At 67.7% G+C, this 57,671-nt stretch carries 47 protein-coding genes and 1 tRNA gene (1 of these 48 running past the window's edge); 24 read left to right on the top strand and 24 right to left on the bottom strand.

Annotated features, from left to right (window positions below; all coding sequences use genetic code 11):
* Positions 1-87: 87 nt before the first annotated feature.
* From Q4A20_RS03470 to Q4A20_RS03490, 5 genes are all read right to left on the bottom strand, one after another.
* On the bottom strand, positions 88-3,204 hold the full coding sequence (locus tag Q4A20_RS03470) for a glycosyl hydrolase (protein ID WP_303120364.1): 3,117 nt from the start codon (positions 3,202-3,204) through the stop codon (positions 88-90).
* 29 nt (positions 3,205-3,233) lie between these two features.
* Positions 3,234-4,895: a family 43 glycosylhydrolase gene (locus Q4A20_RS03475; RefSeq protein ID WP_303120366.1), complete on the bottom strand. Its 1,662-nt coding sequence runs from the start codon at positions 4,893-4,895 to the stop codon at positions 3,234-3,236.
* A 70-nt stretch (positions 4,896-4,965) separates the two neighbouring features.
* Complete coding sequence (locus tag Q4A20_RS03480; RefSeq protein ID WP_303120368.1) at positions 4,966-6,006, bottom strand: alpha/beta hydrolase; 1,041 nt, start codon at positions 6,004-6,006, stop codon at positions 4,966-4,968.
* Between the two features lie 47 nt (positions 6,007-6,053).
* Positions 6,054-8,351 (bottom strand): glycoside hydrolase family 3 N-terminal domain-containing protein, encoded by a 2,298-nt coding sequence (locus tag Q4A20_RS03485; RefSeq protein WP_303120370.1) that lies wholly within the window; start codon positions 8,349-8,351, stop codon positions 6,054-6,056.
* Between the two features lie 123 nt (positions 8,352-8,474).
* Entirely contained in the window at positions 8,475-9,965 is a 1,491-nt protein-coding gene (locus tag Q4A20_RS03490; RefSeq protein ID WP_303120371.1) for an MFS transporter, read from the bottom strand.
* Positions 9,966-10,403: 438 nt separating this feature from the next.
* On the opposite strand from Q4A20_RS03490, the gene Q4A20_RS03495 reads away from it, so the two are divergent.
* The 3 genes from Q4A20_RS03495 to Q4A20_RS03505 all read left to right on the top strand — a co-directional run bounded on the left by Q4A20_RS03495 (position 10,404) and on the right by Q4A20_RS03505 (position 12,628).
* Positions 10,404-11,714 (top strand): ROK family protein, encoded by a 1,311-nt coding sequence (locus Q4A20_RS03495; protein ID WP_303120373.1) that lies wholly within the window; start codon positions 10,404-10,406, stop codon positions 11,712-11,714.
* Between the two features lie 282 nt (positions 11,715-11,996).
* Positions 11,997-12,314, top strand: coding sequence for a type II toxin-antitoxin system Phd/YefM family antitoxin (locus tag Q4A20_RS03500; protein ID WP_303120375.1), 318 nt, complete (start codon positions 11,997-11,999; stop codon positions 12,312-12,314).
* A complete protein-coding gene (locus Q4A20_RS03505) occupies positions 12,311-12,628 on the top strand; it encodes a type II toxin-antitoxin system RelE/ParE family toxin (RefSeq protein ID WP_303120377.1) in 318 nt (105 codons plus the stop codon). Before Q4A20_RS03500 ends, Q4A20_RS03505 begins: the two co-directional genes overlap by 4 nt.
* 58 nt (positions 12,629-12,686) lie before the next feature.
* On the opposite strand, the gene Q4A20_RS03510 is transcribed toward Q4A20_RS03505, so the two are convergent.
* From Q4A20_RS03510 to Q4A20_RS03520, 3 genes are all read right to left on the bottom strand, one after another.
* Complete coding sequence (locus Q4A20_RS03510; protein ID WP_303120378.1) at positions 12,687-14,276, bottom strand: DUF5597 domain-containing protein; 1,590 nt, start codon at positions 14,274-14,276, stop codon at positions 12,687-12,689.
* A 133-nt stretch (positions 14,277-14,409) separates the two neighbouring features.
* Positions 14,410-14,802: a DUF6379 domain-containing protein gene (locus tag Q4A20_RS03515; protein ID WP_303120380.1), complete on the bottom strand. Its 393-nt coding sequence runs from the start codon at positions 14,800-14,802 to the stop codon at positions 14,410-14,412.
* A gap of 9 nt (positions 14,803-14,811) precedes the next feature.
* Complete coding sequence (locus Q4A20_RS03520; RefSeq protein WP_303120381.1) at positions 14,812-15,870, bottom strand: sugar phosphate isomerase/epimerase; 1,059 nt, start codon at positions 15,868-15,870, stop codon at positions 14,812-14,814.
* A 301-nt stretch (positions 15,871-16,171) separates the two neighbouring features.
* On the opposite strand from Q4A20_RS03520, the gene Q4A20_RS03525 reads away from it, so the two are divergent.
* The 7 genes from Q4A20_RS03525 (at position 16,172) to Q4A20_RS03555 (ending at position 23,706) form a co-directional block, all read left to right on the top strand.
* Positions 16,172-17,377 (top strand): ROK family protein, encoded by a 1,206-nt coding sequence (locus Q4A20_RS03525; protein WP_303120383.1) that lies wholly within the window; start codon positions 16,172-16,174, stop codon positions 17,375-17,377.
* 140 nt (positions 17,378-17,517) lie between these two features.
* On the top strand, positions 17,518-17,802 hold the full coding sequence (locus Q4A20_RS03530) for a putative quinol monooxygenase (RefSeq protein ID WP_303120385.1): 285 nt from the start codon (positions 17,518-17,520) through the stop codon (positions 17,800-17,802).
* Positions 17,803-18,354: 552 nt separating this feature from the next.
* Positions 18,355-19,146, top strand: coding sequence for a sugar phosphate isomerase/epimerase (locus Q4A20_RS03535; RefSeq protein ID WP_303120388.1), 792 nt, complete (start codon positions 18,355-18,357; stop codon positions 19,144-19,146).
* A gap of 168 nt (positions 19,147-19,314) precedes the next feature.
* Positions 19,315-20,316 carry a sugar phosphate isomerase/epimerase gene (locus Q4A20_RS03540; protein WP_303120391.1) on the top strand — a complete coding sequence of 334 codons (1,002 nt, stop codon included), beginning with the start codon at positions 19,315-19,317 and terminating at the stop codon, positions 20,314-20,316.
* Positions 20,317-20,505: 189 nt separating this feature from the next.
* Positions 20,506-22,593 carry a hypothetical protein gene (locus Q4A20_RS03545; RefSeq protein ID WP_303120394.1) on the top strand — a complete coding sequence of 696 codons (2,088 nt, stop codon included), beginning with the start codon at positions 20,506-20,508 and terminating at the stop codon, positions 22,591-22,593.
* A 98-nt stretch (positions 22,594-22,691) separates the two neighbouring features.
* Complete coding sequence (locus tag Q4A20_RS03550) at positions 22,692-23,168, top strand: DUF2218 domain-containing protein (RefSeq protein ID WP_303120397.1); 477 nt, start codon at positions 22,692-22,694, stop codon at positions 23,166-23,168.
* 100 nt (positions 23,169-23,268) lie between these two features.
* On the top strand, positions 23,269-23,706 hold the full coding sequence (locus tag Q4A20_RS03555; protein ID WP_303120399.1) for an Ohr family peroxiredoxin: 438 nt from the start codon (positions 23,269-23,271) through the stop codon (positions 23,704-23,706).
* A gap of 67 nt (positions 23,707-23,773) precedes the next feature.
* Here Q4A20_RS03555 and Q4A20_RS03560 read toward each other — a convergent pair whose 3' ends face one another.
* From Q4A20_RS03560 to Q4A20_RS03580, 5 genes are all read right to left on the bottom strand, one after another.
* Entirely contained in the window at positions 23,774-25,246 is a 1,473-nt protein-coding gene (locus Q4A20_RS03560) for an MFS transporter (RefSeq protein ID WP_303120402.1), read from the bottom strand.
* A gap of 10 nt (positions 25,247-25,256) precedes the next feature.
* The gene (locus Q4A20_RS03565; protein WP_303120404.1) at positions 25,257-26,093 is read right to left on the bottom strand and encodes a 2-C-methyl-D-erythritol 4-phosphate cytidylyltransferase; all 837 of its coding nucleotides are present in this window, start codon (positions 26,091-26,093) and stop codon (positions 25,257-25,259) included.
* Between the two features lie 83 nt (positions 26,094-26,176).
* Positions 26,177-26,671 (bottom strand): CarD family transcriptional regulator, encoded by a 495-nt coding sequence (locus Q4A20_RS03570; protein ID WP_303120407.1) that lies wholly within the window; start codon positions 26,669-26,671, stop codon positions 26,177-26,179.
* 92 nt (positions 26,672-26,763) lie between these two features.
* Positions 26,764-27,468, bottom strand: coding sequence for a response regulator transcription factor (locus Q4A20_RS03575; protein WP_303120410.1), 705 nt, complete (start codon positions 27,466-27,468; stop codon positions 26,764-26,766).
* Between the two features lie 4 nt (positions 27,469-27,472).
* The gene (locus tag Q4A20_RS03580; RefSeq protein ID WP_303120413.1) at positions 27,473-28,771 is read right to left on the bottom strand and encodes a cell wall metabolism sensor histidine kinase WalK; all 1,299 of its coding nucleotides are present in this window, start codon (positions 28,769-28,771) and stop codon (positions 27,473-27,475) included.
* Positions 28,772-28,843: 72 nt separating this feature from the next.
* On the opposite strand from Q4A20_RS03580, the gene phoU reads away from it, so the two are divergent.
* Positions 28,844-29,503 carry a phosphate signaling complex protein PhoU gene (gene phoU / locus Q4A20_RS03585; protein WP_303120414.1) on the top strand — a complete coding sequence of 220 codons (660 nt, stop codon included), beginning with the start codon at positions 28,844-28,846 and terminating at the stop codon, positions 29,501-29,503.
* A 692-nt stretch (positions 29,504-30,195) separates the two neighbouring features.
* Here phoU and Q4A20_RS03590 read toward each other — a convergent pair.
* From Q4A20_RS03590 to Q4A20_RS03600, 3 genes are all read right to left on the bottom strand, one after another.
* Complete coding sequence (locus tag Q4A20_RS03590) at positions 30,196-30,933, bottom strand: phosphoglyceromutase (protein ID WP_303120416.1); 738 nt, start codon at positions 30,931-30,933, stop codon at positions 30,196-30,198.
* A 139-nt stretch (positions 30,934-31,072) separates the two neighbouring features.
* The gene (locus tag Q4A20_RS03595) at positions 31,073-31,399 is read right to left on the bottom strand and encodes an Lsr2 family protein (protein WP_303120418.1); all 327 of its coding nucleotides are present in this window, start codon (positions 31,397-31,399) and stop codon (positions 31,073-31,075) included.
* A 160-nt stretch (positions 31,400-31,559) separates the two neighbouring features.
* Positions 31,560-31,635, bottom strand: a tRNA-Thr gene (locus tag Q4A20_RS03600).
* Positions 31,636-31,748: 113 nt separating this feature from the next.
* Here Q4A20_RS03600 and Q4A20_RS03605 point away from each other — a divergent pair.
* The gene (locus Q4A20_RS03605; protein ID WP_303120419.1) at positions 31,749-32,747 is read left to right on the top strand and encodes an asparaginase; all 999 of its coding nucleotides are present in this window, start codon (positions 31,749-31,751) and stop codon (positions 32,745-32,747) included.
* Positions 32,748-32,780: 33 nt separating this feature from the next.
* Here Q4A20_RS03605 and Q4A20_RS03610 read toward each other — a convergent pair whose 3' ends face one another.
* Positions 32,781-34,403 (bottom strand): alpha/beta hydrolase, encoded by a 1,623-nt coding sequence (locus Q4A20_RS03610; protein WP_303120483.1) that lies wholly within the window; start codon positions 34,401-34,403, stop codon positions 32,781-32,783.
* 170 nt (positions 34,404-34,573) lie between these two features.
* Here Q4A20_RS03610 and Q4A20_RS03615 point away from each other — a divergent pair, with 170 nt between their 5' ends.
* Positions 34,574-35,494, top strand: coding sequence for a helix-turn-helix transcriptional regulator (locus Q4A20_RS03615; protein WP_303120422.1), 921 nt, complete (start codon positions 34,574-34,576; stop codon positions 35,492-35,494).
* Positions 35,495-35,518: 24 nt separating this feature from the next.
* On the opposite strand, the gene Q4A20_RS03620 is transcribed toward Q4A20_RS03615, so the two are convergent.
* Positions 35,519-36,775 carry a DNA polymerase III subunit delta' gene (locus Q4A20_RS03620; protein WP_303120424.1) on the bottom strand — a complete coding sequence of 419 codons (1,257 nt, stop codon included), beginning with the start codon at positions 36,773-36,775 and terminating at the stop codon, positions 35,519-35,521.
* Between the two features lie 463 nt (positions 36,776-37,238).
* Between Q4A20_RS03620 and Q4A20_RS03625 the strand changes: the two genes are divergently transcribed.
* Both Q4A20_RS03625 and Q4A20_RS03630 read left to right on the top strand, forming a co-directional pair.
* Positions 37,239-38,141 carry an ABC transporter ATP-binding protein gene (locus Q4A20_RS03625; RefSeq protein WP_303120426.1) on the top strand — a complete coding sequence of 301 codons (903 nt, stop codon included), beginning with the start codon at positions 37,239-37,241 and terminating at the stop codon, positions 38,139-38,141.
* Between the two features lie 2 nt (positions 38,142-38,143).
* Entirely contained in the window at positions 38,144-38,896 is a 753-nt protein-coding gene (locus Q4A20_RS03630; protein WP_303120429.1) for an ABC transporter permease, read from the top strand.
* On the opposite strand, the gene Q4A20_RS03635 is transcribed toward Q4A20_RS03630, so the two are convergent.
* On the bottom strand, positions 38,873-39,910 hold the full coding sequence (locus Q4A20_RS03635; protein WP_303120431.1) for a LacI family DNA-binding transcriptional regulator: 1,038 nt from the start codon (positions 39,908-39,910) through the stop codon (positions 38,873-38,875). The genes Q4A20_RS03630 and Q4A20_RS03635 overlap by 24 nt on opposite strands.
* Before the next feature lie 152 nt (positions 39,911-40,062).
* Between Q4A20_RS03635 and Q4A20_RS03640 the strand changes: the two genes are divergently transcribed.
* The 5 genes from Q4A20_RS03640 to Q4A20_RS03660 all read left to right on the top strand — a co-directional run bounded on the left by Q4A20_RS03640 (position 40,063) and on the right by Q4A20_RS03660 (position 47,745).
* Positions 40,063-43,296: an alpha-mannosidase gene (locus tag Q4A20_RS03640; RefSeq protein ID WP_303120434.1), complete on the top strand. Its 3,234-nt coding sequence runs from the start codon at positions 40,063-40,065 to the stop codon at positions 43,294-43,296.
* Positions 43,293-44,477 carry a hypothetical protein gene (locus tag Q4A20_RS03645; protein WP_303120437.1) on the top strand — a complete coding sequence of 395 codons (1,185 nt, stop codon included), beginning with the start codon at positions 43,293-43,295 and terminating at the stop codon, positions 44,475-44,477. Before Q4A20_RS03640 ends, Q4A20_RS03645 begins: the two co-directional genes overlap by 4 nt.
* Positions 44,478-44,559: 82 nt before the next feature.
* Positions 44,560-45,852 carry an ABC transporter substrate-binding protein gene (locus Q4A20_RS03650; protein ID WP_303120438.1) on the top strand — a complete coding sequence of 431 codons (1,293 nt, stop codon included), beginning with the start codon at positions 44,560-44,562 and terminating at the stop codon, positions 45,850-45,852.
* Positions 45,853-45,871: 19 nt separating this feature from the next.
* The gene (locus tag Q4A20_RS03655) at positions 45,872-46,822 is read left to right on the top strand and encodes a carbohydrate ABC transporter permease (protein ID WP_303120440.1); all 951 of its coding nucleotides are present in this window, start codon (positions 45,872-45,874) and stop codon (positions 46,820-46,822) included.
* A complete protein-coding gene (locus tag Q4A20_RS03660; RefSeq protein WP_303120442.1) occupies positions 46,819-47,745 on the top strand; it encodes a carbohydrate ABC transporter permease in 927 nt (308 codons plus the stop codon). The genes Q4A20_RS03655 and Q4A20_RS03660 overlap by 4 nt, the downstream gene beginning before the upstream one ends.
* A gap of 507 nt (positions 47,746-48,252) precedes the next feature.
* Here the strand turns inward: Q4A20_RS03660 and tmk are convergent.
* The 5 genes from tmk to Q4A20_RS03685 form a co-directional block, all read right to left on the bottom strand.
* A complete protein-coding gene (tmk, locus tag Q4A20_RS03665) occupies positions 48,253-49,065 on the bottom strand; it encodes a dTMP kinase (RefSeq protein WP_368502425.1) in 813 nt (270 codons plus the stop codon).
* Between the two features lie 209 nt (positions 49,066-49,274).
* Positions 49,275-50,501: an OmpA family protein gene (locus Q4A20_RS03670; protein WP_303120445.1), complete on the bottom strand. Its 1,227-nt coding sequence runs from the start codon at positions 50,499-50,501 to the stop codon at positions 49,275-49,277.
* Between the two features lie 65 nt (positions 50,502-50,566).
* Positions 50,567-51,535, bottom strand: coding sequence for a sensor histidine kinase KdpD (locus Q4A20_RS03675; protein ID WP_303120448.1), 969 nt, complete (start codon positions 51,533-51,535; stop codon positions 50,567-50,569).
* Positions 51,532-52,269, bottom strand: coding sequence for a response regulator transcription factor (locus Q4A20_RS03680; protein WP_303120451.1), 738 nt, complete (start codon positions 52,267-52,269; stop codon positions 51,532-51,534). The genes Q4A20_RS03675 and Q4A20_RS03680 overlap by 4 nt, the downstream gene beginning before the upstream one ends.
* Before the next feature lie 41 nt (positions 52,270-52,310).
* Positions 52,311-52,892: a DUF3060 domain-containing protein gene (locus Q4A20_RS03685; RefSeq protein ID WP_303120455.1), complete on the bottom strand. Its 582-nt coding sequence runs from the start codon at positions 52,890-52,892 to the stop codon at positions 52,311-52,313.
* 486 nt (positions 52,893-53,378) lie between these two features.
* Between Q4A20_RS03685 and Q4A20_RS03690 the strand changes: the two genes are divergently transcribed.
* From Q4A20_RS03690 to Q4A20_RS03705, 4 genes are all read left to right on the top strand, one after another.
* Positions 53,379-54,602: an arginine deiminase gene (locus Q4A20_RS03690; protein WP_303120458.1), complete on the top strand. Its 1,224-nt coding sequence runs from the start codon at positions 53,379-53,381 to the stop codon at positions 54,600-54,602.
* A 53-nt stretch (positions 54,603-54,655) separates the two neighbouring features.
* Complete coding sequence (gene argF / locus Q4A20_RS03695; RefSeq protein WP_303120460.1) at positions 54,656-55,663, top strand: ornithine carbamoyltransferase; 1,008 nt, start codon at positions 54,656-54,658, stop codon at positions 55,661-55,663.
* Positions 55,664-55,670: 7 nt separating this feature from the next.
* On the top strand, positions 55,671-56,645 hold the full coding sequence (locus tag Q4A20_RS03700) for a carbamate kinase (RefSeq protein WP_303120462.1): 975 nt from the start codon (positions 55,671-55,673) through the stop codon (positions 56,643-56,645).
* 126 nt (positions 56,646-56,771) lie between these two features.
* A protein-coding gene (locus Q4A20_RS03705; RefSeq protein ID WP_092534154.1) for a serine/threonine protein kinase crosses the window boundary here: on the top strand, positions 56,772-57,671 show its 5' portion. It continues 228 nt past the right edge of the window; the window shows 900 of its 1,128 coding nt (coding positions 1-900); it begins with the start codon at positions 56,772-56,774; its stop codon lies off the right edge, out of view.

Consider the following 57,671-nt stretch of genomic DNA (forward strand, 5'->3'; position numbering starts at 1 on the left):
GCCCGCCATAAGTACCGACCTCGGCACGTAACAACTACCGACCTCAGCACGTAAGATCTACCGAACTCGGCGGAGGGGGCGGAGGGGCTAGCGGAGGTGGACGGGGCCGAGGAGGCCGTGGGGAACGCTCGGGTGCTCCACCGCCCAGGGGCCGGTCATGTAGGCGTCGGCCGCGAGGGTGGCGTTGCGCAGCGTCGTGCGCACCTCGATCTCAATGATCGGCTCACGGCCCACGGCCACGGCCGCCGCCAACGCGCCCCCGATCGCGATGGCCGCGTCATAGCGCAGCACCGGCCCGAAGACCCGGTCGCCCACCCGCACCAGGGCGCTACCGCCCAGCTCCCCGAGGCTCAGTACCGCGTCCGCGAGCGCAGCCGGGTCGGCGCCACCGCCCACTTCCGCGCGTACCCGGTACACGCCGGTACCGGACACGTCCTTCAGCGCAGGCACTTCGCGCCAATCGCCGGGTCCCTGCCCGGGCAGGACGATGGTGCGCGGTCCGTTCGGCTCCTCACTGGTGACGGTCAGGCTCCACTCCGTCAGCGCGATCTCCTCGCCGCCACTTCCGATTCGCCGCCCGGTCTCGACTGCACCTGCACCGACGACGGCCCCGGCAACGGCACAGGCCCCGCCCGCACCCGTAACTTCACCGGTACCCGGCCCGGGCTGCGCGGACACCAGCCGCAGCACCGCCAAGCCGAGCGGCTCCAGGCGGGCCTCCACCCGCGTACGCCCGCCGGTCGCCTCGGCACCCACCGGCGTGATCTCGCCGGTGTCCAGGTCCAGGACCTCTACGTGCCTGGCACCCTCGATCTTCAGCGGCAGTGCCACCGCCTGCGCGGCGGGGTTGTATACGAGCACGTAACGGCCCTCGACGGCGTCGCGCACCTGGGTCAGTAGGACCGGCCCGTTCCAGGCCACACGGGGCCGCACCCCGAGCGCCGCGAGCGCGCCGGGCACCTGCGCCCAGCCGTCCACCCGCTGCACGCGCGGCCCCGCAAGCACGGAGGCGACCGCCTCACGGACGGCCGCGTCGGCGTCGGCGCCGCCCCAGCCGGCATCCCCGGTGGGCGGCCGGCCGACGAGCACGATCGCCAGTCCCTCCGCGGCGGTGCGCGCCAGCGCACGGGCCGCATCCAGCGGGATCGCGCCGTCCTGAAGCCCGGCATCCAGTACCAGTGCCCGGTAGGCGGGTCCCTCGGGGAAGAGCACGACTCGCCCCGCACCGGGCGCGCACTCGGCGGCCGGTAGCGTCCCGCTTCCGGCCGCCTGTCCCCCAGCGGCGGTCTGATCCACGGCACCCGCCGCTGCGGCATTGATACCGCACCCGGGCCCCGCTTCGAGGCCGACGGCGCCCTCCTCGGCCAGGCCGACCGGGTCGAGTATCTGCACGTTGTAGCCGGCGCGCTCCAGGGGCTCGGCGTCGATGAGCCGGTCGGGGGCGGTGGCATCGGCCTCGGCGTTGCCGCGGGCGGCGGTGGTCAGGAAGCCGTCCCGGTAGACGGCCACGTCCGCCCGGGGCGTGCCGGTCTCCAGCACGGCGGTGCCGCGCGCCCAGTAGTCGGTCAGGCCCCGCCAGTGCTCCCACTGGGGAAAGTGCCGGTGGTTCCAGGACTCGGAGACCACTGTGCCGAAGCGGCCGCGGGTGGGCCAGGGCGCCTCGCCATCTTGGGCGGCGAAGCCGTGTACGAAGGGCTTGGTGACGCCGACGGCCCACTCCTTGTCGAGCATGTGCCGGTAGTCGGCCAGGGAGAAGTCGTAGCACTTGTCCATCTGGGCGCCGAGTTCGGTGGACACGCGCACGGCCCCGCCCTGGTGGGCGCCGGCCACGCAGCTGCGCTGCCAGTCCAGGGCGAAGCGCCAGTTGGGGTGGTCCCTGCGCATGGGTGCGCGGTCGCCGGAGTTCAGGGACTCCACCTCCGCGCGCCCGCCGCAACGCACCAGCTCGCGGAAGGAGCGGACCGGTTCCAGGTTCTGCCCGTAGGCGGCCTGGGCCTTGTGCCGCATGCCGTGCCCGGCGGCCCAGTCCTGGATAAGCGCCAGGTGGTCGATGACGTACAGGTCGGTGACGGTGCGGTCGTAGTCGGTGCGCACGCGTCGCCCCAGCGTGGTCGGTGCGCCGTCGGGGTCGGCGGAGTCGAAGTCGGGGCGTGGAGGTGCCTCGGGCACCCAGTAGCGGCACTGGCCGTGGGCGATCAGCAGCGGCAGGTAGCGGGTGGGGTCGTAACCGCGCAGGGCCCGGAAGCGCGGCAGCAGCTCGGGGCTCCAGAACAGGCAGTCGGCGTTCAGCTCCAGGGAGTCCTCGAACAGTTCGGTGGCGGTGGACCCCTCCGCCCCCAGGGCGGCCACGCCCGCAGGCCCGAGCTGCTGCTCGTCCAGGTAGGCCAGGGCGGCGCGGGCGGCGGCAGCGTCCAGGAAGCTGGTCACCCCCTGCTCGCTGTCGCGGCTCCAAAACGCCATGAGCGCCCACTGCCCCTCCCCCGGCGTCCAGGCGACGACGGCGCCCGCGCCCTCACCACGCACCTGCCCGGTAAGGTCGGTCAGGGTGGTCTCCTCCAGGAGGGTGGAGTGCTCGGGCTCGATGATCTTGGTGGGCTTGCCCCAGGGGTTGCCGGAGTCAATCACGCGCGGTGGTGTGCCGCGCCGAAGCACCCGGGCGGCGACGACGGCGACCAGCTTCCCGCCGCGAGCCAGTTCCGCGTCGTCGAAAGGCGCGGGCACGGGGGTGGTGACCGCGCCGCCGCGGCCACGGGCGGGCCCTGGAAGCTTGGCGGAGTCCGCGTCGGACCGGCCGGCGTCGCCCCGGACATCCGCCCGACCCTCGCCCTCAACCCACCTCACCCCGTACTGGAGTTCCTGGGCGGCGTAGGCGGTGCCGCGGGTGGTGTTGGGGGTCTGCAGCGGCCAGGCGGCGCCGAGCGTCATGGCCACCCCCACCCCCAGGTGCCGGGCCTCGGCCAAGACGGCGGCCAGCGCCTCACGCTGGGCGGCGTCGGCCCAGAAGCCGGGCGAGAAGGCGATCTCCACCTCCCCGAAGCCGGCGGCGGCGATCGCCCGCAGCTCCTCCAGCAGTTCCTCAACCGGAACCGGCTGCTGCCACCACCAGCGGATCCCGGGCCGGTCGGTCATCTCCGGGGTGGCGAATCGCGCCCGGGTCAGGACGGCGCGGGTGGCGGGGCGGCGCCGGTCGGTGGGGGCGGTCATCATGTGCTCCTAGCTGTGACGTGCGGCCCTTACAGGGCCCGGTAGCGGAAGTCGGTGATGCGGGCGCTGCCGGGTCCGGCGGCGAAGACGGCGGGCCGCAGCGAGACCAGGTCGTTCGCGGTGTTGGCGTGGTAGCCGGAGCACTCCAGGGTGAGCGGGTAGTGCGTCCACTCCGTGTGCCCGGGGCTGCGGTAGTACATCTGCACGATGTGCTCGCGCTTGTCCAGGGCGAGTTCCAGGGCGCGGGTGCCCTCCGGCAGCGGCTGACTCCCCCAGGTGCGGGTGCCGCCGGTCCAGGCCTGCAGGCGCCCGGCGGCCAGCTCCAGTCCGAGGAAGAGCCGGTGGTTGAAGAACAGCAGCAGGCCCGCCGTCGTCCCGAGGGTCCCCGAGCCGCCGGACGTGCCCGGTTCACTGCCGCAAGCCCCGGCGGCTCCGGTCTGCGGGCCGCCGTCCTCTCCCGCCCGGGCGGCGTCCAGCAGTTCGATGCCGACCTCAACCCGGTAGGAGCGGTCGGGGGCGCGCACGGTCATGGGTGAGGCCGACGTCGGGTCCTGGCCCTTCCCGGCCAGCACCAGGCCCGCCTCGGTGAAGGCGGCGCGGGCGGTCTCGTCGGCACCCGGCCGGTCGAAGGTCCAGCGCCAGCCCCAGGCCGGGGTGTGGAAGTCGTCGGACAGGGCTACGCCGTGGGGCCGCTGCTGGCTGCCGCCGCCGGGCAGGGGCAGGGGCGCGGTGAGGTCGCCGCCGCGGGCGACGGGCCAGCCGTCGTCGGTCCAGTCGACCGGTTCCAGCAGGATCTGCCGACCCAGCCCCTGGGCGCCCCGCTCGTAGGCGTGGTAGATGACGTACCACTGTCCGCCGGGTCCCTCCAGCAGGGTGCCGTGGCCCCGGGACCACCAGGGCTGGGCGGCGTCGGTGCAGCGCACCAGCGGGTTGGTGGGCATGTTCTCCCATGGTCCGTCGATGCTGCGGGAGCGGGCCACGATGACCATATGCCCGGTGGCCGGTCCGGCGGTGCCGCCGACGGCGGAGACCAGGTAGTGCCAGCCGTCCCGCTGCACGTGCTTGGGGCCCTCCAGGGAGTAGGCCTCCACCACCCAGTCCTCCGGGTAGTGCCAGCCGTCATAGACGTGCTCCACCTCGCCGACGGTTCCCAGGCCGTCGGGGGTGAGCCGGACCCGGTCGACGCCGTTCAAAAACAGGTAGCGTTCGCCGTCCTCCCCCACGGCGTGTCCGGGGTCGATGTAGCCGCGCAGGCCCAGGTCGATGGGGCCGTGCCAGGTCCCCTCGATGTCGTCGGCCCACATCACCGCGATGGTGGGGGCATCCACGCGCGACCAGGAGGTGGGCATGAAGGGGATGTACATATAGTAGCGGCCGGCGTGCTCCACCAGGTCGATGGCGAAGACGTTGCCCCAGGGCTCCGGGCAGGCGGGGCCGACCGGCTCCCAGTCCACCAGGTTCTCCGAGCGCCACAGCACAATGCCGGGGCTGGACTCGAAGGAGGAGTAGGTGAGGTAGTACCGGTCCCCCACCCGCAGGACGGTGGGGTCGGGGTAGTCCCCACCCATGACGGGGTTGCGGTAGGTGCCGTCGCCGAGGTTGGCGCGGCGCTGGTTCTCAATGCCACTCCCCCAGGCGGGGGCGGCGGACGAGGCGGTACGCGATGCGGCATTCGGGCTCGTGGCGGTCATGTGGTTACTCCGGTGGTGCGACGGCGGTTATGTACAGCTTGCGGGTAGTTGAGAGGGGTGGCGAGAGCACTCAGCGCAGCACGTCGCCGATGAAGGCGGCGAAGTGGTCGCAGGTTGCCTTGGCGGTGGGCAGTCCGGGCACGGACAGGTGGCCGTGAGTCTCCCCCGGCACCGTGTGCTGCTCCACATCGACGCCCGCCTGTGCGAGTTGGGCGGAGAAGCGCTCCCCAGAGGCGCGCAGGTCGTCGGCCTCGCAGTTCTCGATGTAGGTGCGCGGGTAGCCGGCCAGGGACTCGGCGTTCCCGGGCATGGCGTAGTCGAAGTGCTCGACGCCGGTCATCTCGGGTCCGAGGAGCTGCCCGGTGAGGTAGTCGTTCTGGGCGGCAGCGGCCTCACGGCCGGCCCACAGTAGAGGAGGGAGAGTCGCGAGTACGGCGGCAAGCTCGGCGGATGGCTCCGGCAGCGGGTAGTGCACCAGCGGGTAGGCGAGGAAGACGCCGGCGGGGGCCTGTCCGGCGTCGCGCCCGTGCAGGCCGACGGAGGCGGCCAGGCAGGCCCCGGCACTGCCGCCGCCGACGGCCACCCTGGCCGGGTCGGTGGGCAGTCCATGCCCTCCGGCGCGCGCCCACTGGTAGGCGGCCCAGCAGTCGTCATGCGGGATGGGGTGGGTGACGCCGTCGACGGCGAGCCGGTAGTCGACGCTTATCACGGGCAGCCCGGTGGCATGCGCCAGGCGGGCGGCGGTGTGGTCGGCCTCGGGCATGTCCAGGTCGCCGAAGATGAAGGCGCCCCCGTGGATCCAGACGACGGCGCCGCGGCGGCCGGCGGCGTCGGGGGCGGATAGCTCACGCGGGGTATAGACGCGTACGGGCACGTCCCCGTGCGGACCGGGGGCGGCATCGTCCCGGCGGTCCACCTCGGGCAGGTCTACGGGCTCGACGGGCAGGTCGTAGCGGGCCGCCCGGGCCTGATACTCGGCAGTGAATCCGGGGCCGCGCGGGGGCAGGCCGTCCAGGATGTGAATCCGCTCGCCGTGGATGCCGGCGACGCGTCCCACCTTCTCGGGGCCATCGGTGACGACGACGGGGTCGTGGGTCGAGTTGAAGCGCATGGGTCGTACCTCCTCGTACGTGCTTGCGGATGGATGTGTGCGGCGGGTCAGTCGGTGACGGTCAGCAGCAGCGGTTCGGCGTCGGAGTCGTCCCCGAGGCGGATCTCGAAATCGCCGGGCTCGACGCGCCAGCCCTCCCCGTCGTCGCCGAACAGCGCCAGGTGGCTGCGGTCCAGACGGAAGGAGACCGCTTGGCTGCCGCCGGCGGGGACGGAGACGCGCTGGAAGCCGGCGAGCCTGCGGACGGCGGGGGCGAGCGAGGCGAGCACGTCGCGGGTGAACAGCAGCACCACGTCCTCGCCGTCCCTCTCCCCGGTGTTGGCAACCGTGGCCGTGACCTCCACGGCGGCGCCGGCGTCGAGCTCGGCCCGGGAGATGGTGGTGCGATTCAGGGCGGCGTCGCGGTAGGTGAAGCTCGTGTAGGACAGGCCGTGGCCGAAGTGGAAGCGGGGGCCGAGCGGCAGGTCGCGGTACTTGGAGGTGAAGAACTCCTGGAGGTTGGCGGGGCCGTCCAGGCCCATGTCGAAGACGGGCTTGACCATCTCCCCGCCGCGGGTGGCGGGGCGTCCGGTGTTCTCGTGGGCGTCGTATGTGGCCGGGAGCTGCCCGGAGTGGCGGGGGAAGCCGATGGGTAGGCGCCCGGAGGGGTTGACGGCGCCGGTAAGGACGTCGGCGATGACCTCCGGGCCGGTGGTGCCCAGGTGCCAGGCGGCCAGGACGGCGCCCGGCTCCTCGATCCAGTCCTCCACGACGAGCGGGCGCCCGGCCACGAGCACCACGGCCAGGGGCGTGCCGGTGGCGGCGATGGCGTGGACGAGGGCGGCCTGGTCGCCGGGCAGGTGCAGGTCGGCGCGGGAGGTGGCCTCGCCGGTGAGCTGGCTGGGCTCGTCCAGGGCGAGGATCACCAGGTCGGCGTCGGCGGCGGCCGCGGCGACGGCGTCGACCTCCTCCCCGGTGACGCCGAGCGGGTCATGCCCGCCCAGCACCGTCAGCTCGGGGGCGGGCGTACCGGCGTCGGCGGCACGGGCCTCCAGGGCCACGGCCAGCGCGTCCGCGAGAGAGCGGGTGGGTGGGGCGGCGAAGTGCTGCACCCAGGCGCCCAGGTGGTCGGTGTGGGTGGCGGCCGGGCCGGCCAGCAGGATGCGGCGGGCGGTGGGGGCGATCGGTAGGGAGCCGTCGTTGGTGAGCAGCACGGGGCACTTCTCGGCGGCGGCGCGGGCGGCGGCCAGGTGCTGCGGGGTGGGGGCGGTGATCTCGGCGGCGGGGTCCACGTAGGGGTTCTCGAACAGGCCGAGGGCCAGCTTGAGGGCCAGGACGCGGCGGACGGCGTCGTCGACGCGGGCCACCAAGGCCGGGTCGTCACCGTCCAGGAGGGCGGGGTGGTCGGGGCGGGCGGCCGGGTCGTGCAGGTGCCCGCCCATTTCGATGTCGAGCCCGGCGGAAAGCGACGTGCGGGCGGCGCCGGGCAGGTCGGCGGCCACCCCGTGGGGGATGAGGTTCTCCACGCCGGAGGCGTCGCCGACTATCGCGCCGGTGAAGCCGAGCTGGTCCTTGAGGAGGCCGGTGAGCAGGCGGCGGTTGGCGTGCACGGGGCGGCCGTTCATGGTGTTGAAGGAGGCCATGACGGAGCCGACACCGGCGTCCACGCAGGCGGCGAAGGGCGGCAGGTACACGGAGTGGAGCCGCTGGTCGGACATGTCCACGGTGTTGTAGTCGCGGCCGCCCTCGGCGGCGCCGTAGCCGATGAAGTGCTTGGCGGTGGCCACCATGGTGCCGGGCTCATCCAGGCGCTCGTGCTGGTAGCCCGTAACCATGGCGGCCCCGAGTTCGGCGGTCAGCAGGGGATCCTCGCCGAAGCCCTCGGCGACGCGCCCCCAGCGCGGGTCGCGGGCGACGTCCACCATGGGCGAGTAGGTCCAGGTGACGCCGCCGGAGCGGGCCTCGGCGGCGGAGACGGCGGCGCAGGAGCGGGCGACGGCGGTGGAGAAGGAGGCGCCCATGGCCAGCGGGGTGGGGAAGATGGTGCGCTGGCCGTGGATGACGTCCAGGCCGATGAGCAGGGGGATGCCGTGCGGGGTCTCCTCCACGGCGGCGCGCTGGATCGCATTGGCGTCAGCCGCGTTGCCGGGCCAGAACAGGGCGCCGATGCCGGCACGGGCCTCCTCCAGACACTCCTCGGTGGTCATCTTGAAGGTGACCTGCACCTGCGCCAGCTTCTCCTCCCAGGTGAGGGAGGCGAGGATGGCCTCGATGCGCTCGCGCTGGGCGGCGGTGAGTTGGGCGGCGGGGCTCTTCGGGCTGGTGGCTGGGTGGTTGGCGGCGGAGGCGGCGTTGGCGGCGGTCATGTGAGGGCTCCTCGCTGAGCTGTCAATCGGGTGGGCGGAGAGAGTAGTTGGAGGGGTTGGGGCGGGCGCAGGGCGGCGTCGGCCCTCAGGTCGATCATCCCCCTGCACCCGCCCGTGACGTAATCAGATCTCGCCGCGTTTCTCCGCGGCGCGCTCAGCCGCTTCGGCGAGGCGCTCGGCCTCCTCACGGCTTACCCCCTCGGCGAGGGCCTCAGCCCGGGCGGCGCGCTTGACCTCGAGCTCAGCCTCGATCTCATGCATCGTCTTGGTGTCCAGCTTCCAGAACAGCAGCGGAACGAAGGCCAGGAAGGCCATGATTGCGGGGACGAGGTTTGCGGCGATATTAATGCCCGTGAGCGCACTTGCACTTTGCACCTCCAGGGCTCCGTTGTATCCGAACCAGCCCATGATGTACAGGGCGGCGGCGCCACCAATAGCGTTGGCGAACTTCGTGGACAGGGACACTGCTGCGTAGGAGGTACCGTCCGCACGAACACCCGTCTTGAGCTCGTAGTAGTCGACGGCGTCCGGCACCATGGACAGGGCGATCGGGGCCGCAAAACCGGACAGACCGTAGAGGAACTGCAAAGCGAGGAGCACCGTGAGATTGGTCTGCCCGAAGAAGAAGATGAGCACGAGGAAGATCCCTCCCGAAAGCACGGAGGCCATCATCATGTTGCGCTTGCCCAGCTTGAGGGCAAAGGGCGGCAAAGTGACGCTGCCGATGATCGTGCCGATTCGGAAGGCAAGCATGACGCCCGCCATCAGGAGCGGGTTGCCCAGGAGCCAACGGCAGTAGTAGAACATGATGCCGATACGGCCGAAGAGGCCGAAGAGCTGCAACAGCAGCGTCAAGAACACCACCATGAGCTGATCGTTGGTGACGACCGCCTTAACCGTCCGGCTGAAGGGGATCTTCTGCTGCTCCGGTGTCATGGTGATGCGCTCGCGAACGTTCAGACCGGTGATCAGGAAGGCCGGTAGGGCGATGAGCGCGAAGATGAGCATCGTCAGGAAGTAGGAGCGGCTATCGAAGCCGCGTTCCTTGGCAGCCTCCGAGGCTACGAGGGAAACCAGGAGGAAGGGGGTGGCCACGTCCAGAATCAGCCCGGCGGCCTGAGAGCCGATGTTGCGAATCCAGTTGAGAATGACTCGTTCACCCGAGTCCGTGGTCATGACACCCGCCAGCGAGCCGTAGGACATATTGGCGACCGTGTAGAGGAAGCACAGTAGGACGTAGCCGATCCCGGCCCAGGCGATCTTGGCGCCGTTGCCACCGTGGAACGGCATCCAGAAGGCCAGGATCATGCTGATCGACAGCAGCGGGGCGCCGAAGATCACGTAGGGGCGGAACCTGCCCCAGCGGCTCTTCGTGCGCTCAGCCACGTAGCCGAAGGCGAGGTCCTGGAAGCCGTCCAGGACACGGGCAACGAGCAGGATGTTCGCCGCCGCGGCCGCTGGAATGAGCGCGATGTCGGTGTAGAAGGTGATGAGGTAGGAGCCAACAGTCGTCCAGACGAACTGGGAGCCGAACTCGGCGAAGCCGTAGGAGATCTTCTCCTTGAGGGGGACCTGGGCCCCCTGATGCGTGGGCGCTTCTGACTGGGTCGTCATAACAGGCCTTTCTGTGATGCGAAGTGCGGAACGATCGGATAGCGACCGCGCCCGGAACTCCTCGGGCCCGACGGCGATGTACTGGGCCCGGTGCGTTCTGGGGTTCAGTCAACGTGGGAGCGCCGCGACCAACAAGCAGCAGAGACAGCCGTTCTGCACTCGCCGTGCATAAGCTCACACCACATCACAGGCACCGGCCGAACCGCCCCAACCACCCTTAGTTGGCGCCCCTTCAGCACATTCAGATCCCGGCTCGGGGTATCCGTCAGGTCCAGCGACGCGCCACATCCACAGATCCACGTTATGCACGATCACAGCAGAAGTCGGCGACTCGATGCCAGTAATACGGTTGACGGGTACAAAAGTGCGACGGACACTGCCCATGTGACACCACAAGCAGATAAGCACGATGACGTGCAGGCACCGCCATCTCCTCCAATGTCCCCGCGTACGTCCGCTACCGGGGCCCGCCCCCCTTCGTTCGCCCACGTATCGCAACTGGCCGAACTCATCGCCGAGGCACGCCGGTACCCCCAGGGACTGTCCCGTGCCGACCTGTCCGAGACCCTGACACTGGGCCGTAACGCCGTTGACCGGCGCCTCAAGACCGCCGTCGGTCTCGGACTGCTCTGCCCCGCCGGACGCGGGATATCCACTGGCGGCCGCGCCCCGGAGATGTGGCGGTTCAACCCGTCGGCCGCAACGATCCTCGTACTGTCGATCTCATATCGTTCGAGCACGGTGGCGCTTACGGATCTCAATGGCGAGATCATCGATCAGACCCGCTGGGATGAGGGCATTCTCTGCGCCCCACAGGCCGTCATCGGCAACTCCTTGGCGCACCTCGCCGATCTGCGCAGCCGCCACCCCGAGCTGCCGCCCACGTGGGGTCTGGGCGTCAGCATCCCGACCACCGTCGACTTCAGGGACGGGAGCCTGATCGCCCCGGCCACAGCCAGAACCGGTGGAGCGTCCGACACCCTCAGCTGGACCGATTTCCCACTACGCAGCCGACTGGCACAGGCACTCGGCCTGCCGGTATGGATCGACGACGAGGTCAACGTCCTGGCGCTGGCCGCCGCGAAGCGAATCGGCGCCCCGCAGGACCTTTTGTATGTCCGCCTCAGCCTAGGGCTGGGCATGGGCATCGTCTCCCAGGGGCAGGTGCACCGCGGTGCCGCAGCGGCCTCCGGAGAGATCGCCCATATTCAGATGACGGGATCAGGCGGACGCGCCTGCCGCTGCGGACGCAGGGGATGCTTGGAGACGACGCTCTCCGGAGGCGCCATGGAGGAGGAGGCCGTCACCCCGCAGGCGCTTAAACGTTCCTCCTACCTGCGCCGCCTGGACGAGTCCGGCGGAGTCCGCTGCGAACACGTCTTCCGCGGCGCGGCTGAGGGCGACCCCGTGTGCAGGCGACTGCTGACCGAGGCGGCAGACCGGCTCTCGGTGGTACTGGCGGTACTCACCACCACCTACAATCCCGGGGAGGTGGTACTCGGCGGCGGCGTGGCGCAGGCCGGCGAGTTCTTCTCGATGGCGGTGGGCCAGGCACTGCGTCGGCGGGTACTGCCGGCCACCTCAGAGCGTCTGCGCGTGCGCATGGGCAAGACGGACGATGCGCTGATAGGCGCCTGCCGCATGGTTACCGATCGCCTGCTGTCCGCCCACGTCATGCATGTCTGGCTGCCCCAGGGCTCCCCCGTGGGGGTACAGGAGCTGGTTACCCACCGCCGCCAGGATGCATGACCGCCTTCGCGAACGCACCCCCACCCCCACCCCACCGAGATCGGTCGATATAACCGTCGAGATCGGTAGATGTGACGTATCCGGGTACGCACCACACACCTGCAGCTGCCAACGTTCGCAGCACCGCAGCACGCGCACCCGCACGGCGGCCAGGCGGTCCAACGGCAGCAGGTTAAGACGCTCGTCGCCGTTGAGGTTGCGTCCACCCAGCCACTCCCCCACCTCTCAGCTCTGCTATCATGCTGATGATAAAACGTATTCAATGAGGGGTTGAGGATACCCATGCCAGTCATCCGCCCGATCTCCGACCTGCGCAACAAGTTCACAGAGATCTCAAAGACTGTACACGATGCCGACCGCCCTGTCTTCCTGACCCGCAACGGGGTGGGCGACATGGTGGTGATGAGCATCGAGCACTACGAGGCGCTCGCGCTCAACCGGGAGATCACCGAGGCGCTGGCCGCGGCGGAAGTCGAGATGGAGACAACCACGGAGCGTTCCACCTCGGAGGAAGTACTCGCGTACGCACTCGCCGCGATCGACAACGCCAACGAATCCAGACAGGCCAGCACGTCGCACCCCGTCGAAACAGAAGCATGAGATCGTACGTAGTCCGCTACCTGCCCAGAGCACAGCAAGAACTCGCCGATGCTGGTCTATCGGTACTCGAGGTATCTGGAGACGTTGATTCCGCAGTGCGGACAGTGCGACACATCGTCACTGTCATCAACTCGTTGAGCACCATGCCGAGTCGCCACCGCGTCTATACGCCATATCGTTCGCTCTCGCGCGAGTATCGATACGTACGCGCCGACCAGCACCTCGCCTTCTACTGGGTCGATGAGGAGTCTGCAACCGTGACCCTCGTCCGGATTATCCATGTGCGCGCGGACATCAGCCGGCACCTGGAGTGAGTCCCAACCGGCTCCCGTCTTTGCACCATCACCCAAACTGGTCTGCTCCCAGTCACCTCTACCGCCGCAGCACACGAACCCGCACGGCTGCCAGGCGGTCCAGCGGCAGCAGGTTCAACCGCTCGTCGCCGTTGAGGTTGCGGCCACTGACCCACTCCCCCGCCTCGTAGCGGCCCTCTACGGCGTCGTCAATCTCCACGATCTCACCCGGGGCACCGGCCGCCTCCAGCATCAGCCCCTGGCCGATCACCAGCACCTCATCCTCCCCCAGGTCGATCAGTACGCCCATGGGGCGCATATCCGCCGGGGCGGGCATGAGCGACTCCTCCAGGTTCTCCTGCTCGCCGCGCGCCTGCGTGCGCACCTGCACACCGGCGTCCAGGAAGATCTTGCTCAGCACGTCGGCGGCCCCGCGCACGGTCCAGGTCAGGCCGCCCAGCTCAACGACGTCGCTCTCACCCGCCTCCAGCAGCACCGGCCGGATACGGTCCTCGCGCTGCGCCGCCACGATCACTTTCTCCGCCCCGGTAAGCAGGTGGTAGGCGGCGGCGAACTGGCCGTCGGGGCGCAGGTCGTCCACCCCGAACACGTTGAAGCCGATCGCCCCAGAGCCGACCGCCCAGAAGACGTTTCCGACGGCAACTCCCGACTCTGGCACCAGCAGCGCATTATCCTCCCGCACGTACCCGGACACGGCGCCCTTGACGTCGTCGACGTAGATGTCAGGGCCGAGCAGGGCCAGCGTCGGAGCCGCCGCCTTCCACACGTCCACGACGCCGGCCACGGGCCCACCGCTGGGGTACTGGCCCGGCAGCTCCTGCCCCGGCTGGGGACCCAGCCAGGCGTTGGCGTAACAAACGACGTCCAGGTGCTCGGCCGCGGCGGCGGCCAGCGCCTCGCAGTAGGAGGCGAAGCCCCAGGCCATGAAGACCTCGTCGGCGCTCGGCCCCTCCCCGAACACCTGGGTCCATGTGCCCGAGGCGGGTGAGCCCTGCCCGCGCCACAGCCGTGAGGCGGTGCCGGTGGACTCGGGGTGGGCGGCGAGCCAGTCCAGCAACGCCGTCGGCACCGGGGCGGCCCAAGCGGCCTCGGCGACGGCCGCATGATCGCGGGAGGCGCCGAGCAGCCCGGTCTCGTTCTCCACCTGCACCATGACGACGGTGCCATCGGAGTCCACTTCGGCGATGTGGCGGGCCAGGGCGGTGAAGGCGCGCCGGTCGGCCTCCAACAAAGCGGGAGAGAACACCGACAGTACGGGGGTACCGGGCCGGGTGAAGGCACCGGTGGCGCCGTCGGAGCCGGCCTCCGCACGCGGGAAGCGCTCGGAATCGGCACGCACCCAGCGGGGCGCATAGGTGGAGGCGGCGTTCTTGAAGGCGCCGAACCAAAGCAACGTCAGCGCCAGACCACGCTCCCGCGCCAGGTCGATCAACGCGTCCACACCCGTGAAGTCGAAGGCCCCCTCGCTGGGCTCCACCAGGTGCCAGCTGACGGTGGCGGTGACGGCATTCCCACCGAGCTCGACCACCCGGTCGAAGGCGACGCGAGCGAGCCTGATGTCGGAGCTGGTGGAGTTGTGCAGTTGCCCGCCCAGCAGCAGCCGGGGGCGTCCCCCGACCATCAAGTGGCGGCTGTCGATGCGGTTCATGGAAAGTCTCCTTCGGCTTTCGGAATGGTCGGGGCTGTGGCGTTTGTGAGCAGTGGCGGATCTGGCGCCCGACGACGACGGTCCGGGGCGGAAGCCGGCCGGGCCGCCGTCGTCGGCACGCGCCTGGGCGGTTTCAGATGGTGACCGTGCGCTTCATCTCGCCGGAGAAGGGCACGGGGATGTAGGCCACGCGCGCCGAGACCCGCAGCAGCACCTCGTGCTCGCCAGGAGTCAGCCCGCCGTCCTGCAGCACGCGCACGGTGGCCTCGTCGGCGTACTCCCAGCGGAAGAAGGTGACCGTCTCCATCTCCTCCAGGGTGAACCAGTGCTTGCCGTCGTCGGCGGTGAAGCGGATCGAGTCACGGGGCACGGCCTCGCCGTCCACCTCGACCTCGACGTCGTGCACCATGGACAACGGAATGCCGCGGTAGTAGGGGATGCGGGTGCGCATCTCGAAACCGATAGTTTCGTCATTCTCCCCGACGTTGGTCAGAGAGTTCTCAGTGAAGATGTATCCGTCGAACATGGGTGCTGCTCACTTTCCGTCGTTCTGGGCGGCGGCGCCGCCGTCATTCTTGCCGTCGCTTAAATGCCGTTCCATGAGCTCCTGGTGGCGGCGCACCTGCTCGAGGTCGGCGATGGGCTCGCCCGGCAGGGTGAAGCGCTGGCCCTCGTACTCGGAGCACACGTAGCCGTCAAAGCCCAGCTGGTTGAGCCGGGTGAAGATGCGGCCGTAGTCGATGGAGTACTCCTCGCCCGTATCGGTGACCTCCCAGAACTTGCCGTGGAAGGACTTGATGTAGGGCAGGTACTCGTCCAGAGTGTCCAACGGGGTGTTCTCGTACCCGGTGGACATCATCGCGTAGAAACGGTCCTGGAAGGTGCGGAAGTGCCGGCTCAGCTCCTCCGGGAACAGGTAGTCATCCGGGTTGTCCGGATTGCGGGGGAAGAACTGGCGTGGGTCGGTGCCCCGGGCGAAGATATCGTCGATATACTTGATGACGTCCTCATTGACCCCGAGCGTCTCACGGAAATAGTTGGTGGACACGCGCGGGTGCCGCTGGCAGTAGATGCCGAAGTCGACCACGAGCCCGACGTGCGGGTTGTCGACCTCCTTCATCTCCTTGATCCAGGCCTCCGTCAAGGGGTGGTCGAAGCTCATGCCTGCGTGTACCTCGACCGCCATGGTGATGCCCAGCTTCTCCGCCAGTGGCAGGGTCGGGCGGATGACTCCCGGGTCGGTCTGGGAGACGATGCGCACCAGCGGGAAACCCAGCCGGTGAGTCAGGCGCAGGTCGGCGCTGAGAGCATCGATCTGCTCCTCCAGGGTCAGCCAGCGGTTCTTGTACAGCGAGGAGTTGATGAAGATGTCGTTGGAGACGCGTGCAAGCGGGTGGCGCTCCATGATCGCGTCCCATTCGGCGAGGGTCTCCTCGTCGGCGCGCGCGGCTCCGCGAATCATCTGATCGGAGAGGATCTCGATGCCCTGTGTGTCCATATCCTCGACGGCGGCGATGGTGCCCTCGAGACCGAGACCGCCGCGTCCGTAGGCGTCCTGCAGTGAGTACAGGGAGACGCCCTTCTTGATAGTCATGTATCCGTCCTCTCTCCGTCCTTGGAGGGTTCCTGGAAGGTGCTGAGTTCCAGTGCGGCCGGCACGCGCCGTGGGCGAGCTTGCCCGCGGTTGATAGCCGCGACTGTCTCGGGATGCCCCGGTTGAACCGAGGCTATGGCGCGGCCGGGGCGGCTGCCAGACCGGCGGAGGCGGCTTCTGCACGATCGCGGCATTAGGCGCATCGACTGCGGCTGTCTCGTCCGGTCTCCGACTGAATTAGGCTGAAGTCACATCGACGCCATCCCTTGCGGCGCCGTACTCACTATCCTGGGAGGCAGCCGTGTCTAGCCCTATCGCCGCTATCGACGCCGATGTACTCACAACTGTCAATCTCATCCGCACAGGCCGCGCGATCACCCGCCAGCAGTTGGCACGCGCCACGGGGATGGGCCGCAATACGATCTCCACCCTGATCAACACCGCGATCGACGTCGGGCTCATCGCACCGAACGGGTCAGCACCCTCAACCGGGGGCCGCGCGCCCGCCACGTGGCGCTTCTGCCAAGAGGCCGGGCTCGCACTCGCGGTGGGCGTGCATACCACCACTCTGCGCCTCGCGGTCACGGACCTGGGCGGAGATCCAGTTGAACGACGCACCCTGAACTGGTCCATTACCCGCGGCCCTGACGACACGCTGGCCCGGGCCGCTACGGCGATGCGCGAGTTGTTGCGCGGGCACCAGTTGCCGGTATGGGCGGCCGGTGTCTCCCTGCCCGGCCCGATAGACCAGGAGACGGGACGGCCGTCGAGCCCACCGATCATGCCGGGCTGGGACGACTTCGACGTCGTCGGCACCCTCGAAACCGCCCTGGGCGTACCGGTGAGCACGGGCAACGACGTCAACATCATGCTGCTGGGCTACGCCTCCGTCCTGCCCGATCAAGTCACCCGGGAGCCCGCCAATATCCTCTACCTGCAGGTGGGGACCGGAATCGGCGTGGGGATCATGTCGAATGGGCATCTGCATCTGGGTGCCGCCGGAGCCGCCGGCGATATCGGTCACGTACGCGTATACGGCGCGGATACTGTGGTGTGCCGCTGCGGGCGCACCGGCTGCCTGGAGGCGGTGGCGGGCGGCTGGGCCCTGCTGCGCGACGCCCGCCGGGCCGCCGTTGAGGGGCTGAGCCCGCATCTACGGGCATGCCTGGAGCAGCATGACGAACTCACTATTGAGGACATCGTCGGCGGCGTCAACGCCGGCGACACCGAATGCGTCACCCTGATGGTGCGCTCAGCAACCGCAGTGGGCGACGCCCTGGCCATGCTGGTGAGCTTCTTCAATCCGGGCCGGGTGGTGCTGGCCGGTCCGATGCCGCAGGGCTGCCCCATGTTCCTGGACGTCATCCGGCGCATTGTGGACGAACGTGCCCTATCCCTGGCCACCGCCCAGCTTGAGATCATGCCCGCGCACAGCGGCATTGACGACGAGCTGCACGGATGCGCCCTGCTCGCCGTCGATTCCGTCTTCAAGGCCGCCACAACCTGACCCCGCTCCCGCCCCACCCCCACCTCTCCCCGAGATCGGTTGATCTTACGTACCGAGGTCGGTAGAAATTACATGCCGAGTTCGGTAGTAATGCCGCAGCCGCACCGCCGACAGCCACGCCCCTGCACGAAGGAGCTCCCATGATCCGCATCATCGCCACATTCACCGTCCGGCCCGACGCCGTAGAGGAATTCACCGCCGCGGCACGTCAGCTGGTGGAGGCCTCGCGCGCTGAGTCCGGCAACATCTCCTACGAGTTGCTGCGCGCCCGCGACGACGCCTCGACACTCACCTTCCTGGAGGCGTGGGCCGATGATGGCGCCATTGAGACGCACAACACCTCAGCGCATTTCACAACGATCATTCCTCAGCTGAGCGCCCTGTCCACCGGCGATCCGACGATCGTCCAGTACGAGCCGGCCTGAACCCGGATCCTCGCGTTTACGGGCATGGTTGTCCGCCTCTCGTGGGCGGAACCCCGGCTGGCCTTGCTGGCTGCCGATGAGCACGCCTTCCCCCTCCAGGTGCCTGCATCCGCCGACACCATCACACCCCGGCGCGCCCGGCAGGGCTGAGACCGCCCGCGTACATACGGCGTCCACCCGGGGGGGCAGGCCGCACACGATTAGTACCGAAAAAGCCGGAAGTGTCCATCGGTGACCATTTTCAAGGTCATCCCTGCACGGCATCCTTCGGATACATACGGATATCCGCATAGTTTCAGTCATAGCGGGCTGGGGCCAACGGCCGCAATTCAGCAAAGTGGTCACCGATGGACACTTTCCGTCTGGTGGCCGTGCCCGTAGCACCGACGAAGGTAAGAGTCTGCAGTCCGTGCGGGCAGGGATTCGCCGGTCTTGAGGGCGGGGGATTGCAGACTCCTTCCGCCCGGGACGTGCAGTTGCGCACCGCCCCGACCTGGCGATTCCGGCACACCCGCGCGAGGATGACGGGAACCGGTCAAGGAGGACCCCGCCATGAAAGCTCCAAGCGTCCAGCTCTACGCCGTCCGCGACGCCCTCGCCGAAGACCTCGAGGGCACGCTCGCCCGAATCGCCGAGATCGGCTATACCCACGTCGAGGCCTTCGCCTTCGTCGAGCAGGCGGAGCGGCTGCGCACTGCACTGGACGCGGCCGGCCTGACCGCCCCGACCGCGCACGCCTCAGTCATCGAGGCGGAGGAGCCCGAGCCGATCCTGACGTCGGCCACGCAGATCGGCACCCGCCTGCTCATCGACCCGTATCTGCCGCCGGATCGGTGGCGGACCGCCGACGACGTCGCCCACCTGGCGGAGAAGACGAATGCGACGGCCGCGCTCGCAGCCCAGGCGGGGATGAGGCTCGGTTACCACAACCATGCCTGGGAGACGTCCACGCTGATCGACGGCCGTCATGCATTGGAGGTATTCGCCGACGCACTCGAACCGGAGGTGGCACTGGAGGTAGATACGTTCTGGGCGGCCTTCGGCGGCGCGGACGCCCCGGCGCTGCTGCAGCGCCTGGGCGAAAGGGTTGAGGCGATCCATGTCAAGGACGGTGTTCTGCCGCCCGCTCCCCTGCAACTTCCCGACGACGTCGAGGCAATGACCGCGGCAATGGCGCAGTACACGGCTCACCAGCAACCGGCCGGTCGCGGCCAGGTCGATGTTGCGGCATCGCTCCGGGCAGCCCCGCAGGCGCTGCGCGTGGTCGAGTTCGACGACTATGCGGGCGACATATTCGAGGGTATTGCAACCTCGCTGGCCTGGCTGCGCGAACACGATGCCTGACGGCGGGCACGCCCTACGCCTTCTGCATCGAGCGCGCAGAAGTGAAGGCGTCACCCCTGTCCGCAGCTGAACCGACACCGGTAACGTCGAACCAGTCGGGAGGTCCGGGTCGTGCGCCGCCGCCGCATCAGCCTCCGGACGACCATCCGTCTGCGAAGGAGCTTTGCCATGCCGCGTCCCATCAACCTGTTCACCGGCCAGTGGGTGGATCTGCCGTTCGAGGAGGTGTGCACCCTGGCGGAGCAGTGGGGCTTCGACGGCCTGGAGGTCCCCGTGGCCGGCGACCACCTGGACGTCTACCGCGCCGCCGAAGATGACTCCTACTGCCAGCAGTGGAAGGACACCCTGGCCCGCCACAACCTGAGCGTGTATGCCATCTCCAACCACTCCACCGGCCAGTGCATCTGCGACGACCCCATCGACTTCCGCCACCGCGGCCTGCTTTCCGATCGTGTCTGGGGCGACGGCCAGGCGGAGGGCGTGCGTGAGCGCGCTGCAGAGGAACTCAAGCTCACCGCGAAGGTCGCCGCCAAGCTCGGCGCCAAGGTCGTCACCGGTTTCACCGGCTCCAAGATCTGGAAGTACGTGGCCATGTACCCGCCGGTGGGCGCCGACGTGATCGCCGACGGGTATGAGGACTTCGCCCGCCGTTGGAACCCGATCATCGACGTCTTCGACTCCGAGGGCGTCAGGTTCGCCCTCGAGGTCCATCCCAGCGAGATCGCCTACGACTACTGGACCACCAAGGCCACCCTGGAGGCAATCGATAACCGCGAGGCCTTCGGCATCAACTGGGATCCCTCACACATGATTTGGCAGCAGCTCGACCCGGCCGTCTTCCTCACCGACTTCGCCGACCGCATTTACCACGTCCACTGCAAGGACACTAAGACCCACTTCGACGGGCGCAATGGCCGCCTGTCCAGCCACCTGCCCTGGGACGACCCGCGCCGCGGCTGGACCTTCGTGTCCGCCGGTCTGGGCGAGGCCGACCTGGATGGCTACTTCCGCACGTTGAACCAGATCGGCTACGAGGGACCCATCTCGATCGAGTGGGAGGACTCCGGTATGGACCGTCTGCACGGCGCCCCCATGGCCCTGAAGTTCGCGCGTGAGCACGTCTATGACCTGCCTGACGCCGCCTTCGACTCCCACTTCGACAACCGCTGAGCCTCGGGTCAGTCAGGCGCCCCGTCACTCGCGCTCCCAATGACGCCACACCGGCGCCCCGCGGCTTCCAAGCAGGAAGCTGCGGGGCGCCGGAATTAGACTCCTCGCATTTGTGGGTGTGCTGTTCGACGTTCCCGGCCGGTTCGCCGGAAATGCCCCAGTTCCGCCGTCAGCTGCCATCCTTGGGTCGTGTGCCCCTCCGCCGATTCAGCCGACCCCGCCGACGCTGACGTCGCACCGTCTGCGTCCTTAGACTCCCGATCCGCCGACGACGACACTCGCCCCGACCGCGACCCGGAGTTCCCGCCTCCTCCGGCGTCGCCCATCCATGAAGCCATCACCGAGACCCGGACCGTCACCGACCTCCTGCGCGGCCTGCGCGCCGGTGGCCTGATCACCGCCATCGGGGCAGGAGTCCAGGCCATGAGCCAGGAATCCCGCAACCCCGGCATGCTTGAGGCCGCGAGCGGCGGGCTCACCCCCATGCTGGCCCTGCTGACGCCCGTGGCCGTACTGGTCTGGGTGCACTACGCGCGCCTGGTCGCCGTACACCCCCGCCATGACCGCACCCGGGCCGCGACTCTGCTCGTGCTGCTCCTGGCCGTCGTACCCGCATTCGCCGTGACGGTGCTCTTCGGCAGACTGTGGCTGCGGCAATCCGGCGCGATAGGCATGGATTATCCGGTTCTATTCCCACTCACCATCACTGCCGCGGGGCTGGCCCTGACCATCGCCGCCGACGTCCTACTGCGCCTGGCCCGAAAGCAACACCCCGCCGGGCGCCAGAAGCTTCGTCGCCGTCTGCGTCTTACGCCGACAGCGCTTGCCGCCGCAGCTATCACGTTGCTCATCGCCGCCTCCACGCTCACCCTCCCGTCCCTGTCCTTCCCCGTTCGCGCCCGTTCCGTATGGCTAACCGCCGTCAGGCCAGTAGCTGTCCCCGACACGGTTGACGACGACGTTGCCTGGCAGCGGGTGTTCGAGGAGACCGAGCCTGTGCTGGGCGTCATTGCGGGAACATTCAGCCCACTGGTCATCACCGACCACGGCGTACTCGGGCTCGACCCCAACAGCGGCTACACCGACTGGATCCAAACCCGGCCAGCTTCAACGATAAAGATCGGCGACTGCGACGGCGGCCAGCAGGAGGCCTCCTGCTACGCGGCTCTCAGCCCTAACCGCGCACACCTGGTGATCGCCTACGACGCCGGCCCCACCCGTACCCTGTTCGTCGGCATCGATACCGCCACCGGACGCATCGCCTTCGAGCACATGCGCCACCACTCCAATCACGATTGGTCAGGCCGCGAGAACCGCCTGCAGATCACCGATCACGTGCTCATGGTCGACGACGAGGTGTTGTCGCTGGCGGACGGCTCCGTACTGGCCACCGCGGTGCCGGAGGCGCGTTTCCCGGTGTGCGAGGACGATTGGGGCTGCGCGACCTCCGGCTGGGAGCCCGCGTCGTTCTTCCAGGGCGGCCATTCAACGCTGATTGTGGGCGCCTACTGCCCGAGCGATCGGCGAGGATGGTGCGAGCTGGCCCTCGCGCCCGATGTCAACCCCACGGCCATCACTATCGTCGGCGGCGTCGTGCCCGCCGGGAGCCAGGCGAGCCCGGTCGTCGTCGACGGGTGGACCGTGCGCTATCGCGATCCCGACGCCGTCAAGACCGAACTCGTGGAGCAGGCCACGGGCGCCGCCGAGGCCGTTACTCATCCTCTTGACGCCGTCAGCCTCGACTCCCTGTCCGGCGCCGCGCCCACACCCGTCGTGCCCTTGGGGAACCTCGCAGCCCCGGTGCGGGAGCACGCCACCAGGACGCTGCGCGTCCAGGCCGGTTCCTCGGCCGGCTCCGCCGACGTCGTCTTTGAGCCCGCCACTGGGAAGGCCGGCACCGTCCAGGAACTGAGCGAGCGGGCCTCCGGTCGCGGGTATCTCGATGCGCTGGCCACCAGGCGCTCCGGAAGCACTTCTTCCCCGGAGGAAGTCGGATTCGACGTCGTCGCCCCGGACGGGACCGTGGCCGTGCACCTGGACCCTGAGGACATTGAAGGCTACACCGCAGTCTCCGCGGCCGACCAGCGCTACCTCAACGACGGCTACCTGGCGCCGGCGCCCGGCATTATCGCCCTGGTGTGCTCGCGCTCAGCCGCGGCCGAAGGCCCGGACGGCTCCGCCCGGGCCTCATCCGGGGCTGGGAACTCCGGGAGTACTGAAACCGTCGTCGTCGGGCTCAGCAACCGGCCCGCAGCGACCATGAGTCGCCCCGCCTGAAACACCCGCCGTATTCCCCGGAACGTTCCAACGGTCCGTGTACTCCGCCGTGGGCGATAGGCCTAGGCTGCCACCTGGTACCAGGCTAGCCTCGTCTTATGAGCACCGATACATCGCCCACTCCCGCATTCCCTGATTTCGATTACCGCTCTGTTGCCCGCGTTGCCACTGACAAGCCCGCCAGCTACGGACACCGACTCGTCAGCCACATGAACCGCAAGATCGACGCCGAGTGGAACGGGGCCGACTCCACCGGCCGCCTGATTTTCAACCGCGAGGGAACCGTGGCCGGCGTGGCGTACCTGACCTGCGAGGACGGTGCACTAAACCTCACCGTGTCGGCCTCCGCGCAGGAGCTGCCGCGTCTGGAGGACGTCGTCGGTCGGCACCTGGCGCGCTTCGGCTACGAGGATGGCGTGGTCGTCTCCTGGACGCGCGACGACGGTTCCGCCGGCACCACGCAGGGCCCCCTGACCAAGGAGGACTTGGACCGTCTGCGTGCCGAGTACCAGGACCGCGCGGCACACGAGGGCGAGTCCGATGCGGCCAAGGACTTCCCGGACCTGCGGAACTGATCACGGTCCCGCCGCCGATACCTCACCGGCTACTATCCGTCGCTGCGCGCATCCAGCCCGCACGTCCATGTAAGCACACATACACCATAGGAGGACCACCATGCCCGACGCGATCACACCCATGTACACCATTGAGGCCCTGGCCTCCGGCGACGGCCGCAACGGCCACGTCGCCTCCACCACCGGCCGCATCGACACCGACCTGGCCGTGCCGAAGGAGATGGGCGGCTCCGGCGCGAACCTGCCCAACCCCGAGGAGCTGTTCGCGGCCGGATACGCCGCCTGCTTCCACTCCGCCTTGCAGGCGGTCGCCCGCTCTGAGAAGGCCGATCTGGGCGATTCCAGCGTCGGCGCCCGGGTCTCCGTCGGCGCAGACGGTAAGGGCGGTTTCGGCCTGGCCGTCGAGTTGGAGGTTGTCATTCCCGCGCAGCCGCATGAGGCGGCTCAGGCGCTGGCCGAGGCCGCGCACCAGGTGTGTCCCTACTCCAACGCCACCCGCGGCAACATCCCGGTGACCATCACCGTCTCCGACGACTGAAACGCGGTAAGCAGCAGCATCTACCGAGGTCGGCACGTAACTTTGTGCCGACCTCGGTGTTTGGAGGCTACTCGCCGACGGTGATGCGGCCGACGGGATCCTGCACCCGCAGCATCAGTAGCAGTCCCACCGCGAGCACCGTCACGATGCCGAGAATGCCCCAGTAACCCGCACTGACACCTAGTACCCGGGTGCCGACCCAGATCGAGGCGCCGTACATGGCCGGTGCTATGAAGGACACGGCCCGCCCGGTAGTGGCGTACAAACCGAAGATCTCACCTTCGCGCCCCTGCGGCGCCAGCCGGGCCAGGTACGAGCGCGCCGCCGATTGCGCCGGCCCAACGCATCCGGACAACACCAGGCCGAGCACCCAGAAGACCCGCGGACCCGCCCCATGCAGGAAGAACACCAGCAGACCGGCCGCCACCAGCGCCGTGAGCGCCCCGAGAATGACCCGGCGCGGGCCGAGCAGATCATCAAAGCGCCCGGCGGCGATGGTGGCTATCCCGGCGACCACGTTGGCGGCGACCGCGAAGACGATCACATCCCCAGAGGAGAAGCCGAAGGTGTTCTGGGCGATGATCCCCCCGTAGGTGAACACGCCGGCCAGTCCGTCGCGGAAGACGGCGCTGGCCAACAGGAACCACAGCACCTCCGGATGACTGCGGTACAGTCCCACGAGCGTGCGCCACAAGTGCTTGTAGGAGGCCAACAGGGACTCGTGCCGCAGCACCTGTCGTGGTGGCTCAATGGGCTCGGCGGGCTCGTTCTCCAACCCGGCCAGTTCCCGTGCGTCACTCGCCTGGGCGTCCTCAATGGCGGCCCACCTCCGCCAGGCCCGCTTACCGGACTGAGTCACCAGCACCGGAATGGCGCACAGGCCGAACCAGGCGGCCGACACCAGCATGGATACGCGCACATCCAGCCGACCCTCATCGGTGACCCCGAACCAGCCGACCTCCGGGTTGATGAATCCGACGTACAGGATCAGCAACAGCACAATACCGCCGAGGTATCCCATTCCCCAGCCGAGACCCGACACCGCCCCCATACGGTCCTTCGTGGCCAGCCGGGACAGCAGTCCGTTGTAGTTGACCGACGCCAACTCGAAGAAGACATTGCCGATCCCGAGCAGAGTGATGCCCAGCCACAGGTAACCCGGTTCAGGTAGAACGAAGTACAGGGCGGCGCTGACGGCGACGACGACCGCGGTGTAGGCCCCCAGCCAGAAAACGGTGCGCCCGGCCCGGTCGGAGCGCTGACCCGTTACGGGGGCCAGCAGGGCGATGCAGGCGCCTGCGATCGCCAGACCCACGGACAGGGCTGACTCCGTAGTGGCCTGATCGCCGAAGGCTGAACTGGTGAGGTAGACGGAGAAGACGAAGGTGGTGATTACCGCATTGAAGGCCGCCGACCCCCAATCCCACAGCCCCCAGGCGAGTACCGGCCAAGTCAGCAGTCTGCCGGGACCTGTGGGGTCGCCGTGCAGCGTGTCGGCGGGTTTGATCTCGGTGTGCGGTCCCGGGGCAGGTGACGTCATAACCCTGAGCCTACGGCTGCGTGCGCTCCCCGCGGGTGAGAATCTCAGCGAGGGCGAGATCCAGTGGCGTGGTCACTTTCAGAGCCAGCGGGTCACCGGCTACCACGGCGACCTGCCCGCCCATCGTCTCCACCAGGGCGGCGTCGTCCCGGGCGGCACGGGCCTCATCCTTGGCGTTATCGGCGCCGAGCCGATGTGCGAGCTCAAGAGTGCGGCGGGCGAAGCCCTGCGGGGTCTGGACGGCGCGCAGTCGCTCCCGATCCGGGGTCCCGACCACCCGGTACAGCTCGGTCCCCAACCGGGCCTTGGACCGGTCGGTATGGAGGCTACCTGCTCCGGACAGGGCGGTGTCCGGGAGACTGCCTGCGGGCCGGGGCGCAACCGCCACCACCTCCTTGACCGTGTCCGCAACGGGCAGGCCCGGGACGACGGCATCGTGCCCGGCGCGCACGGTGGCGACGACGCGGCGGATCAGGTCTGGAGGGGTCAGGGCCCGGGCGGCGTCGTGTACGAGCACGACCTCGGCGTCGGGACTTGTCTCCAACACAGCAGCCAATCCGAGGGCGACCGAGGCCTGACGGGAGGCGGAAGAGCCCGCGACCACACTGATTCGACCCGCGTCGGTCAGGTCGGTGACTTCGGCGGTGAAGGGGTCCAAATACGCCCGGGGGGCGGTAATGGTGATGCGGTCGATCACGCCGGAGTCGAGCAGGCCGCGAGCGGCCCGGCGCAACAGGGACTCGCCGCATACCTCCACCAGCGCCTTGGGTCCCACGGAGCCGAGCCTGGTTCCGGAACCGGCGGCAGTGAGTATGGCGACGGCGTTCCCGGTGGTTGTGTCCGACATGTGCGGGACCCTACCAGCGCCACGTCTTCGGCCGGTTGCGGCTTCCGTCCCCGGCCCGGAACCGCCCCGAGGAGCAGGTGGTTTCAGGCGGCAGTCCCGGAGGAGAGAATCTCGTCGAGGATGCTCTCTGCCTCCTCCTCGGGCGTCTTCTGGGCGAGCGCCAGCTCGGAAACGAGGATCTGACGGGCCTTGGCCAGCATGCGCTTCTCCCCGGCGGACAGGCCGCGGTCGGTATCCCGACGGGACAGGTCGCGCACGACCTCGGCAACCTTGATGACGTCGCCGGAGGCTATCTTCTCCTGGTTGGCCTTGAAGCGCCGCGACCAGTTGGTGGGCTCCTCCGTAAGCGGCGCCCGCAGCACCTCGAAGACGCGTTCCAGGCCGGATTCGTCGACGACGTCGCGCACCCCGATCAGGTCGACGCTGTCGGCCGGGACCAGGATGGTCAGGTCGCCCTGTGCCACCTCGAGCTGCAAGTAGGTCTTCTCCTCGCCCCTGACCTTGCGCTGGCGGATGTCAATGATCCGGGCGGCGCCGTGGTGGGGATAAACGACGGTCTCGCCGACTTCGAATGTCATAGGTGAGGTCACTCCAGATTAGTCGTGGAGCTTTAGTTTATCAGGAAATGACGCCATAAGATCGGGGAGCTAGCTCACACGGACGCCTGGAATCAGTCGGCGGTGACCAACCGGTAGCCGACCCCGCGCACCGTGGTCAACAGCTTCGGGGCGCTGGGATCGACCTCGATCTTGGCGCGGATGCGCTTGACGTGCACGTCAAGTGTCTTGGTGTCGCCCACATAGTTGGCGCCCCACAGACGCTCAATGATCTGGCCGCGGGTGAGCACATGGTCGGGGTGGCGCAGGAACAGTTCCAACAGCTCGAACTCGCGCTTGGGCATGGGCACCACCCGGCCCTCCACACTCACCTCGTGGCGCCCCACGTCCATGGTTACCCGTCCGGCTTTAAGCACCGGTTGTTCGGGCGCCTCATCCGCGGTGCGGCGCAGTACGGCGTGCACGCGGGCCACCAGCTCGCGATAGGAGTAGGGCTTGGTGATGTAGTCGTCTGCTCCGAGCTCCAGCCCGGCGATCTTGTCCATCTCCGCGTCCCGGGCGGTGAGCATGATGACCGGCACCCGGGAGGTGCGCCGAATGCGGCGGCACACCTCCGCCCCGGACATCCGCGGCAGCATCAGATCCAGCAGAACCAAGTCGATGTGTCCGCTGCCGCCGGGGGCCCCCGCGGTCTCGAAGCGTTCCATGGCAGCGGCACCGTCCTGCGCCTCCACGACTCTGAATCCGTCACGCCGCAGGTTCAGTGCCAGCGGCTCGCGGTAGTTCTCCTCGTCCTCGACCAACAGTATCCGGGTCATGCTCTCATTCCTCACGAGTCTCATCCGGTCTTAACACCTGCCCCGTCCGCTGGCTCCGTGCGGAGGGGTCCTCGGAGATGGCGGCGATGGCGGCGAAGGAGGCGCCGGCGGCTCCGCTGGCAACCGCCTCGACCGCCTCCTTCGCCGGGCCGGGCAGATCCGCCTCAGTACGGTGCCGGGGCAGCACCAGCGTGAAGGTGCTACCGCGCCCGGGTGCCGACCACAGTTCCACCGTGCCGCCGTGATCTGCGGCGACGTGCTTGACGATCGACAGCCCCAGACCGGTGCCGCCCGTCGCCCGCGAGCGGGCCTTGTCCACCCGATAGAAGCGCTCGAAGACGCGCTCCTGCACCTCCTTGGCGATGCCGATACCCTGGTCGACGACGGCGATGCGCACCAGTTCCGGATCGTCGGCGTCCACGCTCAGCCCGACGCTCACCCGGGTACGCGGCTCCGAGTAGCGGATGGCGTTGTCCAGCAGGTTGCTGACGGCGGTTACCAGCAGTACCGGATCCCCAAGAACGTGCAGGTTTTCAGCACCGCCGGCCACCAGTGCGACCTCCTTCGCCTCCGCCTCCACACGCACCCGATCCAGGGCGTCTACGACGACGTCATCCAGGTTCACGTCCTCGGGCTCCACCAGCGCATCGCCGTCCTGCAGGCGGGACAGTTCGATGATGTCTCCCACGAGCCGCTCCAGGCGGCTGGACTCCCGACTCATGCGCGCCGCATAGTCGGCGACCAGAGCCGGATCGTCGGCGTTCTCACGCACGGTCTCCGCCAGCAGCGAGATGGCGCCCACCGGGGTCTTCAGCTCGTGAGAGGCGTTGACCACGAAATCACGGCGCATCTCCTCTACGCGCCGAGCGGCGGTGCGGTCCCCAATGAGGACGAGTGTGCGGCCACGGCCGATAGCGGCCACGCGGACCCTCAGGTGGAAGTTGCCCGCACCGGCCACCCGACCGCGCGCCACCGTGATCTCGGCCTCCTCGGCCTGGTTAGTGGCGCACACGCGGTCAACCATCTGCGCCACCTGCGGCTCGCTGACTTCGTCATCGCGGACGATGTTGTAGGTGTAGGCGGCGGCCGAGGCGCGCAGAACCTCACCATCGTCATCGAGCAGGACCACGGTCGAGTTCAGCGCGGCGAGCACCGGGATCAGGCCGTCGCGCTCCAGCGTGGAGCCGGCGATGATGCCGTTGCCGTGCACGTCACGCGTGGCGTGCCCGAGCGCTAGCCCTACCGCCGCGCCGGCCGCGACACCTGCCACGGCCACGGCGATGATCAGCCAAACGGTTACCACGCCCCCTAGGGTAGAGGTGTGGGCGGGCAGTTCGCGAGCCCGGCCGCAGCGCCGACACGCGGGGAGGCAGCCATGCGCGACATCTTCAACCAGGAGCTCAAGCAGCTGGGAACCGATCTGGCGTCCATGGCGGCGCATGTCGCCACCGCCATCGAGCGCGCCGCGGAGTCCCTGCGCACCGGCGACATCGTCGTGGCCGAGCAGGTCATTGATGCCGATGAGCGCATCAATGACCTGCAGCGCGACATAGACGACATGTGCGTAATGCTGCTCGCCCGCCAGCAGCCGGTGGATCGGGACCTGCGCAATGTCATATCCGCTCTGCGCATGGCTCAGACCCTTGAACGCCAGGGAGATCTCGCCCGCCATGTGGCCACGATCGCCCGCGGTCGTTACCCGCTGGCACCCGTGCCCGAGCCGATCCTGAGTCTAATGGTGAGCATGGCCGATGCCGCCGTGCGTGCCGGCCGGGACGTGCGCACTCTGATTAAGACCCAGGATCTGGAACTGGCCGCACAGATCCAGGATCGCGACGCCGAACTGGACGCACTGCACCGTCAGTCCTTCCAAATGATCCTCGACCCGAACATCGGGTTGACCCGGCAGCAGGTGGTGGACGCCGTCCTAATGGGCCGCTTCCTGGAACGGTTCGGCGATCATTCGACGTCGGTGGCCCGGCGCATGGCATATCTCGTTTCCGGCGTCACCGTGCCCGGCCCGAGCGAATCCTGACCGGGAGGTACGAAGTCGGCATCTTTTGCACGCCGAGACCGGCAGTTGTGACGTACTGGGATCGGCGGGCTGTTGGTGGGTGTGGGTGGTGGTGTGTTCTGGTCGACCCGAGGACGACCTGTCCCGCGCTTGACAACGGCCTCCCATGTTCGAACGCATCTTTCCGCGCTCGAGGGCGGCATCGCGTGCTCGGGTGCGGTCTTAGCGTCGTGGTCCGAGCGATCGAACTCTGTTGCGTGAACTGCTGGTTTACGACCTTGGGGTGTGGTTTACGACCCCGGGGTGGTCGTGAATTGCACCCCAAGGTCGTGAATCGACGTGGCGGCCCTCCTCCCAAACGTCACCAGGTGCGGGCGCGCAGGCCAGGTCGCGGAGGCATCGCGGCGCAGGCGCCATAGGGCGATATCGCGGGCTGGACGTCTCGTACCTTTGGTTGACGGTTCAGCCCTTGGCACCGACGATTCGTACTTTGGTGCGACGGTACGCGCCCTCAAACCGGAAGAGCCCGATTACATCGACGATTACCGCTCGTAACTGACACACATAGGAACATCACCTGCTCCCCCTGGCAGCAGTGGCCGGGATTCGCCACGAGCAGGGGCGGGGCGACGACCTTCGCGTCACCCCGCCCCTCTGGCTAGAAACCGACACCGACCGGGCTCAGTGCGCGCCCCGGCCGATGCCTCGCACACTCACTTCCCCTGGTTGGCGACAGCGGCGATCTTCGCCTCGGCCTCCGGATCCAGGTAGCGGCCGCCCTTCTTGATGGGTTTGAGAGTCTCCTCGTCGAGTTCATAGACGAGCGGAATGCCGGTGGGAATGTTGACACCGGCGATGTCAGCATCGGAGATGTCATCAAGGTGCTTGACGATGGCGCGCAGCGAGTTTCCGTGCGCGGCGATCATGATCGTCTTGCCGGTCTTGATCTCGGGAACAATCGTCTCCTCCCAGTAGGGCAGGAGCCGGGTGAGCACGTCCTTGAGGCATTCGGTGGCGGGAATGGGCTCACCGGCGTAACGCGGGTCCGTGTCCTGGGAGAACTCCGAGCCGAGTTCGATCTCCGGCGGAGGCACGTCATAGGAGCGGCGCCAGAGCATGAACTGGTCGTCCCCGTACTGCTCGCGGATCTCCTTCTTGTTCTTGCCCTGCAGAGCGCCGTAATGACGCTCGTTGAGCCGCCAGTGCCGCTCCACCGGGATCCAGTGACGATCGGCCGCGTCCAGCGCCAGGTTAGCGGTCATGATGGCGCGGCGGAGCACCGAGGTGAATAGCTTGTCAGGCAGGACGCCCGCCTCCTTGAGGAGTTCGCCGCCGTGGACGGCCTCGGCACTCCCCTTCTCCGACAGCGGGACGTCCACCCAGCCGGTGAACAGGTTCTTAGCATTCCAATCGCTCTCGCCGTGGCGGAGCAGCACAAGGGTGTAAGCCATGGAGGTCATTGTGCCAGGCCCCGCCGCCTGCGACCAGGCCCCTGGGTCCCAAGGGACACAGGGGCCTGGTGGGCACGAGTGCGCCGACGATGCGCGCCGCAGCGTCACCGGCCATTTCTCAACCGGCGATAGTGCAAACTCACTTGCCGGGGTTGTTGGCCGCCATGTAGGCCTCACGCACCGGCGCGGGAATGCGCCCACGGTCGGAAACCTCATAGCCGTTGGCGCGCGCCCACTCACGGATCTTCTGCGTGACACCCGTCGGCGGGCGACGCCGAAGAGTGCGACGCCCACCGCGACGGCGGGCCTTTACGGTCCATTCCTCGATCGACTCGCGCAGCGCAGCCGCGTGCTCCTCGTTCAGGTCGATCTCGTAAGTGACACCATCGAGAGCGAAAGTGATGGTCTGGGTCGCCTCAGAGCCGTCGATGTCGTCCACCAGAACAATCTGCGTCTTCTGCGCCATATTGATCCTCCTTGCCACAGATTCGCGGGCCCCGCTTCCGCCGCGGGGTCATCCCGAGAAACAGGATAGACATAACGGCACAATTGAAGCAAGGGAAAAGGACAATGCGGCGCGTCGGGTGCATCGTAGACGATGATCGACGGGAACGGGACCAATGGAGTGGAGCCACCTGTGGGAATCGAACCCACGACCTATTCATTACGAGTGAATCGCTCTGCCGACTGAGCTAAGGTGGCCTGCCGCCAAAGCGGCGACACGCAGGTTACCGCCTGGCACCGCCGCCACGCAATCCAGCACCCCAATCCCGGCAGGTGGTTTAGAGCACAGCCACACCCACTACCCTGAGCACATGCACGTCCACTTCACCTACGCCGGTGGAACCATTGGGATGGTCGACTCACCCCGCGGGCTTAGGCCCGGCGCCGACCTGGAGGCCTGGCTGAGCGATCTGCTCATAGCGTTTCCGACGGCGTCTAGGCCCCGGACCACTCTGACCACCCTGCAGCCATTGGTCGATTCCGCACAGGCAGCTCCTCATACCTGGCAGGCGATCATCAATGACATCAATGCACACGCCTGCGCAGATGCCTTCCTAGTACTGCACGGCACCGACACCCTGGCATATACCGCCTCCGCCCTGTCCTACGCCTTGACGGGGCTCAGGCAGCCAGTGGTCGCCACCGGGTCCCAACTACCACTCGGGGCCCCCGGCTCCGACGCCGCGGCGAATGTAACCGGCGCGCTGGAGGCGATCGCCCAGGGCGTATCTGCCGGAGTGCACCTGTTCTTCGGCGGCCATCTGCTCGCCGGCAACCGCGCCACCAAGACCTCCGCCTGGAGCCTCCAGGGATTCGACTCCCCGAACGTCGCTCCCTCGGCCCGCGCCGGCGCTCCCTGGCACTGGTCCGGCCCCACCGACACCGACGGAATCGGCTGGAGCACACCGCGACCCTTCGGGCAGCACGACGTCGTGGTCCTCGACGCCGTGCCCGGACTGACCGCCACCCGCCTGGCCGCACTGTTGGCGCCCCCACCGGTAGGGGTGGTGCTGCGGGCTTTCGGCGTTGGCAACCTGCCGACCGAGCTGACACCGGTAATCGCGGATGCGGTGACGGCGGGCGTGACGGTGGTGATCACCTCCCAGTGCCTCCAGGGCACGGTGGCGCTGGACCGATACGCCGTCGGGACCGCCGTCGCCGCCACCGGCGCGGTAGGCGGAGGCGACATGACTATGGAGGCCGCCTACACCAAGCTGCAGTTCCTGGCCTCGCAGGGCTTGCGCGGCGCCGAACTCGGCGCCTGGATGCGAAGGAACCTCGCCGGAGAGCTCACCATGCCACGCGTGTAGGCGCGCCCGTCCCCCGAGGCGGCCCGCCCCGCGTCAGCGGCCGCAGACCAGGCCGTCCTCGGGCAGAACACCCGCCAGCAGAAAGTCGTCGACGGCCTTGGTCACGCAGTCATCCGAACGGCCGTAGGCGGTGTGACCGTTACCCCTCCAAGTGACCAATCGGGCATCGTCAAGTTGGGCGGCCAAGGCCTGGGACCAGACGTAGGGAGTGGCCGGATCGCCGGTGGTGCCGATCACCAGCATGGGGGCGGCGCCCCGGGCATGAATTTCCGTGCGCTCACGGGTGGACTCGTGTCCCCAAGTCTGGCAGAACAGGTCCGAGTAGCCCATATCGGCACCGAAGGTGGGAGAGGCCTCCTTGAGGGCATCGCGCTCCGTCTCCCAGGACTCGGCATCACCGCTGACCGGGTAGTCCAGGCAGTTGATGACGGTGATGGCCTCGCCCGCGTTGCTCCGGTAGGAGCCATCGCTCTGGCGCGAGGCAAACAGGTCGGCGGTACTGAGGAGTACAGAGCCGTCCTGCTGGTTCATGGCCTGGTCCAGGCCCTCGGTGAGGGTGGACCAGGACTCGGACCGGTACATCATATTGACAATCGCGGACCCGGCCAGTGAACGGGTCAGCGGCCGATCAGGATCGGATGTGGGGATCGGCGCGTCCATGGTGACTTTGAGCAAGTCCTGTATTTGAGCGACGCCGGCGTCGACATCACCGCTCAGCGGGCAGTTGTCTCCGCTCTGACAGTCCGCCACGTAGGTGCGCAGCGCGGACTCGAAACCGGCGGCCTGGCCCAGAGTGACCTCACCGGCGCTAAGGGTCGGGTCGAGGCCCCCGTCGAGAACCAGTCGACCCGCATTGGCAGGGAACAACTCGGCATAGGTGGCCCCCAAATAGGTGCCGTAGGAGTATCCGAGGTAGGTGAGTACTTCCTCTCCGACGACGGCACGAAGCACATCCAGGTCGCGCGCGGCCGAGACCGTGTCCACGTGATCGAGCAGACCGGCGGGGGTGTTCTTCTCGCACTTGTCCCCGAACCACTCGGCGTATTCCACCACCTCCGCTTGGAGGCCCGCCGCGTCCACGGCGCCATCCGTGTCTGCCGCGCCGATGGCCCGATCGAGTTCGGAACCGGAGCGCAACTCGTCGAGTTCTGCGTCGGTCAGGCAGTCGATGGCCGTCGAGTTGCCCACACCACGCGGATCGAAGCCGATCACATCGTAGGAGGCGAGCAAATCGTTGGAGAAGTAGCCGTCAATGGTGGTCACCAGGCTGATGCCCGAGCCGCCCGGACCACCCGGGTTGATGAACAGGGTGCCAATTGGTTTCGCATCGGCCGAGCGCCGCTTCATCGCAATCTCAATACGCTGCCCGTCCGGTTCGGTGTAGTCGAGGGGGACCGTGACATAGGCGCAGGAGAAGTCGCCTTTGCCACCTACCTCATCCATGCCGGTTTTTCCGCACGAGTACCATTCGACATCCTGAGCGTAGTAGTCCCCCAGCCCGGCTGGGACGGCGGCGGTGGGCGATCCCGCCTGCCTGGCGGCGGCCGAGGGGCTTACGTCCCTGGCCGGAGCAAGGACACCGCATGCGGCCAGGCCGACCGCGGAAAGCGTGGCGGCGAGTGCGGAGAGCGCGCGACGACCGTTTCCATTGAGCATATTCACCTTCGCAGCCTAAGGGCATCTGCGCGCGGGGCACGCACGTTACGGGGGAAGTCGCCCCCCACCGTGACGCAGCCGTTAAACACCGGCGGCACCGACTCCACCCGCGCCTGACGGGGACCGGGCGGGCCTCCCGCAGCTTCACAACGACGCATAGCCTTGTGCGCATGAGCCGCCAGACCCGCCCTACGCCCGCGGACGCCCGCGCCGAGATCAAGGACTTCCTCACTACGCGCCGGGCGAAGGTGACCCCGCGGATGGCGGGACTGCCCGTCGTCGCCGGCCACCGCCGCGTACCGGGGCTGCGGCGGGAGGAGGTCGCCATGCTCGCCGGGGTGAGCGTGGATTACTACACGCGCCTGGAGCGAGGCAATGCGGCCGGAGCCTCCGACGAGGTCCTGGATGCGCTCGCCTCAGCGCTGATGCTGGACGAGGCCGAGCGGCAGCACCTGATCGACCTGGCTCGCGCCGTCACCCCCACGGGGCGGGTCCGGCGGCGTCGAGCACAGCCCAAGAGCTGCGCCGTACGGCCGGACACGCAGTGGATTCTGGACGCGTTGGTGATGCCGGCCGCGGTGCGCAACGGCTCAGGCGACTACCTGGCCGCCAACAACATGGCCCGGGCACTGTACTCCCCCATGTTCGTCGATCCGATCCCCGACGTCGCCGGGCCACACCCGAACATGGCACGTTTCGTCTTCCTGGATCCCCGCGCGCGCACCTTCTTCGTCGACTGGCAGGCGGGGGCGGAGGACTTGGTGGCGATGCTGCGCCTGGAAGCCGGCGCGGACCCGACCGACCCGTGTCTCCAGGCGCTTATCGGCGAGCTGTCTACACGCAGCCGGGAGTTCGCCGACCTGTGGGCACGTCACGACGTTCGCTACGTGTGCCGTGCCAAGAAAGTGGTCAATCATCCGGTCGTCGGCCAGATGCAGCTGTTCTACGAGCCCGCTGCGATGGCGAGCACGCCCGGGCTGACGCTGCTGGTATATGGAGTAGAGCCCGACAGCGCGAGTCAGGAGGCGCTGCGGCTGCTGTCCTCCTGGGCAGCCACCGAGCTCACCCCGGCCGGGAGCCGGCAGGGTTAGCGCCGGGACCGCCGTCGTCGACCCTCATGCCTGGGGTCGCAGCTGCACCATGAGGGACTCCACCGCGAGCAGCGGGGCCGCATTGGAACGCAGTCGGGTGCGGCACTCCTCAATGGCGCCGATGCGCGCCAGGGATTGCCGGGGTCCGGTGGAGGTCGCCACCTGCGCCACCGCTTCAGACAGGTCGATATTGACCTGCTCGACGTCGCTTCCGAGCTGAACCGCGAGTACATCCCGATAGAAGGACAACAGGTCGATCATGGCCCGGTCCAGCACGTCGGTGCGGGCACGGCGGGCACGCCGCTTCTGATCCTCCTCCAGTTGCCGTACCTGGGCGCGCAGCGACGGCGGGATTCTGCCCCCCTCCTCAATGCCCAGTGCGCGCAGCAGGGCGGCCCTCTCGGCGGCGTCGCGCTCGGTGGTGGCACGGGAGGCCTCATCCTCGGCGGCATCTACCAGGTCCGCGGCGGCCAGGACCGCATCGCCGACGCTGCGCAGCGATACCGGTGCGAGCAGCAGCCGACGGCGTCGCTCCCAGGCGCCGGCGTCGACGGCGAGGTGCCGGGCGAGTCCGATGTGGGATTGACTGGCGCGGGCGGCGCGGACCGCCAGTTCAGGGTCGGCGCCGTCGCGGCGCACCAGCAGTTCGGCCACGGCGTCGGCCGGGGGGATCCTCAGGGTCACCAGGCGGCAGCGCGAGCGGATAGTGGGCAGCACGTCGTCGGCGCTGGGGGTGCACAGGATCCACACGGTCTGGGGCGGCGGCTCCTCAATCGACTTCAGCAGCACGTTGGTGGTGCGCTCGGCCATGCGATCAGCGTCCTCCACCAGGATGACCCGCCAGTTGCCGGTCCAGGGGCGGCGCTGCGCCTCCCCGATCAGGGCCTTGACCTCATCGATGGTGATCAGGAGCTTGTCGGTGGCCAGTCGCACCACGTCGGGGTGGGCGCCGCTGAGCACGTCGCGGCAGGCCTTGCACGCCCCGCAGCCGGGTTCCTCACCGGTGCACTGCAGGGCGGCGGCGAAGGCCCGCGCGGCGACGCTCCTGCCGGAGCCGGGCGGGCCGGTCACCAGCCAGGCATGAGTCATAGCGGAGGCGTCGACGGCGGATGCAGCGGCGGGAGGGGCCGCATGCTCATCCGGCGGCTCCGGCGGCCGACCAAGCGGAGCCTGGCTCGCATCACCGGTGCGGGCGGCGATGACGGCGCGGGCCGCCTGCGCGGCGGACCGGAAGGCAGCGACGACCCGCTCCTGGCCGACGACGTCGTCCCAGACGCTCATACGTGCTCCTGTGTGGAGACAATGGTCATCCGGCCCGTGGTCGGCGGCAGGAAGGAGTGGATCACGTCCCCAGGGTAGCGGGAAGTGCAGACGTATTCAGCCATAGCAGTCGCTCGTAGGGCGGAGTCATAAATGGCTCTTCGTGTTTGGGGGTGTTAGCGCCTGTAGCCGAACTCGTCTACTACGCCGGTTCGTGCTCTACTACGCCGGTTAGGTGTCTGCTGAAGGGCTACGAAGCCTTCACCACAGGTCTAACCGGCGTACCCAACGCCGAAGGGGCGTACCCAACGCCATCCCACCGCCAACCGCCACACCCTCAAACACGAAGTGCCTCATAAACCCCCTGGCTCGACATACAATCAAAACCACCAACCTCAGGCGTTGCACCTCAACCCGGACGATGGCGACCAGGTCCCGCCGCAGCAGCACCCCTAATAAGGCTCTCGGAGAAGCAGGAGGGACGATGCGCACAGTAGCCGAGTTGTCAGGCGTCACCAAGACCTACCAGGGGCGAGAGGTGCTCCATGGCATCAACCTCTCGCTGGCCGCAGGGACCACTTACTTCCTGGTGGGACCCAACGGCTGCGGGAAGACGACCACCATTGAGACGCTCGTGGGACTGCGTGCCCCGACGAGCGGCACGATCACCCTGCTTGGAACGCACCCGGGCGATCCCTCCCTACGGCCACGCATCCGTGTGTGCTTACAAGGCGGATCGCTGCACGCCCAGGTAACCGTGCGCGAGCACTTCGAGTTCTTCGCGGCGCTGTATGGTCAACCAGCCAGCACGGTGGAAGACATTGCCACGAGCTTCGGCATTGAGGATCTGTTGGGCCGGCGATTCGGTCGTCTCAGCGGGGGCCAGCAGAAGCGTGTCATGGTGGCGGGCTGCTTCTTCGGCCAGGCGGAACTCATCATCCTGGACGAACCGACCAGCGGCGTCGACCTGGAGAGCAGACTATCCCTGTGGGATTACCTCTCCCGGGTCATGGCGGGCCGGCCCGCGACGCTCCTGGTCACAACCCATGACCTGACCGAGGCCGAGGACTACGCGGACACCGTGATCATTATGCGCGACGGCTCTATCGTGGCCTCCGGCACGGTGAGCGACCTGGTCCACGCCTCCGGGCTGGTGGGCGTGGTGCCCGTGCCGACAGCAATTCTCAGCTCCCTTCCGACGGACACGGCCGAGCGCCGTCACTTCCTCAGCAGCGACGGCGCAGCCACCCTGGTGGGATACACCAACGCCGAGTCCCTGCGTCGTGACATCCGCGCTTTGGAGGAGGCAGAGCCGAACCGTGCCATCGGGGTGCGCGAGCGCACGCCCCGGCTATCCGATATCTACCTGCACACCCGAGGCGAATGATGATGAAACCCTTCGCACTACAGATCCGCAATCAGTTGCTGGGGTTCGTTCGGGAACCAGTGGCGGCCACCTTCAACCTGGCGGTGCCGTTCATGATTGTCATAGTGCAGGCGCTCGCCTACGGCGACCAGGTCTACAGCGATGGACACACCAGGTACCGCCTGGTAGACACTCTGGGCGTGACGACCGGAGTCATGTTCATCATGATCATCGGACTGTTCGGCATGGGGATCGGCCTGGCCTCGCTGATCGAGTCCCGCGTTCTGGCCGGCTCCAGCCTGCGCCCCGGGGGCCCGGGACTCGTGATGTCGGCATACGCCTTGGTTCTGCTGGTCCTGGTGCTCCTGGGTTGGGCAATCTCCTACCTGGTCCTGTGGCTGGGGTGGCGCGCGACGCCGCCGGCCCTCCCACTGGCGGTTCTGGGCGTGGCGACCCTCGGCATTGCCGTGTTCCTGGTGCTGGGAGTATGCATCGCCGCCGTGGCGGGGACGCCGCGCAGCACGCAGGGAGTGTGCTCCATGGTCTTCTTCCCGCTGCTCTTCCTGTCCGGCGCGATCTTCCCGATCAGCACCTTCCCCGACGCGCTGCGAGCAGTCGCTGTGTGGCTGCCCGGCTACCGGCTCATGGAGGCACTGTCACCGCTGTGGGCCGACGGTCAGAGGACCGACCTGGGCAGCGTGCTATACCTCGTTGCCGCACTCGTACTGGCCGCCATACTCGCGCACTGGCTCCTACGACGTCGCGAGGACGTCTGACGTCCAGCCCGCGGACATTGAGGAGGCACGCACCACGAGGGTGGGAGTCGCCAGTCGAACGGTATGAGACGTCTGGTCGCTCAGATAGGCCCGTAGGAGCCTGGCCGCCGTCTGGCCCATCTCCCCCGGCTCGCGATGAATCGCCGTCACATCGGGGGTGAGTACCCGCAGCACGGAGGAGTCCTCAAGCGAGACCACGGCGAGCTCCGCGCCGATCCCCACCCGCCTGTCCTGCAGCACCGACACTCCCCCGAGCGCAAGCACCTCGTTGTCGTAAACGATCGCGTCCGGAACACGTCTCCCACCCACCAGTTCCGCGGTCGCCTGACCTCCGGAGCGCTCGGAGTAATCGGCGGCCTGCACCACCATGATCTCAACCCCCGCGCGTCTACCCGCGACGGACAGGGCATTGGTGCGCCGGGCATTGTGCATCACGCCGGCGGTGCCCGAGATGTAGGCGACGCGTTCGTAACCCTGCTCCATAAGATGCGCCAGCACGACTTCCATCATGCCCTCGTCATCCCCGACGACGGCCGGCATTCCACCGGTATCCGGTTCCCCTACCAGCACGTACGGCAGCCCCAGTTCACCCAGAACCTCCAACCGCGGATCCTCACTGCGAGGATCCACCACTACTACGCCATCGACCCGGCGCTGCGCCCACCACGAGCGGTAAGTGGCGATCTCCTGCGTCGTCGTCTCAACGATCTGCAGCACCAGGGCGAGTGCGTCGATCGCGAGTTCGCCCTGCATGCCCACTATGAACTCGAAGAAGAAGCGTTCAGCGGCCACGGCATGGCTGGGCCTGGCGATGACCAGGCCGACCGCGCCCGCGCGCGAGGCGGACAGCGCGCGTGCAGCCGCGTTCGGGGTCCAGCCCATCTGGTTCGCAACGGCGACGACTCGACGCCGCGTGCTGTCGGATACGCCCGGGCGGCCGTTGAGGGCGAAGGACACGGCGGACGGGGATACCCCGGCGACCTCCGCGATGTCGCGGATGGTAGGACGCTCCATGACGGCAGTATGCCACGGCTGATCCGCTTATAAGGCATCCCTTGAACCGCTTGACCTCATAGATAATACGGTTTAGTGTGGATTATCGTCGGCCGCTCCGAGAGCAGGTCGGGCCGACTGTCACTCACCCGCCCGCGCCAATGGAGGCCGCCATGCATGACAACCGCGCAATGCTCCTAAAACACGTGGACCGTATGCTCGCCGAGCGGATTCGGCCCGCGATCCTTGAGACGATCGCCCCTGCGCACGTGGAGGCCTGGGAGGTCGCCGATCCGTCCGGCCCTCTCGCGAATGTGCCCGGAGCTGGTGCCCCCGTCCCCACCTCCACGGCCCTGTCTCCCACCACCGCCTATCGGCCCTTCTCGATCCCCGGCCCCTGGGGTCCCGCCTGGGGCACCACCTGGTTCCGCGTGACCACCTCCATCCCCTCCGAGTTGCGCGGCGCCCACCTCGAACTGGACATCGATCTGGGATGGGAGCCCCATTCCCCAGGATTCCAGGCCGAGGGACTGGTGCGCACGGCCGACGGAACCATCCTCAAGGCGCTCAACCCCCGCAACCAGTGGGTCCCCGTATGGGAGTCACTGCTGGACGCCGAGGGGCACCTGACCCTGTATGTGGAGGCCGCCTCCAACCCGATGCTGCTGGGCACTCCCCCATTCCAGCCCACCGCGGAGGGATCACGGTTCACGCAGTCCCAGGCACCGATCTACACGTTCCGCACCGCCCGACTCGCACGGGTTCACGATCAGGTGCGCGAACTCGCCGCCGACGTCGACGTCCTGCTCGGTCTGGCGCGGACACTGCCGCAGGAATCGCCCCGCATGTGGAGGCTCCTGGTCGGCACCTCGGAGGCGCTCGACCGGCTCGACCCCGCTGACGTTCGCGGTACCGCCACCCGGGTGCGTGAGCTACTGGAACCATTGCTGTCCACGCCCCCCGATCACGATGCCGTGACCCTGGCAGTCAGCGGTCACGCACACATAGACTCCGCCTGGCTGTGGCCCGTGCGCGAGTCACGCCGCAAGGCGGTGCGTACCCTGGCCAATGTCATCCGCCTGCTCGACGACGGCGCGCCGATGCGCTTCGCATTGCCGGCCGCGCAGCACGCCGCCTGGGTCAAGGAGGAGGATCCGGAGCTGTTCGAACGGCTCAAGGCCCATGTCGCCGCCGGAGGCATCACTCCGGTCGGCGGCTCCTGGGTCGAGCCCGACGCGGTGCTGCCGGCGGGTGAGTCCCTGGTGCGCCAACTGACCGAGGGGACCGCCTTCTTCCGCGACGAGCTCGCAGCCGCCTGCCATGAGATCTGGCTGCCCGACTCCTTCGGCTACACCGGAGCACTGCCACAGATCGCGCACCTCGCCGGTTACGACAACTTCCTCACGCAGAAGATCTCCTGGAACCAGGTCGACGCCTTCCCCCATCACACGCTGTGGTGGGAGGGGATCGACGGCACCCGCATCTTCACCCACTTCCCCCCGGCGGACACCTATGGCGCCGAGGTCACCGCGGAGCAGGTGCGGCACGCCGAGCACAACTTCAAGGACAAGGGGCGCGCCGCCACTGAATTCCTCCTGTACGGCTACGGCGACGGCGGAGGCGGACCGGTTCGCGAGATGCTCGACCGCATTGAACGGATGCAGAACCTGGCCGGCTCGCCCCGGATGGAGCACATGACCTCCGCGGAGTTCTTCAGCCGCGCCCGCGCGGAGTATCCCGACGCCCCCGTATGGGTCGGCGAACTGTACCTGGAGAAGCACCGGGGCACACTGACCAGTCAGGCGGCGATCAAACGCGGCAACCGGGAGGCCGAGGCGGCGTTGCGCGAGGCGGAGACCTGGTGCACAACCGCCTGGGTGCGCGGCCTGCTCAGCGACGACACCTACCCCGCCCCACTGCTCCACCGCCTTTGGCGCACCACCCTACTGTGTCAGTTCCACGACATCCTGCCCGGCTCCTCGATCGCCTGGGTCTACGAGGAGGCGGAGGCGGCACTGTGCCAGGTCGTCGCCACGGCAGGCGCCCTGGCCGCGAGCGCGCGCCGGGCCCTGGCGGAGCAGGTGCCGACGACGACGCTCACCGAACCACTGCCCGCCACCTCCCCCCGACCGCATCCAGAATCCCGACCCGACGACGACTCCCCGCGGGCCGGGGACCGGCTGGTGTTCAATACGGCGCCCGTACCACGGTTTGTGGCCGGCGTGGAGGTCCCCGCCCTGGGCGCCGCCGTCGTGACGGCTGAGGCCGTCCGTGCCGCAACCGCCCGGAAGGGGGCGACGGTTGAACAGCTGCGCGACGGCGGGGCGATCCTGACCACCGCCGGCGGGAGGGCGCAGGTCGATGCGACCGGAGCACTCGTCTCGCTGACCTTCGCCGCCCAGGCGGGCAGGCAGGAGATCGTTCCGCCCGGGCAGCGGTTCGGCATCCTCCAGATCGCGAACGACTTCCCCAACGAGTGGGACGCCTGGGATCTGGACCCCTTCTACCGCGCTTCGATACATGAGGTCCCGGGGCGGTTGATTGATACGCGGGTCGCGGGCACGGCTGCGCTCGCCGTCGTCGAGGCACACTTCGGCGACTCACGCGCACTGCTGACCTGGACGCTCAATGAGCGCGGACTCGATCTCAAGGTCGAGGTGTCCTGGCAGGAGACGGAGAAGCTGCTCAAACTGGCCCTGCCCGTGGACGTGCACGCCGATAGCGCCACCTATGGCGCGCAGTTCGGTCACGTGCGCCGTCCCACTCATGACAACACCTCCTGGGACGCCTACCGCTTCGAGGTGTGCGCCCACAAATGGCTGCAGGTGGGCGAGCCCGGCCGCGGCGTCGGCATCGCCAACGACGCCACCTACGGTTGGGACGTCACCCGGCATCCCCGTCCGCATGGCGGCACCTGGTCGCTCGTTAGGGCGTCACTGCTGCGGGCGGCGCGCTTCCCCGACCCGGACCAGGACCATGGCGAGCACGCCTTCCAGTTCTCCGTGGTCCCCTCCGCAGGAACCGCGCAAGCCCGTCAGGCCGGATATCGCCTGAACCTGCCGCTGCGGGAGCAGGCCGCCCCCGCCGGCGCCGGCGGTATCACCCCACTGGTGACCGCCTCCGGCGCCGTCATCGAGTCCCTCCACCCCGCTGATGACGATTCCGGGGATGTGCTGGTGCGCCTGTACGAGCCGGAGGGGGCGCGCACTCGCGTGACCCTGGAATCGGATGACCTGACCGGCGCCGTCGGCGCTGACTTGCACGGGAATCCCTCGGCTGTGCTCGGCGTCGACGTCGTCCCCGTTCCAGGCGCACAGGGGGCCTGGAGCTTCGACCTGCACCCCTTCGGAATCGCCACCGTGCGGATGAGCCGGAAGCCGAAGCAGACAGGGGAGCGCAGACAATGAGGTTCGGAGTCAACTACACCCCCCGCGTGGGCTGGTTCCACGCCTGGCTCGATCTGGATCCGGCGCTCGTCACCGATGACATGGCCGCCATCCGGGAGGTCGGGGCCGATCACGTGCGGATCTTCCCGTTGTGGCCGCTGCTGCAACCCAACCGCCGGCTCATCCGGCCGGCCGCCGTCGACGACGTTCTGCGCGTGGTCGATATCGCGGGTCGCGCCGGCCTGACGGTAACCGTCGACGCATTGCAGGGGCACTTGTCCTCCTTCGACTTCCTGCCCGCCTGGGTCACCACCTGGCACCGCCGCAACCTCTTCACCGACGTCGACGTAGTATCGGCGCAGACCGAGCTGATCCGCACACTCGCCCGCGAACTCGCCTCACGCCCGCACGCCGATGGGCTCAGCCTGGGCAACGAGTTCATCCAGTTCGCCGCCCGCCGCCATCCACAGCGCTCCCCGCTGCAGGCCGAACAGGCCGGGCAGTGGTTGCGCGCCCTATTCGGTGCCGCACGGGAGGAATGGGCCACCGGGACCCTGACGCACTCCTTCGACGACGACCTGTGGTTCGACGATACCCACCCGTTCATACCCGCGCACGCCATGCTGGGAGACATGACAACCGTGCACGCGTGGATCTTCATGCAGGTCGGCCCGCGCTACGGGAGCGGGCATCCCGCCCTGCCGCTGTTCGCCCGCTACCTGGTCGAACTGGCGCGTGCCTGGGGCGGGCCCGAACGCGCCATCTGGCTGCAGGAGGTCGGGGCGCCGATCACCCACGTCCCGGCTGCGGCGGCACCCGCCTTCGTCACCGATACGATCGCGCATCTGACGGGGCTTGATGGCACACCCGCAGCACCGAACCTGGAGGCGATCACCTGGTGGTGCTCCCACGATGTCTCCCCCGAGCTGGCCGACTTCCCCGAGCTGGAGTACTCCCTCGGCCTCATCGACTCCACTGGAGCGGTCAAGCCGACCGGGCAGGCCTTCCGCGCGGCCGCCGACGCCGCCCGCGACTGTGCGGCGTCGGAGCCGGCGGCCGCGGGCGGATCGGCCGTTCCACGACTCACCTTGCCAACAGCCGAGCCCTCACTTCGTTCGCAGGCCGGGCCGCAGTCGGCGCTGTTCGATCAGTGGTGGCGTCTGGCCTTGGCGGGCCCCGCCCCCGAACTGGAGCTGCCATGAGGTACTCAACCTCTACTAAACCGATGTAGTATCGGTGTTGTGGCACCCGCCCCACCACTTCAAAGACGAAGGGAAATACACCATGAAGCTCAGCCGCCGCGGCCTACTCATGGGCGTGCCTGTGACGACGGCCGCAGTTCTGTCCGCCTGCACCGGTTCATCCGGCTCCAGCAACTCGGGTTCCGGCTCCGGGGCCGCTGCGGGCTCCGGGGAGCTGTCCGGCAAGATCACCTTCCAGACCTGGTCACTCAAGGACGACCGATTCACACCCTACTTCGAGGCCCTAATCAAGGCATTCCAGGATGACAACCCCGGAACCACCATCAACTGGATCGATCAGCCCGGCGACGGCTACGAGGAGAAGATCCTCCAGCAGGCCAATTCCGGCGAGCTGCCCGACGTGATCAATCTGCCCGAGGGTTTCGCCTACAAACTGGCCCAGGCGTCCCAGGTACTCGATCTGAGGGCGGCGAATGCGGAGGTACTCAACACCTACGTGCAAGGAGGCCTGGATGCCTACACCTATGACGGCATCGACGGCACCTACGGCTATCCGTGGTACCTGGGCACGGACGTATGCTGGTGGAACACCGAAATGCTCACGCGCGCGGGACTGTCCGCACAGGAGGCACCCACCGACCTCGACTCCTACATCGATTGGTGCACCAAGGCCGCCGAGAAGGGCATCTACCTGGCCTCCACAATGCCCGGCCTGATGGAGATCCGGGACTACGGCGTCGATATCTTCGACGGCGAGCAGTTCACCTTCAACACCGACCGGGCCGCACAGGTCGTCGGCAAGTACTCCACGCTCTACCGTGCCGGCGCCATGCCCGCTGAGGTACTCAATGACGACTACTCGGGCAATGCGACCATGTACACCCAGGAGAAGGTCGGTTATACCACGGCCACGGGATCGTTCGTCACCCAGCTGACGAACGACGCCCCGAGCCTCCTGGACAAGACGGACTGCTCTGCACGCTTCACCACGCCGCCGCTGTACATTCAAGGGATCAGCGTCGCCGCGAACTCCGGGAATCCCGACCTGGCGCTCGCATTCGCCCAGTACGTGACGAACAATGACAACCAGGTCGAATTCGTGAAGATCGCACAGGGCTTCATGCCCGGAACCCTGGCGGGCAATGAGGATCCGGACTCCTTCACCGCAGAGGTCTCCAATCCGCTGATGAAGAAGGCGATCGAATTGGCGGCGGCCGCCATGCCCAGCGCCGAGGCGGTCAAGCCGGTTCAGTACACCGATGACATGAGCAGCTATACCCAGCAGCAGATCGCGCTTGCGCTGAAGGGAGACATCTCCCCCAAGGACGCCTTGGACGCCGCAGTCAAGTACTGCAACGAGAATCTCGGCGCTTGACGGCGGTATTCGCATGCGTATGCGTCATCGCCTCGCCCCCTACGTCCTGATCACGCCGGCAACGGTATGGGTCCTGGTATTCGCCCTGTGGCCCTTCGCGAACACAGTCATCCTGGCCTTCACCAATGCCAGGCCGCTACGGCCGGCCGAGTTCGCCGGCCTGGACAACTTTGCGCGAATTCTGGAGGACCCGCAGGTCGGCTACGCCCTGACCACCTGCTTCGTCTACGTGCTCGTATGCGTCCCGCTGCTGACGATCATTCCGCTGCTGTTGGCGCTGCTGATCGCCAAGCACATGCCTGGGATGTCATTCTTCCGTACGGTCTACTACTTCCCCGTCATCGCATCCGTCGTCGTCGTGGGCATCATCTGGTCGTGGATGTTCGACTCACGCGGGGTGATCAACCAGGCGCTCGAATTCCTCGGCGGAACAGGGATCGACTTCCTGACCAACCGCTGGTGGATTCTCGTATCCTCCATACTGCTGACCACTTGGAAGGGGCTTGGGTACTACATGGTGGTCTACCTGGCGGCCCTGGGGAGCGTGGGTCGCGAGCTGCACGAGGCCGCCGCCCTGGACGGAGCCGGTGCCATACGCCGCTTCTGGTCCATAACGGTCCCCGGCGTACGCGGCGCCATGCTCCTCGTCTCCGCCCTGATCGCCACCTCGGCCATGCGGATCTTCTCCGAGATCTATATCCTCACCAATGGCTCCGGAGGCCCCGGTGGGCAGGCGATGAGCCTGGTGATGCTCATCCAACGCAAGGGCGCGGGGCTAGACGGGCAGCTCGGCTATGCCTCGGCGCTATCAGTGATGCTCTTCCTGCTCACTACCGGACCGCTGCTGCTCACCGCTCTTGTCAACAACGGCACCGACATCTCCACCATGCGAAAGGCATTGCGCAGACGCCGGGCTCACCGACCCGCGCTTCGCGCGAATGCCGGCCGGACTACGGAGAATTCGCGATGAGTGCCACCGTAGCCGGGCGGACGGGGGCGTCCAGCCGGACTTCGGCCAAGCCCTACCGGGATCGCTTCTGGCGGCGCCGAGGCGAGTCGGACTTCCTTAAGCCCACCGCGGCCGGCGCCGTCGTACGGTACCTGCTGCTCAGCCTCATGGCGCTCATCGCCGTCTTCCCCTTTCTGTGGCAGCTGTCCACCTCACTCAAGGGCGCCTCCGAGAACATCTATGCCTTCCCGCCGCAGCTGCTCCCGGAGCAGCCGACATTGGAACACTACGCGACGGTCTCACGCACCATACCGATCCTGAAGTACGCCTGGCACTCACTGGCAGTGGGCGTGGCCACTGTGGTCAGCCAGGTCTGTTTCTGCACCTGCGCCGGCTATGCCGTGGGGGTCTTGAAGTTCCGAGGGAAGTACATATTCCTGGCGATGTTCCTATCGACCCTGCTGCTCCCGGGCGAGGTGACACTGACCAGCCAGTACCTGACCGTCAGATCACTCGGCTTCGCCAACTCGCTGGTCGGCGTGTTTCTGCCCGGGGCCATCGGCGCCGTCAACGTCCTCCTGATCACAACGGCATGCGCCATGATTCCCAAGGACATCCTTGAGGCCGCCGAGATCGACGGGGCATCCACCTGGCAGCGCATACGCCACGTCGTCTGGCCGAACATCCGCGGCATGGTCAGCGTGGTCGCACTGTTCTCATTCATCGGCGCCTGGGACGACTTCCTGTGGCCCCTCGTGGTCCTGTCCGATCCCGAGAAATACACGCTCACCGTGGGCATGCAGTACCTGCAGTCGAACTTCGGCTCCAACCCACGTGTGGTAGCCGCCGGAACGATCATCGCACTGGTTCCCATCATCATCCTGTTCGCTCTGGCGCAGAAGCAGTTCTTCAAGGGAGTTCAGGAGGGCGGAGTCAAGGGCTGAGAGGCACCCCGCGCCGCCGCGGTCGTTCCCCGGTCACGCGCCCCTCGCCGAGACCGGCACTAAATGGGACTCTTCGTGTTTGGGGGTGTGGCTGGTGGTGCGTCCTGCTCGACCTGAGGACTGCCTCTCGCACCCGAATGCGTCATCCCGCGTCCGAAGGCGACCTTCCGTACTTGACAACGTCCTCCTGTGCTCGCGGGCGGTCTGCGCGCCGCTGTTCTGGTCCGTGGGACCACGCCCTCATTAGACGTGAAGTGCTGGTTTACGACCTTGGGGTGTGGTTTACGACCCCGGGGTGGTCGTGAATCACACCCCGGGGTCGTGAATCGTACCCTAACTATCAGATCACAGAGAACGGTAACCATCCCCCAAGTCCAAGCACCATCTCCCAGGACGCCGGCAAGCAGACCACCACCAACCAACCCCAACCAGCAACAACCGACACCAGACAAAACACCCTCCACAAAACCCGGGACCTGACACCCCAATAAACAACCCTCCTGACTTCTATCGACCTCGGCGACGGGAGACTGCGGCGCGGAAGGCCTCCAGCGGGGTGCGGGAGCCGGGCTCATGCTCGCGCTCGGTGTCCGCATCACCATCCGATCCGCCCCGCACCAGGTGCAGGCCCGCGCCGCGCTCGGCAATGAGATACTCAACGAGTCGAATGACATGCGAGAACACCACATCCACCGGCTGATCGGCGTCTACAACCTTGATGCGTTCAGGTTCCTGACGGGCCAGAACGCGGAACTGATCCCGCAGCGCGGCGTGAAAGGCGCCGGGCTCGCGCTCCAGGCGGTCCCGCCGCCCACGGGCATCGGTACGCCGGCCGGTTACAGCGGTATCGGCGTAGAGCAGAATGGTCAGGTCGGGCAGTAGGCCGTCGGCGGCCCACAGGGACAAGTCGCGCACCTCCCGTGTCCCCAGCGCGCGGGCGGCGCCCTGGTAGGCGATCGAGGAGTCCAGGAAGCGATCGGTCAGCACCACCTGGCCACGGGCGAGCGCCGGGCGCACAACGGTGGCGACGTGGTGGGCGCGGTCGGCGGCGTACAGCAGGGCCTCGGCGCGCGGGCTCACCTGCCCGCCGTGCAGCAGCAACTCGCGGATCTTGGCGCCGAGCTCGGTGCCGCCAGGTTCACGCGTACGCAGGTAATCAAGACGGGCCGCCACCAACAGCGTGCTCAACAGCTCGATCTGGGTGGTCTTACCGACGCCGTCTCCGCCCTCGAAGGAGATGAACAGGCCGGGCCCGGGCGACAGCGCCGCCTCTCTCGGCTGTAGGACGCTTGCTGCGGGAGCGGAGGCGGACGACTTCACGGCGTCAGCGTAGCCGGAGGAAGATAGCGCGGCGGGGCGTCGCCCCGTTCACCGCCCCGCTCCTGTCACAGAATGCAGCACTTTCCAAGTCCCGTCCGTCTTCCGGGGCTGACAAGTCGCATGAATCCGCGAGGGCAGCCAGAAGGCGCAGCAGCGGCACGAGTGAAAGTGCTGCATTCCATGACACCAGTGGACACATCAGGCCGCCATCAGAAGGCCGGTATGAAGATCTCCACGCGGCGGTTGAGCTGACGCCCGGCCGGGTTGTCCGAGCCGTCGTCGTTCTCATTGGAGGCCACCGGTCGGGTCTCCCCGTAACCGGCGGCCTCCATCGAGGCTGTCACGCCCTTGTTGGCCAGCGCGTCAACAACCGCCTGGGCGCGATTCTCGGAGAGGGTCTGGTTGAAGCCGTGGTCTGAGATGGAGTCGGTGTGCCCATGGACCTGCAGGGACGGGGCGCCTGCCTTGATGAGCACATCGGCCAGACTCCCGAGTGTCTGGGAGGCGTCATCACGTATCTCGTAGGAACCGAAATCGAACAGGACGCCGTCCTCAAGGGTGATAAGAGTCCCGCAGGCCTCGACCGGTCGGATGGCGTCGATAGCCGGGAAGGAGCCGACCTTACCCACCGGCGGCAGCGGATCAGCGGCCACGGTGACTGTGCCCGAGACTCCGGAGACCGTGGCGGTCCCATCGCCTTGGTTGGTGATCGTCAGCGACGAGTCCGAGTAGGTACCCGATCCGTCACCATCATTGCTGATCGTCACCGACGAGTCCGAGTAGGTACCCGCCCCCGTTCCATCGACGGTCACCGTAGTAGTCGGGCTGGAGTACGTACCGGCCCCATTGCCATCAGTAGACATAGTCACCGACGAGTCCGAGTAAGTGCCGGATCCGTCACCATTATTGGTGATCGTCACCGACGGATCCGAGTAGGTGCCCGCCCCGTCGCCATCATTGGTGATCGTCACCGATGAGTCCGAGTAGGACATCGCCCCGTTACCGTCAAGCACCGTGGTGCCTGAGCCAGTGGCCAGGACTCCCGGCTCGTCGCAGCGGGCGGGAGTCACTTTCACCCCGGGCACGGAGGTGATGTCCTTGGTGAGATCCGGAGTGAAGGCACCAGTGGACTGCGTAAGTAGACTGAGGTCAGGCAAGGTGAATACCGGGATCGGAGGAATCTCACCGACCTGGTATCCGGGCACCGCCAGACTGGAGTCCGCCGAGCCGGTCAATCCCGTCGGGGTGGCCGAGACGCTCGCAGGTGCGCCGGGTGCTGCCGCAGCCGGCGATGAGGCCGGATTCTCGGTGCCGGTGGATCTGGAGGCGCCACCGGCGCAGGAACTCAGAGCCAGGGCGAGGGCCGCTGCTGCCGCACATGCCGCGGATGCGCGGGAGGGTTTGTGGAAATGACGGGAAGTGAGCTGAGTTCGCACGGCACGGTTCCTTGTCTGTCGTTATCTGCCAATGGCCGGGTCGGATGTTCGGAGGATTGTTGCTGTCAGGTGTGCGGAGGCGAGCCGGGGGTCGGTGCACGGGCGGGATGCGCGGCGCGTGGCGGACCGGTGATCGGTAGCGTCAGCCAGACGCGGGTGCCCACGCCCTCACGGGAGGTCATGCGAACATGCCCGCCGTGCCGGGCGATGATGGTCCGCACCAGGGCAAGTCCCAGGCCGGAACCGGGCAGAACACGCGCATTGGCGGCGCGCTCCAACTCGTTGAATACGCGGTTCAGATCCGCCTCGGGCACGCCAATACCGGTGTCGGCCACCTCAATGGTGATCGCGCCGGTATCCTCCCGACCACGCACCTCCACGGCGCCGCCGCCCGGGGTGTACTTGGCCGCGTTGGAGATGACGTTGTAAACAGCCGAGTAGAGCAGGTCACCGTCACCGCGCACATGCGGCAGCGGCCAGGGCGCTGCAGGCAGGTCCAGGCGTACTCGCACAGCCGCACCGCGTCCGGCCGCCTCCTCAATGACGGCGGAGACCGCGTCCTGGACCGTCTCGGCCAGGTCGACCTCCTCCAGGGCGAGCGGGGCGGTCTCCAGTTCGGAGAGCTTGCGCAGGTCGGTGAGCAGACGGCTCATCCGCCGGGACTGGGCGTCGACCACTTCCAGGTCGGCGGCCACGGCCGGGGCGGCGCTGCGAGAGGCGTCCGCCACGGCGGCACGCACCGCCGTCAGCGGGTTCTTCAGTTCATGGTCCAGGCGCTGCAGGAATTGACGGTGGCGGGCACGCGCCTCCTCCTGGACGGCCACGCGCAGACGCTGCTCGGCGACCCGCCGCCGCCTCTGGGCGATTGCCGCCAACAACGCGACCGTCAATGGCACGGCGGAGACCATGCCCACGGTCACGGGCACGGGAGCCGACAGTGAGATGGTCAGCTCCCTCCACAGCAGGTGGGCCAGCACCGTGAGCGCTGCGGCCACGACGACGCCGCCCGCCCAGCCCAGCCAGAAGCCCCTCATGCGTGCACCTCGGCACGGAAGCGGTAGCCGCCTGAGGGCACGGTCTCGATGAACGCAGGGTGAGCGGCGTCGTCGCCCAGGGCTCGACGGATCTCGCGGATGCGGTGGTCGACGGCGCGGGTGGAGGTGGCGAAGTCGATGCCCCACAGGGCGGACAGCAGTGCTTCGCGGGTATGCAACTCACCGGGGTGGCTCATGAGGAAGTCGAGCAGGGTGACGGCCTTGGGGGTGAGTGCCAGCTCCTTTCCCGCCAGGGTGACTCGCCGACCGGACCTGTCCAGGGTCAGTTCCCCCGAGACCAGCCGGGTGGCAGCGGTCAGCGGCTGCCCCGCCCCGCGTGTGCGGCGCAGGACGGCGCGTATCCGGGAGGCGAGTTCGGCGGGGTCGAAGGGCTTGGACAGGTAGTCGTCGGCGCCGTCGTCCAGGGCGGAGACCCGCTCGTAGGAGGCGTCGACCTGAGTGAGCAGGATGATCGGCGTCCAGGTGCCGCCCGCCCGCACCCGCCGTACCAGCTCCCGCCCGTCCATGCGGGGCATGAGCACATCGCTGACGATGATGTCGACGTCGTAGGTGGCAAGCAAGTCGAGTGCCTCCATGCCGTCACTGGCGCGCATGACCCGGTAGCCGCTGCGCTCCAGGTAGGAGCCCAGCGAGGTGCGGATGGGGGCCTCGTCGTCGACGAGTAGGACGGTTGCGGAAGGTGAGGCGGGTGCGGGGGGTGCGGGTTGGGGCATTGATTCTGGACCGGGGTCGGCGGGATGTCCGGGTGCGCCGGTCAGTTGCTCAGCTTCTCGACGGTGTTGTCAGCGCCGATGTCCTGCACGGTCGGGTCGCCGTCGAGGTAGTAGACCTTCACGTCCGAGCCGAAGGCCTGCACCGCGTCCACCTCGCGGACATAGACGGTTACGTCCGATCCCTGCACGGTCAGAGTCCCAATGCTCTCCGCGGAAACGGTGACCTCCGAGCCCTGAATCGCCAGGCTGTCCAGCTCACCGACGAGGTTGTAGGTGCCCCCGGAGCTCTGGATCGCGTAATCGCCGGAGACGTTCTCCTGCGTGCCGTTCGCGATCACGCCGAGCCAGCCGGCGTCGGTGATGCCCGCGGTCCCCGAGGCCGCGGCGTCCTTGCCATCGGTGCCTGCGACACCCTTGCCATCGGCGCCTGCGGTGTCGGCGTCGTCACTGTCGGAGGTGTCGGCGTCAAGGGTCTTGGCGCCACCGTCCGCCTGGGTGGTCTCCACGGCGGCAGTGGTCCGTTCAGCCGATCCGGATTCGCCGACACTGACGGAGCAGGCGCTCACAGAGGCGCCCAGAGCGAGTACAGCGGCCGGGACCAGGAGCTTGTTGGGGATACGCATGGGTGTTCCTTCCGGGGTTCAACAAATCGTGTACCGAAAGGTTACAGGTCCGCAGGTGCCCGAACTGTCGCCGCCCTGTCGCAACCCTGCGACAGGGCGGCAAGTCACATGCGCACCCCGCAGCCCCTCCGTCGCTGCAGGGCAGGCGGGCACCCGCGCCTGCCCTCCCCGAGCCTCGGACGATCGCACACAGGGCCGCATCGCACAGGCGAGAGTTGTGCGTCCCCACAAAGACCATCGATTGACCCTACTTCATCACACCACCTCAACCACACACTGAATTTCTTGCAAACAGCCGCGTGAGAGGCGGTTTGAGCGCCCACACCGGATGACGAGCCCTAGATTTTTCGTACAAATGTACCAGAAATCGCCCCTACCCCCTTCTAGGTTCACACAAACATTGGTACGCTCGTACCAATCGCGTCGGGGCGCACGCCCCACACAGGCACGCAGGTGTGCTGAAGAACAAGATCTGGAGAAACGATCATGAAGTTTTCCGTCGCCTCGGAGATCGGCGAACTAGCAACGGTCATCCTCCATCGCCCCGGCAGGGAGATGGACCGACTCACCCCGGACAACAAGGACGAGCTGCTGTTCGACGACGTGCTGTGGCTGGAGCGGGCGCAGCAGGATCATGACCAGTTCGCGGCCATCCTCAAGCAGCGCGGCGTCAACGTCCTCTACCTCCAGGACCTCCTCACCGACACCATTGAGGTCCCTGCGGCGCGGGAGTATCTGCTCGAAGGCGCACTCACCCCCGATCACACCGGCTTCACAGCCGCCCCCACGGTGCGCCGATGGGCCGAGGAGGCGCCCGCCGAGGTGCTGGCAGAGGTTCTCATCGCCGGCATCACCAAGGCCGAACTCTTGGAGCAGCTCCCCGGAGTCTCCTCCATGGTCATGTCCTCCATCGACGACGAGGACCTTCTACTATCACCCCTGCCCAACCATCTGTTCACCAGGGACTCCTCCAGTTGGATCTACAACGGCGTCTCGGTGAACACCATGCGCCGCACGGCGCGCCGCCGCGAGACTCTGAACTACCGGGCCATCTATCGCTGGCACCCCCTGTTCGCCAACGCCGACTTCCCCCTGTGGAACGACGGCACCCTCGGTCGCGAGATGAGCATCGAGGGCGGCGACATACAGGTCATCGGCAACGGCGCGGTCATGATCGGGATCTCCGAGCGCACCTGCCCGCAGGGCGTGGAGCATCTGGCCGCCAAGCTCTTCGCCGGGGGCATTCGCGAGGTCGTCGCCGTGCGCATGCAAAAGTCGCGCGCCCAGATGCACCTGGACACCATTATGACGATGGTGGACCGGGGCACCTTCACCAAGTACGCCGGTGCCGGCATGCTCCCCACCGTCACACTCCGCCCGGGCGACAGTCCCGATGAGATCGACGTCCGCGAGAATGCCCCCGAACTCATGCACCACGTCATCGCCGAGGCTCTGGGACTCGATGAGATCGTCGTGCTGACCACCCCGCAGGACTCCCGTGCCGCGGCCCGCGAGCAGTGGGACGACGGCGCCAACTCACTGGCCATCGCCCCCGGCACCATCATCACCTACGAACGCAACGTCAACACCAACCGGTACCTGACGAGCAAGGGGATCGAGGTACTCACGATTCCCGGCTCGGAACTCGGCCGCGGCCGCGGTGGACCGCACTGCATGAGCTGCCCCATACTGCGCAACCCCGTCGACTGACGCCACGTCTTCATTGAGCCCCAATATTGCAACCAACAACTCAGGAGAACGATATGCCGCATCCTCTGTCCGGAAGTTCCTTCCTCAAGGAGCTCGACTTCACGGCCTCGCAGTGGAGCATCCTGCTCAATCTGGCGGGCCAGCTCAAGGCCGATAAGCGGGCCGGCCGCGAGGTGCAACGCCTCAAGGGCAAGAACATCGCCCTGCTGTTCGAGAAGACCTCCACTCGCACGCGTTGCGCCTTCGAGGTGGCCGCGGCCGATCAGGGCGCCAGCACCACCTACCTCGATCCCTCGGGCTCCCAGATGGGGCACAAGGAGTCCGTCGCAGACACCGCCCGGGTCCTCGGACGCATGTTCGACGGCATCGAGTTCCGGGGCCGCAAGCAGGAGCATGTCCAACAGCTGGCGGACCTGTCGGGTGTGCCGGTATGGAACGGTCTTACCGACGACTGGCACCCCACCCAGGCCCTGGCCGATCAGCTGACCATGCTGGAGCACGCGGGTCGACCGCTGAAGGAGATCTCCTTCGCCTACCTCGGGGACTGCCGCAACAATGTGGCCAACTCGCTGCTCGTCTCCGGAGCCCTCATGGGCATGGATGTGCGCTTGGTCGGCCCTGCCGAGTTGCTGCCCGCCGACGACGTCGTCGCCGAGGCCCGCCGCCTGGCGGAGGAGTCCGGCGCCCGGATCACCATCAGTTCCGACGTCGACGCGGGCGTCAAGGACGTGGACTTCCTATACACGGACGTGTGGGTGTCCATGGGCGAGCCGAAGGAGGTATGGGATCAGCGCATCGGTCTGCTCAAGCCATACCAGGTCAACGCCGCTCTGGTGGAACGCACCGGCAACCCGGACGTGAAGTTCCTGCACTGTCTGCCGGCGTTCCACGACCGCAACACCACGGTCGGGGAGGACATCTACGCCAAGACCGGTCTGGACGGCTTGGAGGTCACCGACGACGTCTTCGAGACCGAGCGCAACGTCGCCTTCGACCAGGCCGAGAACCGCATGCACACCATCAAGGCCGTCATGGTGGCGACCCTGGGCGACTGGGGCTGATACGACCATGAGAATAGTCGCCGCACTCGGGGGCAATGCCCTTATGCGCCGGGGCGAGCGTCCCGACGCGCGCATCCAGATCGCCAACGTCAGGCGAGCCGCCAAATCCCTGGCCGCACTGGCCGAGGAGCACGAACTGATCATCACTCATGGCAACGGTCCCCAGGTGGGCACCCTCGCCCTGGAGTCCGCCAATGACGAGCGCCTCAGCGAGCCCTACCCATTCGACACGCTCGGTGCCGAGACGCAGGGCATGATCGGCTACTGGGTCCTGCAGGCCATGCAGAACGCCCTGCCCGGCCGGCAGGTCGCCTCGCTGATCAGTCAGACCCTGGTGCTCTCCGGCGATCCGGCATTCAATAATCCCACCAAGTTCGTCGGCGAGGTCTACGACGAGGCCACCGCCAAGCAGCTCGCCGCCGAACGGGGCTGGACCGTAAAGCCCGACGGCACCCACTGGCGCCGCGTGGTCGCCTCGCCCAGGCCGCAGCGCTTCATCGAGACGCGTATGGCACGTATTCTGCTCCAGGCCGGCGCCGTCGTCGTCTGCTCAGGCGGAGGCGGCATACCAGTGATCCGCAACGCCGAGGGAAAGCTGGAGGGAGTGGAGGCGGTCGTGGACAAGGACCTCACCGCAGCCGTGCTCGCCGAACACCTGGAAGCCGACGCCCTGCTCATTCTCACCGACGTCGACGGCGTGAGGACCGACTTCGGTACTGCGCACGAACAGCGCATCGACCGAGCCACGCCGGCGTCCCTGCGCGCCCTCGACCTGCCCGCGGGCTCGATGGGCCCCAAGGTGGAGGCGGTGTGCCGCTTCGTGGAGCTGACCGGGGACATGGCCGCCATCGGCCGCCTGGAGGACGCCACGGCGATCATTGAGGGCGCCGCCGGAACCATCATCACCCCGGGCGGGGACTACGGGGGGCCGGAGGACATCCGCCCGCCCCTGCCGGCCTCCGCGCCCTCCCGCCGCCGGTAGCTCGCATGCTCCCAGATTCACACAGCCAAGAGGTGATGCCCGCCCGCAACCACTTAACCGCAAAGATCCGACCAATCCGCAGCAATCACCAAGCAGCAGATACACATTCACAAGGAAGTGACCACCATGACGAAGATCGTCAACTCATGGAACGACTTCGACCCGCTCAAGCACGTCATCGTCGGCCGGGCCGAGCACTCCGTGATCCCGCCCGAGGAGCCCGCCACCTCCGAGAAGGTGCCGATTGACTCCGAGATGCGCGGCATGTGGGGACCTCGCCCCCTGGAGACCGTGGAGAAGGCGGCTGCTCAGCTCGACTTCCTCGCCAAGACCCTCGAGGAGCACGGCGTCAAGGTGGACCGCCCCACCCCGTTGCAGTGGAACCAGCACATTCAGACGCCTGACTTCCGCAACGACTCGATGATGACCTGTATGCCGCCCCGCGACATCCTGCTCACCATCGGCAACGAGATCATGGCCTCCGCCAACTCCTTCCGCTGCCGCTACTTCGAGTACCTGGCCTACTGGCCGCTCATGAAGCAGTACTTCGACGAGGACCCGGAGTTCAAGTGGACCCAGGCGCCCCGTCCCCGGCTGACCGACAAGTCCTACAAGCACAACTATTACGACGAGCAGATCTCCCTGGAGGAGCGTCTGGAGCGCACCGCGAACAAGGACTTCGTCACCACCGAGGTGGAGCCCATGTGGGACGCCGCCGACGTGCTGCGCCTGGGCAAGGACCTGTTCATCCAGCACGGGCTGACCACCAACCGCACGGCCATGGAGTGGTTCAAGCGCTACTACCCGGACCTGCGCGTGCACGCGGTCAACTTCCCGGGCGACCCCTACCCGATCCACATCGACGCGACCTTCGTGCCGCTGCGGCCCGGGCTGATCATCAACAACCCGCAGCGTCGTCTGCCCGAGGAGCAGCGCAAGATCTTCGAGGCCAACGACTGGCAGATCGTTGACGCCGCTCAGCCGGCGCACGACACGCCGCCGCCGCTGTGCTACTCCTCGGTGTGG

Source organism: Actinomyces sp. (assembly GCF_030530635.1).
Taxonomy (GTDB): Bacteria; Actinomycetota; Actinomycetes; order Actinomycetales; family Actinomycetaceae; genus Actinomyces.

What these genes read in the sequence shown, in the direction of transcription:
- Q4A20_RS03470 (WP_303120364.1), bottom strand. Translation starts at nt 3,204, where the DNA reads ATGACCGCCCCCACCGACCGGCGCCGCCCCGCCACCCGCGCCGTCCTG.
- Q4A20_RS03475 (WP_303120366.1), bottom strand. Translation starts at nt 4,895, where the DNA reads ATGACCGCCACGAGCCCGAATGCCGCATCGCGTACCGCCTCGTCCGCC.
- Q4A20_RS03480 (WP_303120368.1), bottom strand. Translation starts at nt 6,006, where the DNA reads ATGCGCTTCAACTCGACCCACGACCCCGTCGTCGTCACCGATGGCCCC.
- Q4A20_RS03485 (WP_303120370.1), bottom strand. Translation starts at nt 8,351, where the DNA reads ATGACCGCCGCCAACGCCGCCTCCGCCGCCAACCACCCAGCCACCAGC.
- Q4A20_RS03490 (WP_303120371.1), bottom strand. Translation starts at nt 9,965, where the DNA reads ATGACGACCCAGTCAGAAGCGCCCACGCATCAGGGGGCCCAGGTCCCC.
- Q4A20_RS03495 (WP_303120373.1), top strand. Translation starts at nt 10,404, where the DNA reads ATGTCCCCGCGTACGTCCGCTACCGGGGCCCGCCCCCCTTCGTTCGCC.
- Q4A20_RS03500 (WP_303120375.1), top strand. Translation starts at nt 11,997, where the DNA reads ATGCCAGTCATCCGCCCGATCTCCGACCTGCGCAACAAGTTCACAGAG.
- Q4A20_RS03505 (WP_303120377.1), top strand. Translation starts at nt 12,311, where the DNA reads ATGAGATCGTACGTAGTCCGCTACCTGCCCAGAGCACAGCAAGAACTC.
- Q4A20_RS03510 (WP_303120378.1), bottom strand. Translation starts at nt 14,276, where the DNA reads ATGAACCGCATCGACAGCCGCCACTTGATGGTCGGGGGACGCCCCCGG.
- Q4A20_RS03515 (WP_303120380.1), bottom strand. Translation starts at nt 14,802, where the DNA reads ATGTTCGACGGATACATCTTCACTGAGAACTCTCTGACCAACGTCGGG.
- Q4A20_RS03520 (WP_303120381.1), bottom strand. Translation starts at nt 15,870, where the DNA reads ATGACTATCAAGAAGGGCGTCTCCCTGTACTCACTGCAGGACGCCTAC.
- Q4A20_RS03530 (WP_303120385.1), top strand. Translation starts at nt 17,518, where the DNA reads ATGATCCGCATCATCGCCACATTCACCGTCCGGCCCGACGCCGTAGAG.
- Q4A20_RS03535 (WP_303120388.1), top strand. Translation starts at nt 18,355, where the DNA reads ATGAAAGCTCCAAGCGTCCAGCTCTACGCCGTCCGCGACGCCCTCGCC.
- Q4A20_RS03540 (WP_303120391.1), top strand. Translation starts at nt 19,315, where the DNA reads ATGCCGCGTCCCATCAACCTGTTCACCGGCCAGTGGGTGGATCTGCCG.
- Q4A20_RS03550 (WP_303120397.1), top strand. Translation starts at nt 22,692, where the DNA reads ATGAGCACCGATACATCGCCCACTCCCGCATTCCCTGATTTCGATTAC.
- Q4A20_RS03555 (WP_303120399.1), top strand. Translation starts at nt 23,269, where the DNA reads ATGCCCGACGCGATCACACCCATGTACACCATTGAGGCCCTGGCCTCC.
- Q4A20_RS03560 (WP_303120402.1), bottom strand. Translation starts at nt 25,246, where the DNA reads ATGACGTCACCTGCCCCGGGACCGCACACCGAGATCAAACCCGCCGAC.
- Q4A20_RS03565 (WP_303120404.1), bottom strand. Translation starts at nt 26,093, where the DNA reads ATGTCGGACACAACCACCGGGAACGCCGTCGCCATACTCACTGCCGCC.
- Q4A20_RS03570 (WP_303120407.1), bottom strand. Translation starts at nt 26,671, where the DNA reads ATGACATTCGAAGTCGGCGAGACCGTCGTTTATCCCCACCACGGCGCC.
- Q4A20_RS03575 (WP_303120410.1), bottom strand. Translation starts at nt 27,468, where the DNA reads ATGACCCGGATACTGTTGGTCGAGGACGAGGAGAACTACCGCGAGCCG.
- phoU (WP_303120414.1), top strand. Translation starts at nt 28,844, where the DNA reads ATGCGCGACATCTTCAACCAGGAGCTCAAGCAGCTGGGAACCGATCTG.
- Q4A20_RS03590 (WP_303120416.1), bottom strand. Translation starts at nt 30,933, where the DNA reads ATGGCTTACACCCTTGTGCTGCTCCGCCACGGCGAGAGCGATTGGAAT.
- Q4A20_RS03595 (WP_303120418.1), bottom strand. Translation starts at nt 31,399, where the DNA reads ATGGCGCAGAAGACGCAGATTGTTCTGGTGGACGACATCGACGGCTCT.
- Q4A20_RS03605 (WP_303120419.1), top strand. Translation starts at nt 31,749, where the DNA reads ATGCACGTCCACTTCACCTACGCCGGTGGAACCATTGGGATGGTCGAC.
- Q4A20_RS03610 (WP_303120483.1), bottom strand. Translation starts at nt 34,403, where the DNA reads ATGCTCAATGGAAACGGTCGTCGCGCGCTCTCCGCACTCGCCGCCACG.
- Q4A20_RS03615 (WP_303120422.1), top strand. Translation starts at nt 34,574, where the DNA reads ATGAGCCGCCAGACCCGCCCTACGCCCGCGGACGCCCGCGCCGAGATC.
- Q4A20_RS03620 (WP_303120424.1), bottom strand. Translation starts at nt 36,775, where the DNA reads ATGAGCGTCTGGGACGACGTCGTCGGCCAGGAGCGGGTCGTCGCTGCC.
- Q4A20_RS03625 (WP_303120426.1), top strand. Translation starts at nt 37,239, where the DNA reads ATGCGCACAGTAGCCGAGTTGTCAGGCGTCACCAAGACCTACCAGGGG.
- Q4A20_RS03630 (WP_303120429.1), top strand. Translation starts at nt 38,144, where the DNA reads ATGAAACCCTTCGCACTACAGATCCGCAATCAGTTGCTGGGGTTCGTT.
- Q4A20_RS03635 (WP_303120431.1), bottom strand. Translation starts at nt 39,910, where the DNA reads ATGGAGCGTCCTACCATCCGCGACATCGCGGAGGTCGCCGGGGTATCC.
- Q4A20_RS03640 (WP_303120434.1), top strand. Translation starts at nt 40,063, where the DNA reads ATGCATGACAACCGCGCAATGCTCCTAAAACACGTGGACCGTATGCTC.
- Q4A20_RS03645 (WP_303120437.1), top strand. Translation starts at nt 43,293, where the DNA reads ATGAGGTTCGGAGTCAACTACACCCCCCGCGTGGGCTGGTTCCACGCC.
- Q4A20_RS03650 (WP_303120438.1), top strand. Translation starts at nt 44,560, where the DNA reads ATGAAGCTCAGCCGCCGCGGCCTACTCATGGGCGTGCCTGTGACGACG.
- Q4A20_RS03655 (WP_303120440.1), top strand. Translation starts at nt 45,872, where the DNA reads ATGCGTCATCGCCTCGCCCCCTACGTCCTGATCACGCCGGCAACGGTA.
- Q4A20_RS03660 (WP_303120442.1), top strand. Translation starts at nt 46,819, where the DNA reads ATGAGTGCCACCGTAGCCGGGCGGACGGGGGCGTCCAGCCGGACTTCG.
- Q4A20_RS03675 (WP_303120448.1), bottom strand. Translation starts at nt 51,535, where the DNA reads ATGAGGGGCTTCTGGCTGGGCTGGGCGGGCGGCGTCGTCGTGGCCGCA.
- Q4A20_RS03680 (WP_303120451.1), bottom strand. Translation starts at nt 52,269, where the DNA reads ATGCCCCAACCCGCACCCCCCGCACCCGCCTCACCTTCCGCAACCGTC.
- Q4A20_RS03685 (WP_303120455.1), bottom strand. Translation starts at nt 52,892, where the DNA reads ATGCGTATCCCCAACAAGCTCCTGGTCCCGGCCGCTGTACTCGCTCTG.
- Q4A20_RS03690 (WP_303120458.1), top strand. Translation starts at nt 53,379, where the DNA reads ATGAAGTTTTCCGTCGCCTCGGAGATCGGCGAACTAGCAACGGTCATC.
- argF (WP_303120460.1), top strand. Translation starts at nt 54,656, where the DNA reads ATGCCGCATCCTCTGTCCGGAAGTTCCTTCCTCAAGGAGCTCGACTTC.
- Q4A20_RS03700 (WP_303120462.1), top strand. Translation starts at nt 55,671, where the DNA reads ATGAGAATAGTCGCCGCACTCGGGGGCAATGCCCTTATGCGCCGGGGC.